Here is a 49,829-nt window from a genome sequence, read left to right as displayed (position 1 = left end):
CTTACTGCCTGAAGTTTAGAGGTTTTTCTTGGAAGCCCTTAGGCGCGCTATCTCTTTGTCCGAAGACTCCGAGTACTATCGCATTTCGCCATCCTCTACGGATTTGCCTATAGAAGATATAGCTAGGTGCTTTAACGGACTATTCCGTCAGTCCGCGGCGCTTTCATCACTCCGTCACCCCATCACAGCAATAAGAAGTACGGGAATATTAACCCGTTGGCCATCGACTGCCCCTTTCGGGTTCGCCTTAGGTCCAGACTAACCCACAGCTGATTAGCATAGCTGTGGAAACCTTAGTTTTTCGGTGTGCGGGTTTCTCGCCCGCATTATCGTTACTTATGCCTACATTTTCTTTTCTGACCGGTCCAGCATACCTTACGATACACCTTCAGCCCTGTCAGAATGCTCCCCTACCACTTGCACATACATGCAAATCCATAGCTTCGGTAATATGCTTATGCCCGATTATTATCCATGCTCGTCCGCTCGACTAGTGAGCTGTTACGCACTCTTTAAATGAATGGCTGCTTCCAAGCCAACATCCTAGCTGTCTGGGCAGACAAACCTCGTTCTTTCAACTTAGCATATATTTGGGGACCTTAGCTGATGGTCTGGGTTCTTTCCCTCTCGGACTTGGACCTTAGCACCCAAGCCCTCACTGCTGGTAAACATTATATAGCATTCGGAGTTTGTCAGGAATTGGTAGGCGGTGAAGCCCCCGCATCCAATCAGTAGCTCTACCTCTATATAACTATATCCAGCGCTGCACCTAAATGCATTTCGGGGAGTACGAGCTATTTCCGAGTTTGATTGGCCTTTCACCCCTACCCACAGGTCATCCGAAGACTTTTCAACGTCAACCGGTTCGGTCCTCCACTGTGTGTTACCACAGCTTCAACCTGCCCATGGGTAGATCACACGGTTTCGCGTCTAACACTACTGACTAAAGCGCCCTATTCAGACTCGCTTTCGCTGCGGATCCATGGCTTAACCACTTATCCTTGCCAGCAGCGTTAACTCGTAGGCTCATTATGCAAAAGGCACGCCGTCACCCCACGAAAGGGCTCCGACCGCTTGTAGGCGCATGGTTTCAGGATCTATTTCACTCCGTTATTCACGGTTCTTTTCACCTTTCCCTCACGGTACTGGTTCACTATCGGTCTCTCAGGAGTATTTAGCCTTAGCGGATGGTCCCGCCGAATTCAGACAGGGTTTCACGTGCCCCGCCCTACTCAGGATGCCGCTATCCATTACATTTGTTGCCCGTACGGGGCTGTCACCCTCTATGGCGCTCCTTTCCAGAAGCTTCCGGTTCCTCATGCATGGAATCTCGCGGTCCTACAACCCCAACTATGCCGTAACATAATTGGTTTGGGCTAATCCGCGTTCGCTCGCCACTACTTACGGAATCACTTTTGTTTTCTTCTCCTCCGCCTACTTAGATGTTTCAGTTCAGCGGGTTTGCCCACCTATCGGTGTGCTATATCTTCAATATAGCGGGTTGCCCCATTCGGATATCTGCGGATCAACCGGTGTGTGCCCGTCCCCGCAGCTTTTCGCAGCTTATCACGTCCTTCATCGCCTCTGAGAGCCTAGGCATCCCCCATGCGCCCTTATTTTGCTTATTGCACCAATCTTGTCCGTTAGAACAAGACCGTTTTGTTTTGTTTTCATCATTGCTGATAAAAACGCTTTCTACTTTCTTATTATTTTCTTATCCCAATATGTCAATGAACTTTTATCTACCGTTTTTACGATAGTTTCGTGGAGAATAACGGAGTCGAACCGTTGACCTCCTGCGTGCAAGGCAGGCGCTCTAGCCAGCTGAGCTAATCCCCCAAATCTAATGATGAATTGTGAATTATGAATTATGAATTAATATTCATAACGCTTCAACTCTAGAATTTCCTTCTCTTCAAGCTTTAAAAAGTAGTCCCGGGCAGACTCGAACTGCCGACCCCTACATTATCAGTGTAGTACTCTAACCAGCTGAGCTACGAGACTCTGTTTTTTTTTTACTTAAAAGTTTATTTCTTTAAATCGACAGCAAGAGTAATGCAATTTCAAGACCCGAAACCTATAGCCAGGCATCTCATTTCCCCAGCGTGCCTTCCGGCTAACACATGGGGCTCTAGAAAGGAGGTGTTCCAGCCGCACCTTCCGGTACGGCTACCTTGTTACGACTTAGCCCTAGTTACCAGTTTTACCCTAGGCAGCTCCTTGCGGTCACCGACTTCAGGCACCCCCAGCTTCCATGGCTTGACGGGCGGTGTGTACAAGGCCCGGGAACGTATTCACCGGATCATGGCTGATATCCGATTACTAGCGATTCCAGCTTCACGGAGTCGAGTTGCAGACTCCGATCCGAACTGTGACCGGCTTTATAGATTCGCTCCCCCTCGCGGGGTGGCTGCTCTCTGTACCGGCCATTGTAGCACGTGTGTAGCCCAAGGCGTAAGGGCCGTGATGATTTGACGTCATCCCCACCTTCCTCACAGTTTGCACTGGCAGTCTTGCTAGAGTTCCCGACATGACTCGCTGGCAACTAACAACAGGGGTTGCGCTCGTTATAGGACTTAACCTGACACCTCACGGCACGAGCTGACGACAACCATGCAGCACCTTGTAGACCGTCTTGCGAAAGGTCTGTTTCCAAACCGGTCAGTCTGCATTTAAGCCTTGGTAAGGTTCCTCGCGTATCATCGAATTAAACCACATGCTCCACCGCTTGTGCGGGCCCCCGTCAATTCCTTTGAGTTTCAAACTTGCGTTCGTACTCCCCAGGTGGGATACTTATCACTTTCGCTTAGCCACTGAACTTGCGCCCAACAGCTAGTATCCATCGTTTACGGCGTGGACTACCAGGGTATCTAATCCTGTTCGCTACCCACGCTTTCGTCCATCAGCGTCAATCCATTGGTAGCAACCTGCCTTCGCAATTGGTATTCCATGTAATCTCTAAGCATTTCACCGCTACACTACATATTCTAGTTGCTTCCCAATAATTCAAGTCCAGCAGTATCAATGGCCGTTCCACCGTTGAGCGATGGGCTTTCACCACTGACTTACAAGACCGCCTACAGACCCTTTAAACCCAATGATTCCGGATAACGCTTGGATCCTCCGTATTACCGCGGCTGCTGGCACGGAGTTAGCCGATCCTTATTCTTACGGTACCGTCAAGCTCCTACACGTAGGAGGGTTTCTTCCCGTACAAAAGCAGTTTACAATCCATAGGACCGTCATCCTGCACGCGGCATGGCTGGTTCAGGCTTGCGCCCATTGACCAATATTCCTCACTGCTGCCTCCCGTAGGAGTCTGGTCCGTGTCTCAGTACCAGTGTGGGGGATCTCCCTCTCAGGACCCCTACCCATCGTAGCCTTGGTAAGCCGTTACCTTACCAACTAGCTAATGGGACGCATGCTCATCTTCCACCGTTGTGACTTTAATCATATCCCGATGCCGGGTCATGATGCTATGAGGTATTAATCCAAATTTCTCTGGGCTATCCCTCTGTGGAAGGCAGATTGCATACGCGTTACGCACCCGTGCGCCGGTCTCAAGGCCCGAAGGCCCCTACCCCTCGACTTGCATGTGTTAAGCCTGCCGCTAGCGTTCATCCTGAGCCAGGATCAAACTCTTCATCGTATATTTTAATATTATATAGTCGATGCTCTCTCTATCGGTTCTCTTCGAATCTCTCGATTCCATTACTCTTATTCTTTCTTGTTTTGAAATCTCTTTCAAAACGGCTGTCAATTCAATATGTCTACGAACGTGTATTCTTCTGTCTTCGCTTGTGTTTCAAAGCGGGTGCAAAACTAAAACTTCTTTTTGTTTCTCGCAAGAAAAACTTGAAAAAATTTTGAAGCTTTCTTATCGCTTCAGTTTCTCAACTTTTTCTTCCAATCTTTCAATGAGCTTCCGTGTTTTGCGGGGTGCAAATGTAAAAAGCTTTTTCTTTTCCCGCAAGCTTTTTCAAATCTTTTTTTTTCGAAAATCTCTTTTCCAAAATATGATCAAGCTGCCGGAATGTCTAAGAGCGTTTTTCGCCGTTGCGGGTGCAAAAGTAGAACCTTTTTCCGCTTCTGCAAGCTTTTTTAAAGAGTTTTTTTGAAGTTTTTCCGTCCTTTTTCCTAACCTTCTCAAAACGCGGGGCTTACATTTTGGATGTTTTTCACCGCGCGTAAGGTTTTTCCTGATACAGCCGCATTTTTGATATTTTTAAGCGCTTCTGATTTCTCGTTTCTGCAGAGTTTTCAGCTTTTCCACCTCTTTTCTGAGAAGATTTCAGGCTCCAAAGCTTCTTTTTCCATCTTTTTTATTCCCGTAAAGGCACTAAGACGCCAACTCTGCCCTCCTTTTTCCTCTGGAAACCGGATCTCTTAGCCCCGATAGGAGCGGAAATCCTTTTTATGGCGGGGTTCGCCATAAAAAGATTGCAGCGGATAGCGGGAAACAGCTCCAAAAAAAAACAAAATCCCAATCTTTTAAACTCCAAATCCAAAAACTTTAAAGGGCTTCGGCTTCACTCAGCATGACAGTCGAGGGTTTCTCCTTATATATGTATAAAAAAACAAACCTGGCAGGTTTTAAAAAACCGACGGTTCGGAAATAAGAGATAGTCGTATGTAACACAATAAAACTATACTGATATATATGATATATAATAGAGTAAACTTCTGCATATATATTGTATGTATTTTTGTAATCATGTATATTTGCATTCACAAAATTATAAACAATGATCAAGATTACTTTACCCGATGGGTCAATTAGAGAGTTCGCTTCAGGCGTAACTCCAATGGAGGTCGCTAAAAACATTAGCGAAGGTTTTGCAAGAAATGTTATTTCTGCATCATTTAATGGTACAACTATTGAAACCGAGACTCCATTAACGACCGACGGTAATCTTATTTTATATACCTGGAATGATGCTGAGGGGAAAAAAGCTTTCTGGCACTCAACTTCGCACGTAATGGCTCAAGCTCTTGAAGAATTGTATCCTGGAATTAAACTAACTCTAGGACCTGCAATTGCTAATGGTTTTTATTATGATGTGGATTTTGAAGACCAAAAAATCTCCGAGGCTGATTTTAAAAAGATTGAAGATCGTATTCTTGAAATCGCAAGAGGAAAGTTTGATTTTAAAATGCGTCCGGTAAGTAAAGCGGAAGCATTAGAAATGTATAAAGACAACGTTTACAAGACCGAATTGATTTCAAACCTTGAAGATGGAACTATTACTTTTTGTGACCACTCTACTTTTACTGATTTATGCCGTGGTGGACATATTCCGAATACCGGAATTATCAAAGCTGTAAAAATCATGAGCGTTGCCGGCGCTTATTGGAGAGGTGATGAGAAAAACAAACAGTTGACTCGTGTATATGGAACATCTTTCCCAAAACAAAAAGATTTAACTGAATATCTTGAACTTCTTGAGGAAGCAAAACGTCGTGACCACCGTAAATTAGGAAAAGAACTAGAATTGTTTGCTTTCTCTCAAAAAGTAGGTCAAGGTTTGCCTTTATGGCTACCAAAAGGAGCTGCTTTAAGAGACCGTTTGGAACAGTTCTTAAAAAGAGCTCAGAAGAAAGCCGGATACGAGCAAGTAGTTAGTCCACATATTGGACAGAAAGAACTTTATGTTACTTCTGGTCACTATGCAAAATATGGAGCTGACAGCTTCCAACCGATTCATACTCCAGCTGAAGGCGAAGAGTTCTTATTGAAACCAATGAATTGTCCTCACCACTGTGAAATTTACAATGTAAGACCTTGGTCATATAAAGATTTGCCAAAGCGTTATGCTGAATTTGGTACTGTTTACAGATACGAGCAATCTGGAGAACTACACGGTTTAACTCGCGTAAGAGGATTTACTCAAGACGATGCACATATCTTCTGTACCCCAGAGCAATTGGACGAGGAGTTTAAAAAAGTAATTGACCTTGTATTATATGTATTCGGTTCTTTAGGTTTTGAAAACTTTACCGCTCAGATTTCACTTAGAGATCAGGAGGACAAGGAAAAATACATTGGTACAGATGAAAACTGGGAAAAGGCTGAAAATGCAATAATTAATGCAGCAAAAGACAAAGGTCTAAATACTGTTGTAGAATATGGCGAAGCAGCATTTTACGGTCCGAAACTGGATTTCATGGTAAAAGACGCTTTGGGAAGACAATGGCAGTTAGGAACTATTCAAGTAGATTATAATTTACCTGAGCGTTTTGAATTAACCTATAAAGGTGCTGATAATGAATTACATCGCCCTGTCATGATTCATAGAGCTCCTTTTGGATCTATGGAGCGTTTTATAGCAATTTTACTTGAACATACTGCAGGAAATTTCCCGCTTTGGCTAATGCCTGAACAAGCTATTATCTTGTCTTTGAGCGAGAAATACGAAAATTATGCTAAAAAAGTTTTAGATTTGCTAGAAAATCACGAAATTCGCGCCCTAATTGACAACCGAAATGAAACTATCGGTAAGAAAATTAGAGATGCAGAAATGCAAAAAATTCCATTTATGCTTATCGTTGGTGAGGAAGAAGAGAAAAACGGAACGATTTCTATTCGTCGTCATGGACAAGAAGGAAAAGGTAACATCACAGTTTCAATCGACGAATTTGCTTCGATTGTTGACGAAGAAATAAAAAAGACATTAAAAGTATTTACAGTTTAACTTAAATTAGAAAGTCATAGCAATAAAAAGTAACAGAGGTTTTCAACCTCGAGTAGAAAAAAAAGACACACACAGAATAAACAATCTTATTCGTGTTCCAGAGGTACGTCTTGTAGGTGAGAACATCGAGCCCGGCGTTTTTAAAATAGCTGATGCATTGCGTTTAGCAGATCAGCTTGAGTTGGATTTGGTTGAAATTTCTCCAAATGCTGAGCCGCCAGTTTGTAAAATCATGGACTACAAGAAATTTGTTTATGAACAAAAGAAACGTGATAAAGCATTAAAAGCTAAATCTTCTCAGGTTGTTGTAAAAGAAATTCGTTTTGGTCCTCAGACAGATGAGCACGATTATGAGTTTAAAAGAAAGAATGCTGAAAAATTCTTAAAAGAAGGAGCTAAATTAAAAGCTTTCGTTTTCTTTAAAGGACGTTCTATCATTTACAAAGATCAGGGTCAGATTCTATTATTACGTCTTGCTCAAGACTTAGAGGAACACGGAAAAGTTGAGGCAATGCCAGTTCTGGAAGGAAAGAGAATGATCATGTTCATTGCTCCGAAGAAAAAGAAATAAGTCGAAAGCTTAAAGTCTTAAGTCGAAAGTCATAAACTGACTTTTGACTTTTAACTTTTACTTTTTACTAAAGATATAAGTAAGTAAGAATAAATTAAAACACTAGGAAAAATGCCTAAAATGAAAACAAAATCTAGCGCTAAGAAACGTTTTAAAGTTACTGGCTCTGGAAAGATTAAAAGAAAGCATGCTTTTAAAAGTCACATCTTGACTAAAAAATCTAAAAAACGTAAATTAGCTTTGACTCACTCAGCGCTAGTTCACCAAACAGATATGAGAAGCATTAAACAACAATTAAGAATTATCTAATAAGTCTAAAGTTAGAAAGTCTTAAAGTCAAAAGTAATTTTCTTTTGACGTTTGATATTCGACATTTGACTAAGATTTCTTTAGGTTAAAAAATTATTTATATAACCTTGGAGTATGGCTTTAAGTTCCTTTGATTCAATTCAGGACGCCTGCTACAAAAAAACATTAAAATTATGCCAAGATCGGTAAATTCAGTTGCTAAAAGAGCAAGAAGAAAAAAAATAATGAAGCAAGCCAAAGGTTTCTTTGGTAGACGTAAAAACGTTTGGACAGTTGCTAAGAACGCGGTAGAGAAAGCGATGAGCTACGCTTACCGTGACAGAAAACAGAATAAAAGAAATTTCCGTTCATTATGGATTCAACGTATTAACGCTGGAGCTAGATTAGAAGGAATGTCTTATTCTCAATTCATGGGGAAAGTTAAAGCTAACGGAATCGAATTGAACAGAAAAGTTCTTGCAGATTTAGCTATGAACCACCCTGAAGCTTTCAAAGCTATTCTTAATAAAGTAAAATAAAACGTTTTATAAACTCAATTTAAGATTACTTACTTATTATATAAAAACCATTCGTTAAAGCGAATGGTTTTTTGTTTTTTGACCACATATTATTATATGACTAAATAATAAATTAAATTTACTTAAAGTAATTTCTACAAAATGCAAGACGCACTTATCCATCATATTCAAAAGTTTGTACAACTTGAATCTCATGAGATCGATGTACTCGAGAGTTGTCTTGGTCTCTCACAGATTAAGAAAAAAGAACATGTTCTACAAGAAGGACAAATATGCAATACAATGTATTTTGTTGTAAAAGGCTGTATGCGTCAATACATAATTAACTCTAAAGGTACTGAACAGACTCTTCAATTTGGAATAGAAAATTGGTGGATTACCGACTATTTAAGTTATCATAACCATGTTCCGTCTCATTTTTATATACAAGCTGTTGAAACTACTGATGTAATTGCTATTGAAAAATCTGTTTTAGATTCTTTATTAATTCAAATTCCTAAACTCGAAAAATACTTTAGAATTGTAGCACAAAAAGCTTTTGGGGCTGCACAAATGCGTATTAAATTCTTGTTTACCATGTCTGCCGAAGAACGTTATAATCATTTTAAAAATTTGCAACCAGACTTCGTTCAACGTGTTCCTCAATACATGCTTGCCTCCTACTTAGATTTTTCGGCCGAATTTATGAGTAAAATAAGAGCTGGAAAAGTGTGATTTGAATTTCTTGAAGTAGTTCAAGTTTTTAAGAGTATACATTACTGACCTTTGTAATGAACTTTTAAAACACATAAAAATGAAACCAAGAATTGTTATTCCGAATGCAGCTCCAGAGGCTTATCAAGCATTGATGAATTTAGAAAAATATATTTCATCAACTTCATTAACACCTGTACACAAAGAATTAATTAAAATCCGCGCTTCGCAAATTAATGGCTGTGCATTTTGTATTAACATGCATACTGCAGACGCTAGAAAGCATGGTATTTCTGAACAAAGAATTTATTTAATTAGCGCTTGGCGCGAAGCAGATTTTTATACTGAAGAAGAAAAAGCAATCTTAGCATTAACAGAACAGGTTACATTAATTGGCAATCATGTTTCAGATGAAGTTTACGAAAATGCTGCTAAATTATTTGATGAAAAATATCTTGCAGAGATACTTTTAGCCATCATTACAATTAACTCTTGGAATAGATTAGCCATTACAACTGGAATGCGTGCATCATAATTTTATAAAGATAATATTTACATCATTTTCAAACTTTAACAACCCTCTCTGTGAGGGTTTGTTTGTATATAATTGTAAATGAACAGTCAAAAAATAGCGAATTCATCTTTTTACAAAAACAGGTATTTATACTCTTTCACAGGAACTGATATTTTTTATTTTTGGCGCATGATACCGAAAAGAATACAATTTACACTCTATATAATTTTAATTTTTATAGTTTTTTTTTCCTGCCAAAACCCCAAAAAAAATACAGCAAAAATTACAAATGACAAGGCCAAAATAGAAAAAACAATACATGCAGCAGACTTATTCTACAAAAATAAAAAGTTTGATAGTGCATTTTATTTTTACAATAAAGCAAGAACAAAATGTAACCCTAATAAGGATGCCAAAAGTTACGTTTATTGCATGTATTACATGTCCGAAATTCAACAAAACCATGAGGATTTTATTGGAAGCACTATTACCGCAAAAGAAACAATTCCTTATCTTAATAAAATAAAAGATCCAAATCAAGTATGGAATATCTATAGCGTTTTAGGTAGAAACTATTATTATACTTATGACTATCCAACTGCTATTTATTATTACTCCAAAGCATTTGTTTTGAAAGTTGACAGAATCAATACACTTGAAGCAAAAAACAATATTGCCGCTATTTATCTTGATCAAGGCAAATACAATAAAGCATTGAAAATTTTCTTATCTATAAGCAAAGAAAAACTTGTACTGCAAAATCCCATATATTATTCCAAAATACTCGATTATATTGGCATTTGTTATCTCAAACTAAAGAATTCGAAAGCTTTAACTTTTTTTAAAAAGAGCATACAAATAAACTCTGCAACAAAGCATGAAGAGGGTTTAGGCAAAACATATTATAATCTTGCTGAATATCATCATAACAATAAGGCTTTATCGATGATGTATGCCAAATTAAGCTACAAAAATCACACCTTATCTGGTAATACTAATGATCGCTTACTTGCTTTAAAATTTATTATAGAAAACACTGTTTCTCCCTCAGAGATAAAAGAAAATGCTCTTCTTTATATAAAAGAGAATCACCGCATTTATGCCTTTAGACAAAAAGCAAAAAATCAATTTGCCAAAATGAAATATGATTCTAAAAGGGAAAAAGATGAAAATTTAAAATTAAAGGCTCAAAAAATCAAAAACGAACTCCAATTGGAAAAACAGGAAAGCAAAAATATTATTTCATATATTATAATCATATTAGCATCATGCTTGATTGTATTCGTATATTATTATTTAACTGCACGAAATAATCGCCAAAAAATTGAAGCAACTTATCAAAGCGAAACGCGAATTTCAAAAAAACTGCATGACGAATTAGCTAATGACATTTATCATACGTTAGCTTTTGTTGAGAATAGAAATCTTTCTGCTGAAGAAAACCGAAATTATTTACTGAAAAAGCTAGATGATATCTATTCTCGAACAAGTGATGTATCGAAGAAAAACATTCCGACTTTAAGCAACCAAAATTTTACAATTTCACTTAAAGAGATGATTTCTGGATTTAGTACCTCTAAAATAAATCTCTTAATAAATGGTTTAGATGAAATTTCGTGGGATCAACTTGATGAAATGAAAAAAGTATCGGTTTACAGAATCATCCAAGAATTGCTGGTAAACATGAAAAAGCATAGTGATGCTACTTTAGTTGCCATAAGTTTACAAAAAGGGAACAATACTATTATAATTAACTATACCGATAACGGAAAAGGAATTGATTCAAACAAAATGGTTCACAAAAATGGCTTGCATAATATTGAGAATCGAATTCGAGCCATCAAAGGTGAGGTCGAAATCGGTTCAGATTTTGGAAAAGGTTTTAAGGTCTTAATTAAATTTCCTGCGTAATGATTAAAAACCCGTTTCCCTTTTTTCAAAAAAAAAATATTCTTTTTTGTTTGCTAATCATCTGTTTGATTCTAGCAACTCTATTTTTCGCACAGTTTTTTGAAACAGAAAAAAAACAAAAAAATTACCACAAAGCTGGTCTCTCAATTAAAATAAAAAAAACATCAGAAAAAGCTCAAGCTTTTTTTAGTGCTGGAAAATATGACAGTGCTTATTTTTACTTCAACAAAACGCAATTGCTCTGTGATCCTAAAGAAGATTATCCTGATGAATATGTTAGTTCATTAAACTACATGGTAGAAATTCTACAACGATATGGCAATTACTATGAAGCAGAAGATAAGCTTATAAAAGCATTTCCTTATCTAGAAAAAACATCTGATAAAAAGCATGGCACTAATGCTTACACGTTTATGGCTTATAATTATTTTTATACCTACAATACCGAAAAGGCACTATATTATCATAGAAAAGCATTAAAAAGAGCAAAATCTACCTTTAGAAAAGCACGAATACTATCTGAAATTGCATTTGTTTATGTTCAACAAAAAAAATACCAGGAAGCGAAAGATGTATTAGAACCAATATCCAAGTGTAAAATTGCAGATAAAATCACACCTTCAAATACAAACCTTGTACGTTCTGCTATATTGTATAATTTAGCTCTTTCCTACATAGGTCTTGGAAATCATAAAGAAAAAGCTTTAAAGTGTCTTAACGAAAGTTTAGAATTAACTATTCCGTACAATAATGATTTTGAACTAATTGCCAATTATTTTGGTTTTTATAAATATTACTCAAAATACTACAATGCAGAACTAAAAAAAATTTACGCAGAGAAATCTTATTATGCTGCAAAACGAGCAAAATCAGCAGGAAATGAGATTAACAGAGTAGCCGATCTACTTGAGGCAGACATGGCTGAGAATTCAAAAAAACACTGGGAAATTTATACAAGAAAAAATGATAGTCTCTATATAAGTAGAAAAATAGCAAAAAATCAATTTGCTGACTTAATATACAACTCAAAGAAAGATAAAGAAGAAAATCTAGAACTCAAAAACCAAAAAGCAGAAAAAGAATTAGAACTGCAAAGACAAAAAAACAGCAGCTACATCTCTTATGTTGTAATTTTTATTAGTATTATCAGCTCGGTGTTTATAGTTTTTTATTTAAATACGAAAGGGAAAAAAGAAAGTAACAATGAAGTTTTCAGAAACGAAATGCGTATTTCTGAAAAATTACAGCTTGAGCTTGAAAGGGATATAGACAAAATTTTGCTTTTTACGATAAAGAGCGACTTAGAAAAAAAAGAAAACAAAGAAAAGCTCCTCTCGCATTTAAACAATATTTACTCTATAACAAGAAAGGTCTCTAGAGAAAATAGTGAAATATTGACTAATGAAAACTACGAAATAGGACTGAAAGAAATGATTGCCAGCTACGCAAACTCCCACTTAAATATCATAATAAATGGCTTAAATACTTTTTCGTGGTCCAAAATTGATCGGGTAAAAAAAATAACTGCTTTCCGTGTTATCCAAGAAATTTTTGAGCATATGAAAACATTAAACGATGCGTCACTAGCAAGCATAACTTTCAAAAAAAATGATAAAAACATCTTTATAACGTATACGGATAATGGCACAAAAGTTAATGGTGAACAAGCAATTTTACAAAAAAGACTACAAAATGTGGAAAACCGTATTGAAACAATAAAAGGAACAATTAATTTTGATGCAAATTCAGAAAGTGGTTTTAAAATAAGTATCAAATTTCCTACATAATACAATTATATGTTTAAAAAAGTTTTAGTTGCCGAAGATTTAGACAGTATCAGCCTGGCAGTAGTTCAAGTACTTGAAGAATTACAAGTTCCTGTAATTCATCACGTAAAATATTGTGACGAAGGTTTGCTTAAAATAAAAAAAGCATTAGCTGATAACGAACCTTATGATTTGCTGATTACTGATTTATCATTTAAATCTGATCACAGAAAAGTAACTTTAAATAGTGGCGATGAACTTATTGATGCCATAAACAAGGTACAGCCTAATATAAAAAAGATTGTTTTTTCTATAGAAGATAAAAGCTATAGAATTAAAACTCTTTTTAATGAATTAGGCATTAATGCTTATGTTTCTAAAGGAAGAAATAGTATTGCTGAGTTAAGAAATGCCATTGAAAGCACCTTTAATAATGAAGAAAAAATACTTTCTTCTGATTTGTCTTTTAATTTTAATGACAAAGCCTTAATCGAAATTGAATCTTATGATATATCTATTTTGAAGCTTTTATCGCAGGGATACATTTTAGAAAGCATTTCTAAGGAATTTAAAGATTTATCTATAACACCTAACGGAACAAGCAGTATTGAAAAAAGAATCAATAAACTGAAAATCTATTTTAAGGCTAACAATAATGTGCATTTAATTGCAATCGCAAAAGATTTCGGATTGGTGTAATTTTTATGGCGCTTTACGGGTTTCCGTAAGGATTACACTTTTGATACCGTTAAATTTGTAATAACCTATTAACCTACCATGAAACCGAAAAGTAAAGCGAGTATTATATTCTCCAAAATTAATACTACACAAAATAAAATTATTATGAAAACAATGTTACTCTGCCTTTTTTTATCAATTAGCTTTGCCTTTGTTTCTGAAAAAACGGGCTGGCTAGAAATTGATTGGAAAATTATATTTATTCCAGCATTATTAGTATTGCAAATTATAATTATCGGAACTGCGCTAAAAAACCGATACAAAAAACATTAATTAATTTTAAGAAAGGCTTGATTATTGCTGAAAAAGAAGGTTCATATCTTTTTCTATAACATTTTACATGAAAAAAACTCTCAGCCTCGTCTTATTATTTTTTACCTTTTTATCTTTAGCGCAGACCAAAGTGGTCTCTTGGAATTTAGAAAATTTTGGAAAATCTAAATCTGACATCCATTTAAATTATATTGCCAAAACAATTTCTAATTACGATATTATTGCAATTCAAGAAGTTGTTGCTGGAAATGGTGGGGCCCAAACTGTTGCAAAATTGGCATCATTACTTAATGAAAAAGGAAATAAATGGGATTATAAAATAAGCGATCCTACTTCTAGCAGCAGTTACAAAACTGAACGCTATGCTTTCATTTGGAAAACCAACAAAGCCAAATTAAAAAGCAGACCTTGGCTCGAGAAAAAATTTAGTGTAGAAATTGATCGGGAGCCCTATTTCGCCACATTCGAAATCAACAAAAAGACAATTACACTAGTTAATTTTCATGCCATAACGAAAAAAAAGCAGCCTGAAACTGAAATCAAATATTTCAAATTTTTGCCAAACGAATATCCCAATTTAAATCTCGCTTTCTTAGGCGATTTCAATTGCCCTGAAAAACATTCTGTTTTTAATCCGTTAAAAAAGATGGGATATGCATCTGTATTAAAAAATCAAAAAACAACTCTTAAGCATCAATGCAAAAGCAATATTTGTCTTGCATCTGAATTTGATAATATTTTTTATAATACAGTAAATCTAAAAGTCCTCAATTCTGGAATCATTAAATTTTACGAAGATTTTGATTCACTTCAGAATGCAAGAAAAGTGTCCGATCATATTCCAATCTGGTTTGAGTTTTCTTTAAACTAATTAAGTTTTAAGCTTCTTTTTTCTAGCAGCTGGAAACAAAACGTTGTTTAAGATCAATCTATACCCTGGAGAATTCGGATGTAAATCTAAAACCGTCGGTGGATCTCCAACTTGGTGTTGAAAATCTTCTGGGTCATGTCCTCCAAAAAAAGTAAACATCCCCTTGCCTTTTTCTCCATGAATATATCTTGACTCGCTATTTAACTCGCAGGTTCCCATGATCAAGATATTCGATTTTATTAATGAAGTATCAAATGAAGTGGTTTGTCCCATGAAACCTTTTACCAATTGTGTATGATTTTGACATAACATACTCGGAATCGGATCCCATTTTGCAGAAAATTCCATTAACGTAAAATAATCTTTCTCCATCAATACTCTCCTTTTCGTTGTCATATCGATATCCGAAAACTCATAAACTTCTGGTCTTCTTTCAAGACTAAAATTCTTGAAGGCAAACGAGTTATTATAATTCAATTTTGATTGATAGTTAGACTCACTTGGATCACCGTCAAACATTGTTTCGCAAATATCCACACCATCAGCTGCAAGTGCGATATCAAAACTATCTGTAGCAGAACACATAGCAAACATAAAACCTCCGCCAATTACAAAATCTCTAATCTTTTTTGCAACCGCTCCTTTTTCCTGAGATACTTTTGCGTATCCTAGTTTTGCAGCTAAGGCTTCTGCATCCTTTTTTTGATCAATATACCAAGGAGTATTTTTGTAAGCTGCATAAAATTTTCCGTATTGCCCAGTAAAATCTTCGTGATGCAGATGTAGCCAATCATACATTAATAATTGGTCACTTAAAACTTCTTCATCATAAATTGGCGTAAAAGGAATTTCGGCGTAAGTCAAAACCAAAGTCACAGCATCATCCCATGGCTGTTTTCCTTTTGGAGTATAAACCGCTATTTTAGGAGCTTTTTCCAAAATCACCGATTCCATATTTTGTGAAGGACTCGAAATTTCATTCAGAATTGAAGCTTGTTCACTATCTGAAATCACTTCAAAACTAACTCCTCTTATTTTACATTCTTTTCTAATTTCATCAGCATCAGGAAGTAAAAAAGAGCCTCCGCGGTAATTTAAAAGCCAACTTGCTTTATAATCCCTGCTCAAACACCAATAAGTAATTCCGTATGCTTTTAGATGATTTTGCTGCGTTGTTTCGTCCATCGGAAGTAAGATAAACGAAGCTCTAGCATTAAATGTTGCTAATAGTATAAAAATGTAGAATAAACTCTTATTCATCAGAAAATTATTTTAGTAAAGATATAAAAGGATGCACCAAAAAAAGAATGCTTACAATCTTTTCTGACATAATAGAATGTTAAAAAAAACTTGGAAATGAAAGATTCTAAACATGAAAAAACAGGTAAAAACACCTATAATTTGATAGAAAATTCTCTATAAATTTGCTATCCCAAGTTCACAAAAACTAATCGCTGTAAAAAATTAACCACTATGAAGTTTAATGAAAGCAACAACCAACAAAAGGGTTTAAATATGATTCAAAAAATAGGTTTATGTGTTCTTGTGATAACAATCATATTATATTATGTACTGTCCATTCAGTTTTTGACAGCATAATTTTCTAAATTGTTAAGACTGCCAATTCATTCTGGATCGCATAGACAACCAAACCAGCAATATTTCGCGATTCTGTTTTAAGCAATAAATTATTCCTATGTCCTTCTATTGTTCTCGGACTTAAAAAAAGATGTTCTGCAATTTCTGCAGTAGTTTTCTGCTGGCAAATTAATTGTAGAATTTCGATTTCGCGAGGAGAAAGAAAATTTGTTTCTAAACCGCCTCTTGTATTTTTAGGAGAAACTATGGTTTCTTGAATTGTCTTTAAAACATTTTCGTTGTAATAGAAACCCTTTTTTGCTACTTCGTTGATTGTATGAATTAAATCTTTTGGAGTGGTATTTTTTATTAAGTAAGCGACAGCGCCAACTTGAATCATATTTGCAATAAAAGATTTGGTATCATAACTGGTCAATGCAATAATCTTAATATCGGGAAAAAGTTTTCTAATAATTTTAGTGGCTTCGACACCGTTCAAGACCGGCATTTTTAAATCCATTATTATTATATCTGGTTTTATTTCCCTTTCATTCAACTGTGAAATAAGCTCATCGCCATTTGGAGCTTCAAAAATAACATCTATATTTTCTTCTCTCTGTAATAAAAAAGAAATTCCTTTTCGAAACAAAATTTCATCATCGACTAGGGCAATTTTGATAGCAGCATTCATCTTATTTGTTTTTGGTCGTTTAATTTGGTTTATCGAAATTACAAAATATGATTTAGAAAAAGTCTAAATACCCCACTTTATTGACTAAAAACCTTAATAAAACACATAATTCCAGCTAAAAAGTAAAATTTACAACAATACCATTATTAATTTCAGAGTTAATTTCTATTGTTCCTTCCAAAAACGATATGCGGCTATCTATATTTTTCATTCCTAGACCTTTCTGGTTTTCAGCATTTGAACTATCAAAACCAACACCATTATCTTTGTAGTTGCAAGTATTTATTCCGTTAACATTAGCAAACGAAATCCATATTTCTGAAGCTTTTCCGTGGCGTATAGAATTATTCATAAGCTCTTGTAGAATTCTAAAAACATGCAGATGCCTGTCTATATCTTTCTCATCAAAATCAATTTCGTTTTTATAATGTGTTTTAACCGATTTACTGCTTTCAAACTCTTCACATAGCTCTTCTATGCCAGCATGTAAACCAAATTTTTCAAAAACAGGCGGCAACAAATTATGTGCAATCTTTCTAGAATTATCTAATGCCTTTGTTGTCAAAGCGATTATATTTTCTGTAATTTCTGCAGTTTCAGCTTCAGTTAAGTTTGGCGCTGTAAGCAAATGGCTGTTTAAGGAAACAATGTTCAATTTTGAACTAATATCGTCATGAAGATCCTGCGCAATCCTTTTACGTTCTTCCTCTTGGGTTACAATTATAGCGTGTAGTTGTTCCTTTTGATATCGAAGTATTAAATCTATTTTTTCTAATTCTTTCTGAATGATTTTTTTCCTAGAAAAGTAAAAGAATATAATCAATGCTACTGCAACAATTATAAAAAACAAAGAGATGTATAATATTATGGCTACGAGTTCTTTCTCAGGAATATGACCTGTATTCATATCTATTCATTTTATATTATACAATAGAATCTAGTTCTGTAAACTTTTTCTCGAAAAACTTTTTAACCATTCAAATAAAATAATCAAATAGTAAACTATTAATAAAAAAGCATTTAATTGCCAGCTCAAGTATTTTAAGTCAGCACTTAATCCTGTTGAAAGATTGCCAATTAAAAATAAGACCGTGCTAGCCAACAAATAAAAAACTATCCCCATACTTATATAATAATACTTTTTGTTTTCTGTAAGCATATTATAAAAATGAAGTAATGCAAAAACAACAATGAGCAAAGAAGTTAAAGTAATTCCAAATAAATTAAACTTTAAGAATTGACTTGAATCTATTACAAATTGGATTAATAAAATCAATAAAGCAATTATTAATGAGGTCTTGACGAATATTTTTTGAGCTTTATTATAAAATAGCGAATTATAAAAAAGCCCCAGAATAATCATTTGCCCTATAAAAAAAATATTTACAAGAAATAAATTACTCATCCCTAAATGGTATACCAATTCCATTGAAAACTGCAACACAGTTGAAAAGGCCAAATAAGAGACAAAAAAAACATTAGCTTTTTCCTTGTGGAAAAAGCTAAATGTATATAGAACAAGATTAATCAATAAAATCAAATAACTTGAATATATTAAAAAATCATCCATTCTTGAAATTCAATTAATTAATATGGAGGACTTGGTCTTGCACCGTCATATACAACCTCTTCTGCTCCTTCACCACCTTCTACACCATCTCCAGTACCGTATACATTAACCCATTTACCAGTTTCTTTATCATATTCGGCACCAACAAAAAGCAATGTTTTTTCTTTCTGATCGTTTATGCCTAGATAAGCCCAAACAGCTTCTGTTTCAAGTTTTAAAACTTTTTCTAAACTCTCTCTTGGTATCAAAAAAGCTTTTACTTTGTTCTTAGAGTCTTCGATTGTGGTATCATTCTGATATCTTCTTTCCCACTCATTTGCAGTTGCTAACGGAATCTGGATAGGTCCCGGAAAAGTTTCTTCATTCATAATTTAAATTTGTTAATTGGTTAATAAAAAACTTGATAGTTTATAATTGGTTTCGCTAAACTACTGATTTTTATTAAAAAATTAACATCAAAACATAAAAAAAAGCCTTAGAAACAAGGCTTTTTTGTTTTTTAAAACGGAACATCGCTATCGTCATCGTCATCATTTAAATTACTTCCGAAAGCTTCATTAGCAGATGGTAAATTTTTTGTTAGGAAAGGATTATCATCATGATTCATTTTAGAAGGTAAATCATCATAACCTCCTGTAAATTCTTCTAGGTTATCAAATTTACCCAAATGTCCTAAAAATTTTAAACGAATATTTTCCAATCCACCGTTACGGTGCTTGGCTATAATAAATTCAGCCTGTCCTTGAGTAGAAGATGCCTCATCGTCATCCCATTCTTCAATTTTATAATATTCAGGACGATAAATAAACGATACAATATCAGCATCTTGCTCGATCGCTCCAGATTCACGAAGATCCGAAAGCAAAGGTCGTTTACTAGATCCACGGGTTTCAACGGCACGTGATAACTGAGAAAGTGCAATTACCGGAACGTTCAACTCTTTTGCCAAAGCCTTTAAGTTTCGAGAAATTGTTGAGATCTCCTGCTCACGGTTTCCGCCTCCTTTACCGCTTCCACCTGCAGTCATCAGCTGCAAGTAGTCGATAATAATTAATTTAATTCCGTGCTGCGAGGCCAAACGACGACATTTTGCACGTAAATCGAATATCGAAAGCGAAGGTGTATCATCTATAAATAATGGTGCTTTTTCTAAATCTTTTACTTTAGTACTCAGCTGTTCCCATTCGTGTTTTTCTAATTTACCAGTTCTTAGTTTTTCTGAAGAAAGTCCAGTTTCAGAAGAAATAAGCCTTGTAATTAACTGAACCGATGCCATCTCCAGAGAGAAAATCGCAACCGCATGCCCGAACTGAATACTCACGTTTCTCGCCATTGAAAGGACGAAAGCTGTTTTACCCATACCAGGACGAGCCGCAATAATAATCAAATCCGAAGGCTGCCATCCAGAAGTTACTTCATCTAGTTTCTCAAATCCAGTTGCCACACCACTCAAACCTTCTTTACCCGCAATTTCTTCAATACGCTTCTTCGCCTGAAGAACTAAACTCTGAGCCGTTTCAGAACTACGTTTAATATTCCCTTGCGTTACTTCATACAATTTAGATTCTGCCTTATCCAGCAAATCGAAAACGTCTGTGGTTTCGTCATAAGATTCTTCAATAATTTCAGATGAAATTCGAATCAAACTTCTTTGAATAAATTTTTGAAGAATAATACGCGAGTGAAATTCGATGTGCGCAGAAGAAGCAATTTTTTGCGTAAGCTGAATCAGATAGAAATCTCCACCGGCTAATTCTAACTTACCATTTTTCTTCAATTGCGTAGAAACTGTCAGCAAATCGATAGGCTGTGTTTCTGTAAAAAGCTGCAAAATTGCTTCAAAAATATGTTTGTGTGCGTCTTTATAAAAAGCGTCTGGCTGTAAAATATCAATTACATCATCTACCCCCTTTTTGTCAATCATCATCGCACCAAGTACAGCCTCTTCCAAGTCAATTACTTGAGGAGGAAGCTTACCTTTTTCTAGATTGATAATAGTAGTTTTGTCGACCTTGACAGGGTTTACATTTTTGAAATTTTCCATATAGCGAAAGTAGCAAAATTTAAAAAAAATATGCTAACGAGTTATAACTATTCTATTGTTTATAAATATATTTTTTGTGTTGATAACCAAAAAAAAATCCGAAACCGCAGGGCTTCGGATTTTTAATTCTATTTTATGAATTTACTCTTTAAACTCGCCCATATTGCTGTATTTGTCCATTCTCTGGGCAATTAAATCAGCTGTTGATAAGTCTTTCAATTCGTTATATCCTTTTGTAATATATTCCGCAACTGTTTTAAAAGTAGTTTCTCTGTCATAATGTGCTCCGCCTAGTGGCTCTGGAATCACATCATCAACAAGTTTTTGTTTTTTCATATCAGAAGAAGTCAGTTTTAAAGCTTCTGCTGCACGCTCTTTGTATTCCCAGCTTTTCCATAAAATAGAAGAGCAGGATTCTGGAGAAATTACAGAGTACCAAGTATTTTCTAACATATAAACACGGTCTCCGACACCAATTCCTAAAGCTCCACCAGAAGCACCTTCACCAACAATGATAGTGATGATTGGCACTTGCAGACGAACCATTTCGAATATATTTCTAGCAATAGCTTCTCCTTGTCCTCTTTCTTCAGCTTCCAATCCTGGATATGCACCCGGAGTATCTACTAAAGTAAGAACCGGAATTCCGAATTTCTCTGCCATTTTCATCAAACGTAAAGCTTTACGGTATCCTTCTGGATTAGCCATACCAAAATTACGGTATTGACGTGTTTTGGTATTAAACCCTTTTTGCTGACCGATAATCATAAACGATTGTCCGTTTATTTTACCAAGACCGCCAACCATAGCTTTATCATCTTTAAAACCTCTGTCTCCATGAAGTTCTAAGAAAGTATCTCCACAGATTGCTTTGATATAGTCTAAAGTATAAGGTCTATTTGGGTGTCTTGACAATTGTACCCTCTGCCAAGCCGTAAGGTTTTTGTATATATCTTTCTTAGTCTGCTCTAATTTCTTGTTGATTTCCTTGCACGTTGGCGTTACGTCAACGTCAGATTCTTTTCCAATAATAACGCACTTTTCTAACTGTTCTTCAAGTTCTTTAATTGGAAGCTCAAAATCTAAATATTCCATGGATTTTTGAATTTTGTTTGTAAATCGAACCGCAAATATAAAAATATTATATCATTGGCGAAGTTAATTGTTATTTAAAGTATAAAAATGCATTTTAAAAATAAGGAAACTATTACAAGTTTTCCTTCTTGTTCTGATAGTGCTTAAAAACACCGTTTAGAATAACTGTTATAATAATTATTACTGCGCCGATGTAAAACTCAACACTCATTTTTTCTTTTCCTCCTAATATGAAATAAGCCAAAACTATTCCGTAAACTGGCTCTAAATTAGTAGTTAACATTACCGTATAAGGCGTCAATCTTTGCATCACTTTTACCGAAGCAGTAAAAGCATAAGCTGTACATATTGAAGCTAAAATCAATAATAAGACCCAGTTATTTAAAGACATTTCGAAGAAATCTGCTTTAAATTTTCCTTCAAACAAAAAATAAATCGTAATAAAGAAAACTCCTGCACCAAACTCATAAAAAGTAATTACAGAAGGTTCATGATCTGAAATCAATTTTCCATTCATTAAAGTAAATAAAACACCTAAAATAATTGCGGCCAAGGCATAATAAACGCCTTCAAGGTACTTTATCTCAACTTGAAGAATCAATCCTAGACCAGCAATTATGATAAGTCCGAAAAGAACTTCATACCAAAGCACCTTTCTTCCGTAAAATAATGGTTCCAATAAAGAAGCAAAAAATGCTCCTAATGAAAATATGGAAAGCGTAATAGAAACGTTTGAAACATGAATTGCCCTAAAAAAGAAAATCCAATGAAGAGCGATCAGTAATCCGACAAAAATCAATTTAAAAAATTCCTTCACAGGAACTTGGAAAGACTGTTTTTTAAAGGCAATAAATCCGCCCAAAAAAATCATCGCAATCAGCATTCTGTACCAAACCAGATTTTCGGCATCAATAGTAATTAAAGCGCCCAAAATGGCGGTAAAACCCCAGATAAAAACAATTAAATGAAGATTTAAATAACTTTTTAAATTATCGTTTCGCATTACGTAACAGGTAAACTGCTAAGATTCCAAAAACAATATTCGGAAACCAGACAGCCAATAAAGGTGAGAATGTAGATTTTTCGGCAAGTGTACCAAAGATTTTATCAAAGAATACAAATGAAAACGCAATTGCAATTCCGATGGCAAGGTTCATTCCCATTCCACCGCGACGTTTCATAGAAGAAACCGAAACTGCAATAATAGTTAAAATGAATGCTGAAACTGGGATACTGTATTTTTTATAAAGAACAACCAAATAGGTATTAATATTTCCAGAACCTCTCTTTCTTTCTTTTTCAATAAAATCAATTAATTTACCCAAAGTCAGCGTTTCAGCAATATAGACTACGGGCGTTAAATCTGATAATTCAAATTTGAAGGCAACATTTTTTTCGGGAGATTTTTCAATTACATCATTTAAATCTCCGATAGTCCTTTTTGTATAATCGTATAAAACATAAATCTTCTTTTTAGGATCCCATTTAATACGGCTTGCAGTAATTTTATATGTCAGTTTTTCTTTTTCGAAATGTTCTAACGAAAAATTGAAAGCTGTTTTTGATTCTTCATTAAAGCTATTTACAAATATAAAATCATGATCGTTAATCTGTCTGAAAACATTGGTGTTTTCACCACGCATGAGTTCTTTTCCGTTTCCTTTAAGATATGTATACCTAAAATTATTGTAACCTTCACTGGCTGCAGGAACAATAAAAAATCCCATTAGCAATACGAAAATCGACACAATTGTTGCCCCTATAATATAAGGACGCAGGAAACGTGTAAATGAAATTCCAGAACTCAAAATAGCAATAATCTCTGTATTATTCGCCAATTTGGATGTGAACCAAATTACCGATAAGAACAAGAATATCGGAAATAGTGAGTTAATAAAGTAAATCGTAAAATTGTAATAATAGAAAGCAATATCTCCAAACGGAATCTTGTTTTCAAGCATTTTATTTACCTTTTCCGAAACGTCAATTACGATTCCGATTGGCGCAAATAAAAGAAGCATCACAGAAAAAGTTCCGAGGTATCTTTTTAAAATGTATTTATCTATTATTGAAAGCATATCTATTTGTTTGTTTGGTTCCAAGTTTCAAGTTTCACGCTCTGCAGAGAACTTGAAACTTGAGACCTGAAACTTAAAACTCTTTTAAAGTCTTTGGCTCATATTTTTAACCATCATTTCTTTCCATGGTCTAAAATCGCCTGCTAAGATATGTTTTCTAGCTTCACGAACCAACCACATGTAGAAACCAAGATTATGAATCGTTGCAATTTGCTTTCCTAAATATTCATTAGCAGCAAACAAGTGTCTCAAATATGCTTTTGTATATTCTGTATCAACAAAAGTGTGCCCCATCTCATCAATTGGAGAAAAATCAGCTTCCCATTTTTTGTTTTTGATATTGATTGTTCCGTTTGCTGTAAACAACATTCCGTTTCTTGCGTTACGCGTTGGCATAACGCAGTCGAACATATCAATTCCTAATGCAATATTTTCTAAAATATTAATTGGAGTTCCAACACCCATTAAATAACGTGGTTTATCTTCTGGAAGAATTTCGCAAACTACTTCAGTCATAGCATACATTTCTTCAGCCGGTTCACCAACAGAAAGTCCGCCAATTGCATTTCCTTGCGTACCGGCATTTGCAATATATTCAGCCGACTGGCGACGAAGATCTTTATAAGTACTTCCTTGAACAATCGGGAAAAACGTTTGTTCGTAACCGTATTTATAAGGAACTTTTTCTAAATGGTTGATACATCTGTCTAACCAGCGATGGGTCATATGCATAGAACGTTGCGCATAACGATAATCGCAAGGATAAGGTGTACACTCATCAAAGGCCATGATAATATCTGCACCAATTGTACGCTGAATTTCCATTACATTCTCTGGCGTAAAAAAGTGGTAAGAACCATCAATATGCGATTTAAACTTTACCCCTTCCTCTTTAATTTTTCTATTTGAAGAAAGAGAATATACCTGATATCCTCCAGAATCAGTCAAAATATTACGATCCCAATTCATGAACTTATGCAATCCGCCAGCTTTTTCAAGAATTTCTGTCTGAGGACGCAGATATAAATGATAGGTGTTTCCCAGAATAATATCTGGATTAATCTCTTCTTTAAGCTCGCGCTGATGTACTCCTTTTACAGAAGCAACAGTTCCAACAGGCATAAAAATAGGCGTTTCAATTACGCCATGATCAGTAGTAATACTTCCCGCTCTTGCTTTAGACTGCGGATCTTTTTGTAATAAATCAAACTTCATCTGTTTCTTTTTTCAGAGCGCAAAGATAGTTTAATTTCAGGGAAAATTTATGAATTGGAAAATTTGTCAATTAGAAAATTAGCTAATATTTTCTTAATTTCAGATTCTACGTTTTAGGATTTTGATTTTCACATTTGCAATTTACTTCATTTGGGCGTTCTAAAGGTTGGGCTATCCTCTATATTCCCCATTAAAAAAAAACTACGGCTAAAAAGCCTTGGGAGATGCCGCTGCTATCCCTAACGCAAACGGGTTTCAAAAAACTTAGCCAACGAATGTAAAAAGTACAAGGATCAGATTATTAAAATGTAACAGTTTCACCGATTCTTTTCATAATTTTAATATTCAACTAAAAAACTTTAGAATCATGATAAACGCAGATGAGAAACTAGACCAAATCAAGGATGATCAAATTGAAAGAAACCTTGAAAACATGAATTATGATGCAAATGAAGATATTTACAATCAAGAAGAAAGATTAGAAGATATTGACCCTCAAGATATCTCTGGAGAAAGAATAATCAATAATGCCAATCACGAATGGAAACAAAATAGTGATAAAATCGGAAATGATCTTGATGTTCCAGGCTCTGAACTTGATGACAAGCAAGAAGACCTTGGTTCAGAAGACGAAGAAAATAATTATTACAGCGAAGGAGATACTGAATAACTACATCTTTTTTATTATACCCATTACAAAAGTCTTGCAGAAATGCAAGGCTTTTTTATTGTTTCTCTTTTAAAAATGTGGACACACTCTTATAAAGAATTAAAAGCAAAACATTCGTTACATTTATTTTCATAATGTAAAAAAAATAGTAAAATTTAACAATTGCTATACAACTAAAGCAAAAAATCATTTGTCTCCCCGCAAAATAACGATTACTTTTGCTCCAGTTTAACTTTTACATATAAAATGAAGCCTAACACACAACAATTAAGCGATTTAACGATCCAAGTAAGAAGAGATATTCTTAGAATGGTACATGCTGTAAACTCTGGACACCCAGGTGGTTCTTTAGGTTGTACTGAATTTTTGGTAACATTATATCAAAATATAATGGACCGCAAAGAAGGTTTTGATATGGACGGAATTGGAGAAGACATCTTTTTCCTTTCAAATGGTCATATTTCCCCAGTATTCTATAGCGTTTTAGCGCGCAGCGGTTACTTTCCAATTTCAGAGCTTGCTACTTTTAGATTATTAAACTCTCGTTTACAAGGACACCCAACAACTCATGAAGGTTTACCTGGAGTTCGAATGGCTTCTGGTTCATTAGGACAAGGTTTATCTGTAGCTTTGGGAGCAGCTCAAGCAAAAAAATTAAACAAAGACAATCATTTAGTTTACACTTTACACGGAGACGGAGAATTGCAAGAAGGTCAAAACTGGGAAGCTATCATGTATGCTTCTGCTAAAAAAGTAGACAACATTATTGCTACAATTGACGTTAACGGAAAACAAATTGACGGAACAACTGACGAAGTTTTGGCAATGGGAAGCCTTCGCGCAAAATTTGAAGCTTTTGACTGGGATGTTTTAGAAATCACAGAAGGAAACAATATTGATGCTATCATCGCTGGTTTAACTGATGCTAAATCAAGAACAGGAAAAGGAAAACCAGTTTGTATTTTATTGCATACAGAAATGGGTAATGGTGTTGATTTCATGATGCACACGCACGCTTGGCACGGTAAAGCTCCAAATGACGAGCAATTAAAAAATGCATTAGCTCAAAACTACTCTAAAGATCAAGTTGATTACTAAAACAGCTTTAAGCTTTAAGCCATAAGCTCCACGCTTATTGCCTACTGCCTATTGCATACAGCAAAAAATAAAATGAAAAAATACGAAAATACAGGAAGCAAAGATACTCGTTCTGGTTTTGGAGCGGGAATGACTGAATTAGGTCAAAAAAACGAGAATGTTGTAGCATTATGTGCTGACTTAATTGGATCATTAAAATTTGATGAATTCAAAAAAAATCACCCAGAGCGCTTTTTCCAAATCGGAATCGCAGAAGCAAATATGATTGGAATCGCTGCAGGCTTAACGATTGGAGGAAAAATTCCATTCACAGGAACTTTTGCTAACTTCTCTACAGGAAGAGTTTACGATCAAATTCGTCAATCTGTGGCTTACTCAGACAAAAATGTAAAAATCTGCGCTTCTCACGCAGGTTTAACTTTAGGAGAAGACGGAGCTACACACCAAATCTTAGAAGATATCGGTTTAATGAAAATGTTGCCTGGCATGACTGTAATAAACACTTGCGATTACAACCAAACTAAAGCAGCAACTATTGCACTAGCAGACCACCACGGCCCTGCATACCTACGTTTCGGACGTCCAGTTGTACCTAACTTTACTCCTGCTGACGAACCATTCGTAATCGGAAAAGCTATTCTTTTAAACGAAGGAACTGATGTAACAATTATCGCAACAGGACACCTAGTTTGGGAAGCCCTTATCGCAGCTGAAAAATTAGAAGAAAAAGGAATTTCTGCTGAAGTAATCAACATCCACACTATCAAGCCTCTTGACAAAGAAGCAATTCTTAAATCAGTTGCTAAAACGAGATGCGTAGTTACTGCAGAAGAGCACAACTACCTTGGAGGTCTTGGAGAAAGCGTTTCAGGAGTATTAGCATTAAACAATCCAACTCCACAAGAATTTGTAGCAGTACAAGATAGTTTTGGAGAATCTGGAACTCCAGAGCAATTAATGGAAAAATACAAATTAAACAATCAAGCCATTGTTGAAGCTGTAGAAAGAGTAATTAAAAGAAAGTAATTTTAAACTTTCTACTTATAAAAAAACCTCGAAATTCACATTTCGAGGTTTTTTTATTGCCTTTTATTAAAATAAAGCTTTATAAACTATTGTCCAGCATTTTTTTGTCCACTTAGCAAATATTCATTTAGGGCAAATTATTTATAAAAAAAGCCTTGAAATGTAAATTCCAAGGCTTCAATATTTTGTATTTTTTTTTAATTTTTTTGATAAGGATACGTTTTATCAAGATGAATCCTTAATCGTCCTTGTGTTGTATAATCTTCTGGAACAAATTTTCGAGGATTTGTAATTGACTCCGGTTTCGTAGGATCAGTAAGCTCTCCCGTTGGTCTTCTCGGAATACCCCACAATTCACTTTCATCTATGTTTGGAGTATCAGGATTATCACCTATTGGATCATAAGGATAGTATAAACCAACACCAGTTACTGGAGCGCCTGCTGGTTTCTCAATTTCAAATCTAGTTGTATATCCATCACCATCATCATCAAAATCTAAAAAATCAGGAATTCCATCCCCATCAGTATCATCTATTAATTCTTTTGGCATATTAGGATATCTTGCCGTATCCCCGTGATTATACACATAGCCATCACCATTAATATCCTCCAAATAAGTTGGAACACCATCTCCTACAGTTGCTTGTGCAGAAGCACTATATTCAAGATCAGATCGTTTTAAAGCAAATAATTTAAAACTAAACACCAAAGGTGAATATACTGGAATATCTTCATTAGGATTTCCATAATAACCTAATCCAGAAGGTAAAAACATCACCCCTGCCCCATAGTCATTATATGTAATAGTTCCATCATCACCCGCTGGATTACGAGTTCCTACCTTAAATTTCGGCATGATCTCTCCCCAACCATCTATGACTCCATTTGTAGCATAGACATTCAAATTGAAATTACGGGCCAATCCGTAAGATGTATCAAACTGAGTACCATTTAAAAGCGATCCTGTGTAAGAAACCGTAACCTCATCAAAATTACATGGGGCATCACCAACACCTTTTCTCAAAGTCAAATAATAAACTCTGTAGGTAACATCATGGTTATAAACATCTCTATATTCTAATGGATAAGTTGTCTGATCCCAAATAGAAGTCTGTGTTCCGCCAGCTGGAATTTTTGATATTTTAATATCAAAATCTGCCGTAACCTCTTCAATATAATTTGTCTTTAAATATTTTACAATCGAATCATTATCTGCTTTATATTGCTCGGCATAATCTCTTAAAGGAACAACCTCTATCTCATCATCATCACTTTTATTACAAGAAACGATAGCAAGACCAGCAAGTAACAAAACAAAATAATATTTAAATTTATTCATTATTATCATTTTTTTAGGTGCGCAAGATACAATATTGATTTATTTTTGTAAAGAATTTAACTTGGATTTTAGAAAAATTATGAGAATAGATAAATACTTGTGGTGCGTTCGTTATTACAAGACCAGAAACATGGTTACTGAAGCTTGCAAAAAGAATCAGATCACTGTAAATGGGCAGATTGCAAAACCTTCAAAAGAAGTTTTTCCTACAGACCGAATTACGTTTAGAAAAGATCAAATTACACAGATTATAACAGTTTTAGATATTCCGCAAAATCGTGTAGGAGCAAAATTGGTTGATTTATATCAAAAAAACGAAACTCCACCAGAAGCTTTTGCACATTTGGAGATGCTAAAATTATCGAAAGAGCATTCTAGAAGAACAGGTGCAGGTCGTCCAACTAAAAAGGACAGAAGAGACATTGACGACTACGGAGACGAATTTTACGATGACGAGGAAGACCATGATGAAAATTAAATTTCAAATCCCAGATTCCAAATACGATAAATTTGAATTTCACAATTTCATTCTTGCTTCACAAAGTTTGGAATTTGGAATTTTTAAAATTGGAGTTTAAAATTATTTACCTTAGCAAAAAAAACACCATGAGCAGCAATATTATCCTAACCCATCAGGAAATCGAACATAAAATAAAACGTATCGCTTATCAAATTTACGAGACTTTTGTTGACGAAGAAGAAGTTGTTATTGCAGGAATTGCTTCTAACGGATTTGTTTTTGCCGAAAAAATTGCTTCGGCACTTAGCAGCATTTCTACCTTAAAGGTTTCTATCTGCGAAGTAAAAGTAAACAAACAAAATCCGCAAGAAGCTATACAAACTTCATTAAGCCCTAAAGAATACAAAAACAAAGGACTTGTTTTGGTTGACGATGTACTAAATTCAGGCACTACATTAATATATGCTGTTCGTCATTTCTTAGACGTTCCGCTTAAAAAATTCAAAACAGCAGTACTTGTTGACCGAAACCACAAAAAATATCCTGTAAAGGCCGACTTTAAAGGAATTTCACTTTCAACATCTTTATTAGAGCATGTTCAAGTAGTTTTCAATTCAGAAAACGGCGATTATGCTTCCCTAAGCTAAGATTTCTAAAATATCTTGAACCGTTTCTCCGACAGATTTATTATCTACCGAAACCTTATGTTTTGCCTGATTGTAGTAGAAACTTCTGTCGAATAAATGTTTCGCGATGAACTCTTTCATTTCTTCTTCATTCATATTAGCAATTAAAGGACGTTTGCTTTTATTATGCACCAATCTATTATATAAGGTATCAATTGATGCCTTTAAATATATAGAGGTAACACCTTCCCCTTTTAACAATTCATGATTATTGGCATAACATGGAGTTCCTCCTCCTAGTCCTATAATATTATTTTCAGAAGATTGCAGCAATTCAACAAACATTTCATGTTCAAGTTTTCGAAAATAGACTTCACCATGCTTCTCAAAAATCTCATTTATGGATAAATTTGCTCTTTCTTCGATGCATTTATCCAAATCCAAGAACGGAATATTTGTAATTTTTGACAAATTTTGGGCGATTGTTGACTTTCCGCAACCCATGTAACCTAACAGTACAATTTTTTTCATATTAATAAAACCTTATAAACTAAGCAATTGGAGATTTTTCCAAAAAAAAGACAAATTTATGATAAAATAGCTTGGAAACTTCAAAAAAAACTCCTTATATTTGCACCCGCATTCAAGAAATTAAATGACTCGATAGCTCAGTCGGTAGAGCACATCACTTTTAATGATGGGGTCCTGGGTTCGAGCCCCAGTCGGGTCACAAATTTTGTGATTAACAAATTAAATTTCTTGAAAGTAATGACTCGATAGCTCAGTCGGTAGAGCACATCACTTTTAATGATGGGGTCCTGGGTTCGAGCCCCAGTCGGGTCACAAAGGTCGGGTAATTTATTTTACTCGACCTTTTTTCTTTTTAGGCCATGTGGAGAAACGGTAGACTCGCCATCTTGAGGGGGTGGTGCTCGCAAGGGCGTGAGGGTTCAAATCCCTCCATGGTCACTACAGAAAAAGCTATTTTACTGTAAAATAATGTTTTACATTTTTTATTGAAATTAATTTAAAATTCGTTTCAAAAAACAGCCAATAAGCTAAAATAAGTCCTTATATTTGCACCCTCATTGAAGAAATGACGACTCGATAGCTCAGTCGGTAGAGCACATCACTTTTAATGATGGGGTCCTGGGTTCGAGCCCCAGTCGGGTCACAAAAGGTCAAGTAATTATTTTACTTGGCCTTTTTCTTTTTAAAGAAATTTCAAAACTAAGAGAACCACTTTATTCCTCTTTAACTTTCCTTAATATTTCTTTTATTTACTAACATTATTTAAAAAGAAAATCCTCTTACAACATAAAAACTTTCTTAAATTCGTTGAGAAATAATTAAATCACTAATCCCAAATTAGTTTTATGAAAAACCTACTATTAGCATCATTTATAATGATGACTTGCTCTATCTGGGCACAATCTGCAACGGGCTATTTTGACAAAGCCATGAAAAAAGCCGAAGCCGGCAACACCAAAGGCGCAATCGCCGATTACACAAAAGCCATTAGCATGAATTCTAAATTCGTTGAAGCTTATCAGAATCGCGGTGTCGCAAAATTCAAGCTAAACGACTTAAAAGGAGCTCAAGCCGACTTTAGCAAAACAATCGAACTGGACAGCATGAATGCTGACGCTTTTACAGGCAGAGCCAATGTCAACTACAAACTACAGAATTATCAAGGCACTATTGAGGATTGCACCTCTTCCTTAGGCTTAAACCCAAAAGATTATATAGCTTACAACTTAAGAGGTTTAGCCTACAACAAAATTGGAGATAAAAAAAACTCTTGCAAAGATTTTACTAAAGCAATTGAACTTGGAAGCCAAAGCGCTATAAAAAATAAAGCCACTTTTTGCAAATAACGAAACTCAAAATCTCAAAGAAAGGTCTGCATATTAAAAACATGCAGACCTTTCTTTTTTACCAAAGTAATATATTTCTTAAGAATTATATACCTGATTTTAGGTAAAAAATATATTTTAAATACGTAAACCTCTAATTCTCTATCTTTTTAATGTAGTTTTAAGCCCCAATCTAAGATTTTATTTTACATTTGTTGACTTAATCGCAAAAAATGATAAACAATATAAAAACTGTTTTCAGCATTAAAGATCTTGAGAACTTATCTGGAATAAAAGCGCATACCATACGCATCTGGGAAAAGAGATACAATATCCTTGAACCTATGCGAACTGATACTAATATCAGATTTTACAATCTTCATAACTTGCAGAAACTTTTGAACATTACGTTGCTGCACGAATACGGGTATAAGATTTCCAAAATCGCTACATACCCTGAAGAGAAGATACCACAATTGGTACGCGAAATAATTTCAAAGAAAAATTCTCAAAACTACGCCATTACTTCTTTTAAAATGGCAATGATGAACTTCGACCAAGAATTATTCTTCAACACATTCGATTGGCTTATTACAGAGAAAACGTTTAAAGAAGTTTTTAAAGAACATTTTTTACCTCTTTTAAAAGAGCTGGGATTATTATGGCAATCTGAAACCATTACTCCTGCTAATGAACATTTTATGAGTCATTTAATTAAGCAGAAAATATTGATTTACACAGAAAGCCTACAGATTAGAAAACCAACCAAAACTGATCGAATTTTTGTTTTATCGCTTCCGCTAAACGAAATCCATCAAATTGGATTGTTATATCTGCAATATGAAATCCTTGACAAAGGTTACAAAACCATCTATCTCGGAGAAAGTATGCCCATTGAAAACTTACAGGACTTAACAAAACATTTTGAGAATATCACATTTGTTTCTTTCATGACTGTTCAACCAGATAGAAGCGTAATCAATCAATATGTAAAATCTATGGGGCAAAAACTACTGCAGGAAAACAACGAAATCTGGCTTATGGGTAAAATGGTGGAACATATAGACCAGACGATCCTCACAGACAGAATTCGAATTTTTGATTCTATGGAAGAAACTATTAACATGCTTTAATTTATTTTTGTTTAAGTTTTTCTTATATTTGTTAAACAAATGAGAAAAACAATTCAAATAATAGGATCAGGCTTCTCCTCTTTAGCAGCCGCTTGTTACCTTGCCCAACAAGGAAACAAGGTTACTGTTTACGAAAAAAACAGTACAATTGGCGGGCGCGCAAGACAGTTTAAAGCAAACGGTTTCACTTTTGATATGGGACCAAGCTGGTATTGGATGCCAGATGTCTTTGAACGCTTTTTTCAGGATTTCAATAAAAAACCTTCTGATTATTACGAACTCATAAAATTAAATCCAGCCTATAGGGTTTATTTCGGAATCAATGATTTTATAAGCATCTATGATAATTTGGAAGAAATAAAATACACTTTTGAAACCATAGAAAAAGGAAGTGGCGAAAAGCTGCAAAATTTTATTGATCAAGCCAAAAGCAATTATGACATTGCCATAAAGGATTTGGTTTATCGTCCGGGAATTTCTCCGCTTGAATTAATCACAAAAGAAACAGCATTAAAACTGAATCAGTTTTTCAAGAATGTAAGCGCCGATATTCGAAAAACTTTCAAAAATGAAAGATTAATTCAGATTCTCGAATTTCCCGTTTTATTTCTTGGAGCAAAACCGAGTAAAACGCCTTCGTTTTACAATTTTATGAATTATGCCGATTTCGGCTTAGGGACTTGGCACCCCAAAACGGGAATGTTTGATGTTATTCGAGGAATCGAAAAACTCGCTTTAGAACTTGGCGTTACCATTCAAACCAATTCATCAATTGAAAAAATAATCGTTGAGAATAAAACAGCGACTGGAATCGTCATTGATGGTAAAGTCATAAAATCTGATGTTGTTCTTAGCGGAGCTGATTATCATCATTCTGAAACATTACTCGAAAAGGAACACAGAATGTATTCCGAAAAATATTGGGAAAACAGAGTTTTTGCTCCATCCTCACTCCTATTTTTTGTAGGTTTCGATAAAAAAATAGAAAACATTTCGCATCATGCTTTATTTTTTGATGTCGATTTCAATCAGCATGCAGAAGATATTTACGATCAGCCAAAGTGGCCAGAAGAACCTTTATTCTACGCTAACTTTCCATCAAAAACAGATAAAACTGCAGCGCCAGACGGAATGGAATCTGGATTTTTTTTAATTCCACTTGCACCTGGAATTGAAGATAACGAAGCACTACGGGAAGAATATTTTGAGAGAATAATTACTCGTTTTGAGGAACTTACCCAGCAAAAAATTAAAAATAACATTATCTTTAAGAAATCATTCTGCAAAAATGACTTTGTAAACGACTATAACGCTTATAAAGGAAATGCTTACGGAATGGCCAATACTCTATTACAAACTGCTTTTCTAAGACCAAAATTAAAAAGCAAAAAAGTCAAGAATCTATATTTTACAGGACAGTTAACTGTTCCTGGTCCAGGTGTTCCGCCTGCTTTAATTTCAGGAAAACTAGCAGCTGAATTAATTCAAAAATCTTTTAGATCTTAAAAAATGAAATCACTATTTGACGCCGTTTCTTTCAAATGCAGCAAATTGGTTACCAAAAATTACAGCACCTCCTTTTCGCTTGCTGTTAAAATGCTTTCGCCAAGCATTCGTGATGCTATTTACAGTATTTACGGATTTGTTCGTTTTGCTGACGAAATTGTAGATTCTTTTCATGATTATGAAAAAGAATATCTCATTGAAGATTTTGAAAAAGAATATTATAAAGCAATGCAATTAGGCATCAGTTTAAATCCTATTTTAAATTCGTTTCAGCAGACTGTAAAAGAATATAATATTACTGATGATTTGGTTCAGGCGTTTTTAAAAAGCATGAAAATGGATTTGATCAAATCCAATTATCAAACACAAGCTGAATATATAGATTATATTTACGGCTCTGCAGATGTCGTTGGACTCATGTGCTTGAAAGTTTTTGTTTCTGGAAAAGAGCACAAATACGAACAATTGAAAAATGAAGCTATGCGTTTAGGTTCGGCTTTTCAGAAAGTAAATTTCCTGAGAGATTTAAAAGATGACAATACCATCTTGAATCGAACTTATTTCCCAGGTGTAAATCTGAATAATTTCACAGAAGACTCTAAAACACAAATCATTAAAGAAATTGAAGAAGATTTCAGAATTGCTTATCAGGGAATTGTAAAACTGCCTATTGAAGCCAAATTCGGTGTTTATACGGCTTATGTTTATTATAAAAAATTATTGAAAAAGCTAAAAAATACGCCTTATTACGAAATTGGAAATTCTAGAATTCGAGTTTCTAATTATACAAAAGCAGGACTTTTAGCGCAGTCTTTTGTGACGTATAAATTGAAACTTGTGTAATCTTATTCAGTTATCGAGTTCTCAATAAAAGCCAACAGTTTGTCATTTCGACTAGGAGAAATGACAAGATTGAGAGAATCGCAGACTTAAAACCAAAATAGTCAATCTTTTTGAGTCAATCTTTTATAATTCAAAGCTAAACTCAAAAACAATAAAACGATAATTTTAAAACATCAACATTAATAAAAATGATTTCTTTTTTAATCTTTTTAAGCGTTTTTCTGTTCATGGAATGTGTTACTTGGCTAACTCATAAATATGTGATGCATGGTTTTATGTGGTATTTTCATGCCGATCATCATCAGCCGAAATATGAAGATACTTTTGAACGCAACGATATTTTCTTTGTCATATTTGCCATTCCGAGCATTGTCTTATTTTATTTTGGAGTTCAGGGCGGATTCAATTATTTGTTTTTTATCGCCTGCGGAATCACACTTTATGGAGTCTGTTATTTTCTAATTCATGATGTATTAATCCATCAACGTTTTAAATGGTTTAAAAACACTAAAAACAAATACCTCATCGGACTTAGAAAAGCGCATAAAATACACCACAAACATTTAGGCAAAGAAAAAGGAGAATGTTTTGGAATGCTATTCGTTCCCTTTAAATATTATAAAATGTAGCATTATTTGAACACGTTAGTGTTTCAAGAAAGATTTGTGATTATGAAATTACACAAGATAGTAACCGTACAGCATATCAATGCAAGTGTAGAAAACTGTTGGGATTTTTTTTCCGATCCAAAAAACTTGCAAACCATTACGCTTGATAATATGAATTTCCAAATTCAGGATTATGACGGCAAACGCATGTATCATGGACAAATTATCACTTACACCTTAAAACCCCTTTTCGGAATCAAAATGTCTTGGGTTACCGAAATTACGGCTTGCAAAGAAAACGAGTATTTCGTAGACATTCAGCAATTTGGGCCTTACAAATTGTGGCATCATAAACATTTCTTTGAACCAACACCAGATGGCGGAACAAAAATGACTGACATAGTTCATTATGCTCTCCCACTTGGAATTCTAGGCAGAATCATGAATCAATTAGTTGTAAAAAACAAACTGAAGAGGATTTTCGATTATAGATTTAATAAAATCGAAGAGTTATTTAATTCTAAAAAAGCTTAAAAATTAAACACATAGAATCATAGAATATATATTAATAAAAAGGCATTTTACTTTCATAAAAACACATAGCTATGTCTTAGAAATGAGTTTCTTTCCAAACTCTTCAAAAGAAAAATAAATTCTATGTTTCTATGCGTTTAAAAATCAGATACAACAATGACAAAACAAAAAGTTACTTTATTTTGGTTTAGACGTGATTTGCGTTTAGAAGACAACACAGGATTATTTCATGCTTTACAATCTAATTTTCCTGTCGTTCCTCTTTTTATCTTTGACGATGATATTTTGGACCGTCTGCCGAAAAATGACGCTCGAGTGACTTTTATTTATGATTCACTGCAAAAAGTAAATTCAGAATTAAATAAACTCGATTCTTCTATCTTAATAAAAAAAGGAAAAACAAAAGACGTTTGGAAATCACTTATCGAAAAATTTGATATTCAATCGGTTTTCTTTAACAAAGATTACGAACCTTTTGCCATCAAACGCGACACAGCGATAACTGCTTTATTAAAAGAAAACAACATTGAAACTTTCTTTTATAAAGATCATGTTATTTTTGAGGAAAAAGAAATCACAAAAGCAGATGGAAATCCATATACGGTTTACACTCCATATAAGAATAAATGGTTGGAGAAATATCATTTTTTAGGCTCTGCTACGGAATGTGACTCAGTTCCGTTTCAAAGCAATTTCGCAAAAAATAAATTTACTTTTCCTGATTTAGCCGAGATTGGTTTTGAAAGAAGCGATATAAAAGTCAAGCCGCACAACTTAACACAAATTGCCCAGTATAAAGAAACAAGAGATTTTCCCGCTTTAGACAGCACTTCTTATCTTTCTCCGCATTTACGTTTTGGAACTGTGAGTATTCGCAAATTGGTAAACTGGGCAAACCGAAAAAATCAGACTTTTTTAAGCGAACTCATCTGGAGAGAATTCTTTATTCAAATATTGTTCAGTTTCCCGAATTGCGTCAATCATAATTTCAAATCCAATTATGACGGAATTCAATGGCGAAATAACGAAGATGATTTCAAACGTTGGTGTGCTGGAGAAACAGGTTATCCAATGGTTGATGCTGGAGTGCGTCAGTTAAACGAAACGGGCTATATGCATAATCGCGTGCGTATGGTTGTGGCGAGTTTTCTCTGCAAACATTTGCTTATCGATTGGCGATGGGGCGAAGCTTATTTTGCCGAAAAACTTTTAGATTTTGAACTGGCTTCAAACGTAGGAAACTGGCAATGGGCAGCAGGAACAGGTTGTGACGCTGCACCTTATTTCAGGGTTTTTAATCCCGAAATTCAGCAGCAAAAATTTGACCCAAAAGGAGAATATATCCGTAAATGGATTCCAGAATTTGATTTTGGCTATAATGAACCAATGATTGATCATGGCTTTGCTAGAGATCGTGCGATTGCAACTTACAAGGCTGGGATTTTGAAATAGGAATTCTTTGTTTCAGGTTTCAAGTTATAAACTGTGTGTCCTCACTTTACTGACCTTGGACTTCACTCAGGTAGACAAAGATTGACCTCAATCTAGTTAACTTGAAACCTGAAACAAAAGAAACTAAACTTTAATATTTCAAATAATTGTCCACTACAATTTGCGCTTTCAAATCAAACATTAAATTATACAAACCAAAGAAAGTACGGTTCATATAGATAAAGTGTTTAGATCCTCGATTTCCATTCATTTTTTTCAAATTTGTATCTTCTGAGAAACGTTTTCCTAATTGGGCAATCGCGTTGAAGAATTCCTCATCGGCAAAATCGAAAGTTTTGTTTTGGAAAGGTTTTGTAAAAAGCGACAACAAATCATGAAACATTTCGGTAAAATATTCAATTTCTGCAGGTGTATCGTCTGGTCGAAGAATCTCTAATTCGAATAATTTTTGATTGAAAAGTTTTTCGTCTGTAATGACATTTTTATTAATCAATTCAAAATACGGCGTATAGAAATCTTCTGGAATCTGTTTCATACAACCAAAATCCAAAGCAATCAATTTATTTTGATCATCTACCAGGAAATTTCCCGGATGTGGATCTGCGTGAACTTTTCGTAAAACATGAATCTGATACATATAAAAATCCCAAAGCGCCTGACCTAATTTGTCGCCAGCTTCTTGATCTTTATTTATAGCTGTAAATTCAGAAAGATGAATTCCCGTCATCCAATCCATCGTAATGATTTTCTCTGACGAAAACTCAGGATAGTAATTTGGAAAAGTGATGTTTTCAATTTTACTGCAGGCGTCAACTACTTCTTGGCTTTGTTTTAACTCCAACAAATAGTTGGTTTCTTCAATCAGTTTATCTTCAACTTCTTTAAAGTATTTGTCAGAATCTTTCCCCTGCAGATTAAACATTCTGATAGCAATTGGTTTTACCAAAGCCAAATCTGACGAAATGCTATTGGCAACACCTGGATATTGAATTTTAACGGCTAGCTCTTTATCTCCTTTCTTTGCCAAATGCACCTGACCAATACTTGCTGCGTTTACAGAATTTGGATTGAACTCGTCAAAAATCTCATATGGCGTTTTTCCAAAATTGCCTTTGAAAGTCTTTAAAACTAACGGAGCAGAAAGTGGCGGAACAGAAAACTGAGATAGAGAGAACTTTTCTACATAAGCTTGCGGAAGAAAGTTTTTATCCATGCTTAACATCTGTGCTACTTTTAGTGCACTTCCTTTTAAGCTTTTTAGTCCGTCATAAATATCTTCTGCATTATTTTCGTTTAGTTTATCTCTGGTCAAATCGGGATTTACTATTTTTTCGGCATAATGTTTTACGTAGTTTACACCAATTTTAGCCCCAGTTTGAACCAATTTTCCTGCTCTCTCTATTTTTGAGGTCGGAATATAATCGATTGTTTTCATTATCTGCTATATACTTTTTCTTTGAACAAAAATTTTCCGAAATCTATCAGATGGTTCATTGGCTCCACATTCATCAACTCAAATGACGCATTAACTGACTTCTCAATAAAAATATCGGTTTTTTCAAAAGCAGGAGATTCGTCTTCCATCCAGAATTTAATAGTCAGCATTAATTGCAGCCAAGACGATTCTTGAATGGCTTTTTCATGAAACTTCTGAAACTTTTCCTGTTCTAATCTGTAATCATCTGTCAAGATTTGAGAAACATATTCTTTAAAACTATTTCGCAGCGTAGTTAACTGCACTAAATTTTTAAGCGGATTTCTGTCAATCTTAAGCGATTGCAAAACATAACTTCTATTGGCAGTGAGGATTTCAAAGAAAGTAAAATAAAAACTCAGCATTTTATTCTTCATATCATATCCCTGATATTCTTCATTCTTGTGAAGAAGATTGACTGTGTTTTCAAAAAACAGTCTGAATATTTCTTTTTCTAAACCTTCTAATGTTCCAAAAAAAGCATAAAATTCAGCTTCCGTAAAATCATTTTCTTTGGCAAAATGATAAACCGATTTAGGCTTTTGTCCTTTTTCCAGAACCTCTTCCATATATTTTGAAACGATATCATCTTTGGTAATTACCTTTTTTTTAGTCGCCATCTTATTAAAATTTAGAATTTGCCATAAAGGTAAACATTGTTTAATTATCTTTACTAATCCTTAAACAAGTTAGACTGTTAAATATATTATAAACTATTATGGCTCAAAATGTTCTATTAACAGGCGGAAGTGGTTTCATTGGAAAACATTTGACAGATGTCCTGATCAAAGCAGGTTTTTCTGTGTCTGTCTTGAGCCGATCTGATAGAGAAGATACTCCAAGAGTTACATATTACAAATGGGACATCAAAAAAAACTATATTGACAAAAATGCAATTCTAAATGCCGATTACATTATTCATCTTGCTGGCGAAGGAATCGTCGAAAAAAGGTGGACTAAAAGACGTAAAAGAGCCATTATCGAGAGTCGTGTTAGACCTGTTGAAATGATTTATTCAATTTTAGAGAAAAACAATAAAAAACTAGAAGCCTTTGTTTCTGCTTCAGGAATCGGAATTTATGGTGCTATAACCAGTCATAATATTTGTACTGAAACCACTGCCCCAGCCGATGATTTTTTAGGCATAACTTGCCAAAAATGGGAAAATGCCGCAGATAAAATCGCTTCTTTACATATTCGAACAGTCAAAATTAGAACTGGTATCGTTTTAGGCAAAAACGAAGGTTTTCTAAAAAAGATGATTCCCACATTTAAATCTGGTTTTGGCGCCGTTTTGGGTTCTGGCAAACAATATCTCCCTTGGATTCATATTGAAGATTTATGCCAGATTTATTTAAAAAGCATTGAAGATACCAAACTGGAAGGCCCATACAACGCCTGCATAACAGACAATACAACAAATGCCCGATTTTCTAAAACTCTGGCTAAACTTTATGATTATAGTATATGGTTGCCTAAAGTTCCCCCTTTTGTATTAAAGATTATGCTAGGACAAATGAGCGTAGCTGTATTAACGGGACAGCGTGTTTCGTCAGAGAAAATTCAAAAAACCGGTTTTGAATTTCAATTTACTGATTTAGAAAAGACGCTTATTAATTGTATAAAATAACTTTTATTTTAAAGTCAGCATAGTCTCATCGCTGCGAATAATGCCCGTTAGTTCTGTATTGGCCGTTTGTGCAATTTTTGAAGCTATAGGAGTTGGAATATGAATATTAAAATCGGATACTGCAATTGGGAAATCTGAAATGATCTGGATTCCTTCTGGAACTCTTTTAATCAAAGCGTTCACCACAATCTCTTTTGATTTTCCGCGTAAATTAAGTTTCCCTTTAATCTCATATTGTTTTGCGACTTCAGTAATATCTTTTAAATCAAATTTCTGAATTTTCCCTTTAAATATGGCTTTAGGATAGCGATTGCTTTCCATGTAGTTTTCATTGAAATGCTCTTGCATTAGATTCAATTTAAAGCGAAAATCTTTGATGACAACAGTACAAATAAAAGTACTTGTTTTAGGTTCTAAAAGTATAGCAACCTGTCTATTTACTGCTTTCACTTCTTCATACAAAGGAACAGAGGCTTCAAAATTTATGGTACCTGTATTAGTGAAAAATTTGTCTTGGGCAATGACAGAAAAGGCGGTAAAAAGTAAAAATAATAAAGTAGTTGTTTTCATAATCGTCTGCATTTAAACAATTATGTCATTCAATTTGTTCTGATTAAGAGAAAATGAAAAATCAGATTTTAATAATCTGAAAAATTGAACGGCAATACTCAGTGAAAAAATTCCGTAACCCAATAATTACACTTAAAGTTACGAAATTTCCCTATTAAAAGTTCTGAGAGTAATGCTAAAAATTTGTGAATTTTTGCCGCATTAAAGGATTGTGAAAAAAGCCCCTACGGGACAAAATGTGGTGTGAATCAATATTTTGTCTCGTAGGGGCTTTACCATAATTTTTGACAAGGAATTTCTATGCTTTTACCTCTGTGCAAATTTCAATTAAAAAACCGTTTAAGTCTCTTGCATAAGCCACGATTTGTCCCCAAGGTTTTTCTACAGGTTCTGAAACTATAACTGCGCCGAAAGAAGTTGCTTTCTGCAAAACTTCAGGAACATTCTCTGTTATAAATCCAATTTCTATAGCAAAAGGCTTATCTTCTAGACTGCTTTCAATAAACCCGTCGGGTAAACTTTTTGAAGCTAATTTCTTCGAAGCAAACGAAAGTGTTGTTTCTCCTGTAATTAATTCGCCATAATCGCCTTCTGGCGTGACGAATTTTCTCGAAAAACCAAAAGCATTTTCATAAAACGCGATAGATTCTTCGACATTTTCAACGTATAAAATTGTATATCCAAACTTGACCATAATTTCTAATATTTAATATGTAATAACTAAATATAAGAAAATTTAGCTGATTTCTAGAAGCACATTATATTTTTCTAGACTTGCCAAATCTTCAATAGAATTTATATTGGCCAATTTTTCATGTTCTTCTACTTCTTTTCTAACTTCGATATGTTTTATTGCCTTTCTAAAACGGCGCACTTCTTCCAAATTTGACAAGATTAATCCTGGAACCTGAACACTTTTGCCTTCTTTATCTTTAGCAACCATTGTAAAATAAGACGAATTGCAATGTTTGATAACTCCTGTCTGAATATTTTCTGCTTCTACACGAATGCCGACAATCATGGAGCTTCTTCCAACATAATTTACAGAAGCCTTCATGGTTACCAATTCTCCAACTTCAATAGGTTTCAGAAAGTTTACCGTATCTACAGAAGCTGTTACGCAATAATTGCCGCTGAATTTTGATGCCGATGCAAAAGCAATCTGATCTAGTAATTGTAAAATATATCCTCCGTGAATCTTTCCGCTAAAGTTAGTATGAGATGGCAACATTAATTCTGATATACTAACTTTTGATGAAGAAACGGGTTTAAAATCTGTACTCATGTTTTTGTTTTTGGTATTTTTTTGATTAGTTGTATTCTATATTAGGTTGGTCTTTTTTCTTGTGTCTTTTCTCTTTTTACTTTCTCTTCTAATTCAATAATTCATTTTCATCTGAACTCGCTGCTCTTGCAATAATATTTTCAGGAAGTGACTTTTTAGCCTTTGCTCCCATTTTTTTCAATCTTTCTACGCTCGAAATCAGGTTTCCTTTTCCATCAACCAATTTATTCATAGCGCTTTCGTATTCTGTTTTGGTATCCTTTATTTTGTTTCCAATTCGAACTAAATCGGTTACAAAACCTTCAAATTTATCATACAAAGCTCCCGCTTGTCTCGCAATCTCTAAGGCATTTTCCTGTTGTTTCTGATTGGTCCACATACTGTCAATAGTTCGCAAAGTAGCCAAAAGCGTGCTTGGTGTTACAATGACAATATTTCGGTCAAAAGCTTTAGTGTATAAGGTTGGATCTTCGTTTAATGCAATGGCAAACGCGGGTTCCATCGGAATAAAAAGAAGAACAAAATCTGGGCTTTCCATTTGATATAAATCGTGGTAATTTTTACTGCCCAACTGCTCAACATGTCTTTTTATAGAAATAACGTGTTCTTTAAGAAATTCTATTTTTAAAAGTTCCGATTCTTCGTTTACCCATTTTTCATAAGCGGCAAGCGAAACTTTAGAATCGACAATCATTTTTTTACCGTCGGGAAGATTGATTACTACGTCTGGAAAAACGCGGTTTCCTTCACTATTGGTAAAACTTTGCTGTACTTCGTATTCTCTTCCTTTTTCTAATCCCGATTTTTCCAAAACACGCTCCAGCACCAATTCGCCCCAATTTCCCTGCATTTTGCTGTCTCCTTTTAATGCTTTAGTAAGATTTAAAGTTTCCTTGCTCATTTGTGCGTTCATTTCGCTCAAACCAATAATCTGCTGACGAAGCGCCGCATGATAATCGATGCTTTCTTTATGTGTCTGCTCTACTTTCTGTTCGAAAATCTGAATTTTATCCTGCAAAGGCGTCAGGATATTTTTCATATTTACAGTATTTTGTTCGGTAAACTTTGCCGATTTTTCTTCAAGAATTTTATTGGCCAGATTTTCAAATTCTTTAGTAAATTTTTCCTGCAGCTCATTAATTTCGCTTTTTTGTTCTTTATGGCGTTCCCATAAATTTTCAAAATCTACTTCTTTTTTAGAAAGCTGAATTGCTAAACTGTCTTTTTCTGTACGAATATTTTCTTTTTCAGAAATATTGAACTGAAGTTGTTTCTGAAAGTTACTTTTTTCATTTTCAAATTGCTCTTTTAGCATTTGCAATTGACCATTTAATGCATTTAATCGTTCTTCAGAAATAGCTTTTTCTGACTGAAACTTTGATGCAGAAAGCATTTTGCCTACGTAGATGCCCACAAAAAGCGCCACAACGAATCCTAATAAAAACGGTAAATAATCAGACATAACTAAGTTTGTTTTACGTAAAAGTACTCAATAATACGTAGTACTTAATTTTTAAAATGGAAATTTCACTAATTCATTTTCAAATCCAACTAAACCAACATTTTATTTAAAAAAAATTAAACCTCAACGCAACCTTTTTTTAAATGTGCTATCTACAAGATATAAACCTATTAAAATAATTATGAAAAAATTAATACTTGGCTTATTTGTAGCCTTTGGATTCAGTGCTTGTTCTCTTAATGATGGAAATAACTATGTAGATTGCGGAGCTAATACAGTTGTAAATTTTACTGGTTTTCCTTTCTTATGCAATTATAGTGTAAAATCTCAGCCTAATAATCCTGCCGCAGTTATTATTGCTTCTCAAGAAAAAATGAATGAGTATTTTACAAAACACGCGAACAGTTGTCCAGTCGCAAGTGATCCAAATATTGATTTTACAAAAGAATATTTAGTTGGTCTTTTCGCTGGTGCTAAACCTACAAGTGGTTATGATATCGTGATTAGCTCTATCGTAGAAAATAATTGCGAAATCGTTGTGAATTACTACGAAAAAGCCCCTGCTGTTGGCGAGAACGTAACACAAACTCCTACTTATCCTTCAGATTTTGTTTTAATTCCGAAGACAACAAAAGGAATGATTTTTAATAAAACAGTTGAAAGTGCAGACAATATGATTATTGGAAGCTTCTACAATCAATGTACTGGTGCAGACTGCCAAAAATTCTATCAGATTAACGATTATAATACTTTAAAATTCTTAAATGTTGGAGCTGGACAATATGACTTTAACCAATACAAATATACTCCAACAATTAAAAGAGGTGAATATACTTTATTATTAAAAAGTGTTCCTGCTGAAATTTTGGCTTTAAAAGGACAGACGAAAACCTACGGTTCTCCAGATGCTGCAGATCAAGGCGGAATTTATTTTGAACTGCGTCAAGGTGCAAGCGTTACAAAAGTTTATATCGACAACAATGACACTTCAGACCAAAGTGCAGAAATAAAACTTTTCAAGAAAGCAATTCAGGAAAAAATTACAAGTTTAAAATAACATGATTATGAAGAAACTCTTTTTATCTTTTATTATCTGTTTTCTTTTTATGTCAGTGATTTCTGTAAATGATTCTAAAGACGCTGCAGGATCAATAGTAAACACTTGGATATGGGAAAAATCTATCGGTGGTTCTGACAATCCTTATGTTGCAACACCAAAAACAATAGGATTTACTAAGAAAATTATCTTTACCGAAAATGGAAGAGTTATTACTTATAAAAACAATGTGGAGATTAGAAATAGTGCTTATCAGATAGAAAAAGGAAAGGGATATTTTGATCAGTCAGAACATGATCTAATTACGTTCGAAGGCAAAACTTACGTCATAGAAAACCTTGACAATCAAAACCTAACAATTGTAAGCAACAGTCAAGACGGTACTCGAACTATTTTTAAAAGATAGTTTTGTAAGCTATTTAGAACTATTTTTGCAAAATCAAATTTGAACCATTTCTTGAAAGACGAGTTAGAAAAATATATCAAACTGTGCATTAAAAATGACAGGGAGGGACAACTGAAAATTTATCAGTTGTTCTCTCCTGTTTTATATGGTATTTGTTTGAAATATATGAAGAACGAAGATGACGCGAAAGACGTTTTTCAGGAAGCATTTGTAATTGCCTTTCAGAAAATAAGCCAGTATAAATTTGAAGGAAGTTTTGAAGGCTGGCTCAAACGGATTTTTATTAATAAACTCATCGAAACTTTAAACAAAAAGAAAAAAGAGAGTTTCTTTTTAGATGTTTTTGATCCCGATACCGATTTTATAGAAGAAGAGGAACTGGAAGCTATTCCGATAGAACAGGAAAAACTGCTGGAATATATTCGAGATTTACCAGATCAATACCGGACGGTTTTTAACTTGTATGTTTTCGAAAAAATGAAACACAAAGAAATAGCCGAACTATTAAAAATCTCCGAAGGAACATCAAAATCAAATTTAAATCGCGCCAAACACATATTACAAAAGCGAATTTTGAGCATAAAAAATTTTAAGATAGCATGAAGAAGCAAAAAATAGAAGATATTTTTTCATCAATGGAAGACTTTTCGAGTGTTCCGCCTCCAGAATTGTGGAGTCAGATTGAAGAAAAATTAGACAAACCTAAAAAGAAGAAGAGAGTTGTTCTTTGGTGGTCGGCTGCTGCATGCTTATTATTAGGGTTGCTTCTGCCTTCAATTTTACATTTTACCGATTTATCTGAAAACACAAATATTAACAATGGCGATTTAGAAAACAGCAGAAATAGTATTGTTCTTGACAAAAACACAAACGATAATTCTAACGATAGAAATTTAGACCGAACTAAAAATGCTGACAAAAAAATAGATTCTTTAAATGGAAATCATACGAATAATCAATTCAATAATGAATCAGGAATTCAAGTTCAAGAGACTTCTGTAGCAGAAACAAACTCTAAGAACAAAAGCAGTAAAAAAGATTCAAAATCTAATATAGCGGTTCCTGCAAATGTTCCTAACCAATCTGTTGCCTATCAAAATTCAGGTTCGTCAGAAGAAAAATCGACTGTAAAATCTTCTAAAAAATCTAACACAGCGGTTCCAGCAAATGCTCCGAACCAATCTATTGCGTATCAAAATTTTGGTTCATCAGAAAACAAGTCGATTCTAAAATCTTCCAAAAAATCTGTTTTAGAAAACCATATAAAATCTTCGAATAAAGGAATTTCAGAAGAAAGAATTGCATTTGGGAAACAAAGCAAATTTAATTCTACAGCAAAAAAACAGCTTTCAAATTCTATTTTTGAAGAGCAGCTTTCTCTAAAAAACAATAAAAATATTGCTTTTAATAATCAAGGTTATTCTACAAACAACTCTTTTGCAAACAGCAACGCATACAATTCGAAAAATTCAGTTTCCGATAAAAATGAGACTAAGCGAACTGATAAAGCAGTTATAATAAAGGACGATCTTAAAATTACTAACAGTTTGAGCAAAACAGACTCTATGCAGTTGGCCGAGCTTCAAAATTTAGAAAAAGGAATTTTAACTCCTGAAAAGGAAAAAGAAGAAAAAGAAAAAAAGGACAATCTGATCAATAAAAAAGAAAGATGGGCAGTTGCGGTTTTTGCTGGTGTAGCAAGTTCTGAAAATACGAAAAACGAAAAAACATTAGGAAACGTAAACGATTCTAAACAATCTAATTCTTATGGTGTAAAAACAAAATACAACATTAACAAAAAATGGGCTGTAGGTTCTGGATTAAAAATTAGCGAATTGGGACAAAGCGTTGCCAATGTATCTTACGTAAGTGCCAAAAACAATGCTTTTTTTGCTCCTGCCGCTTCCTATGCCGACAGTAGTCCAGTTGCGTCATCAGATCCGTCAAGACAAGATTATCTTTTGATTTCGAATAGCACGAAAGAAGCTATGAAAAATGAAAACGTACAAACAGGTAAATTAGATCAAAATTTAAGATATGTAGAAATGCCTCTTGAGGTTTCTTATTCTGTTTTTAATAAAAATAAAGCTAGCATCAACTTAAATACTGGAGGTTTTGTAGGTAAATTAATTTCTAATAATGTGGCTCTAGATGGGCATTCCATTGGAGAAAACATGAACGCCAATGATTATGTTTATGGTTCTACTTTGAGCAGTACTGTTCAATATCGCGTGTACAAAAAGACCAATGTTTTTGTTGAACCTGCTGTAAATTATTATATCAATCCGCTAACCAGCCAGTCATTCAATCAGTTTCAATGGGGATTAAATTTTGGACTGAATGTTTCTTTCTAAATTGAATTTGCAGTAATTTTCGCAAATGAATTTTAGTATCGCCTCTCCTGATTTAGTATTAAGCAAAGAAAGCATTTTTAAGAAGGCTGATTTGCAAATAACCTCTTTTCAAAAGGAAAGCGAAAGCGAAGAATATAGCGCATTTCGTTTTCAATTAAATAACAGAAACATTTGCTATAGAGAAGCAAAAATTACCCCAACCAAAACTGGGCAGTTTGTTACTTTATGGAAACGAAATCAATCAGGAATAATTGAACCTTTTGATTATTCAGATACTATTGATTTTGTGATTGTGAGTGTTCGAAAAGATGAGAATTGGGGACAGTTTATTTTTCCGAAAAAGACATTATTAGAAAAAGGCATTTTTTCTACCGAAAAGAAAGAAGGAATCAGAGCAACGAGAGTTTATCCGCCTTGGGATGAAACCACAAGCAAACAGGCACAGAAAACACAAAAATGGCAGTTGGATTATTTTTTTAACTTTTCAGAGGAAAGTAAAATTGATATCGAGAAACTAAAAAAAGTATTTATATAAAAAAGGCAGTCTTAAAATAGACTGCCTTTCGTTTTTATAGAAAATCTCTATTATTTCTTAATGACTTTATCTTTAAAAATGACCTTATTGTTTTCCGTAACTGTATAAAAATATACTCCCGAAACTAGATTGCCAACAGCAACAACTGCTGTGCTAACTTCAGATTCATTCTTAACACTAATTGGATTTCCAATAGCACGACCATTAAAATCGTATAAACTGATTTTTAGATCTCTTCCTTGCGTTGCTGTTTTGATATCAAAATTCAACACGTCTGCAGCAGGATTTGGATATGCTTTTACAAAATATTTGTTTTTTCCAAAATCTGGCGTAGAAAGCACGTCTTGTTTTAATTCGAAACGAGCAATTACTGGCCCGTGATCTGAAGTTGTTGTGGTATAATTTGCAATATCATTTCTTGGATCATAAACTGCAATTGACTCCTCAATATAATCATCATTCAATTCATTTGAAATTAAAATATGATCTAAAAATCCTTGTGAACTTAAAAAACTATAAGCACCAGCTTTACTAATTTCTAAAGTTAAAGCATTATAATTAGCTGTATCGTCAACAAATTTCTGATAAGATGATGGTGTGTTTACATTTCCTACCCATGCTTCTACATCATCATTAAAATCTCCCAAAAGAATTAAATTTGAATCTGGATATTCAGCATCTAGCGCATCTTTTAGGTAGTCAATATCATACTTGCGCTGATTGTATTTTGAAATATCAGTTCCGCTGTTTGCACGTGCGTGAAGATCAATTAAGTTA

The 49,829-nt window shown here is 34.2% G+C and carries 48 protein-coding genes, 6 tRNA genes and 2 rRNA genes (2 of these 56 cut by a window edge); 33 read left to right on the top strand and 23 right to left on the bottom strand.

The window, feature by feature from the left end; genetic code table 11:
• The 4 genes from FF52_RS09530 to FF52_RS09515 all read right to left on the bottom strand — a co-directional run.
• Nucleotides 1-1,629: ribosomal RNA gene (locus tag FF52_RS09530) — 23S ribosomal RNA — on the bottom strand; it reaches 1,254 nt to the left of the window's first position.
• Between the two features lie 136 nt (nt 1,630-1,765).
• A tRNA-Ala gene (locus FF52_RS09525) sits at nt 1,766-1,839 on the bottom strand.
• 91 nt (nt 1,840-1,930) lie between these two features.
• Nucleotides 1,931-2,004: transfer RNA gene (locus FF52_RS09520), tRNA-Ile, on the bottom strand.
• 131 nt (nt 2,005-2,135) lie between these two features.
• Nucleotides 2,136-3,649, bottom strand: a 16S ribosomal RNA gene (locus FF52_RS09515).
• Together the 16S and 23S rRNA genes with 2 tRNA genes alongside form the textbook arrangement of a ribosomal RNA operon.
• Before the next feature lie 1,096 nt (nt 3,650-4,745).
• On the opposite strand from FF52_RS09515, the gene thrS reads away from it, so the two are divergent.
• The 11 genes from thrS to FF52_RS09455 all read left to right on the top strand — a co-directional run bounded on the left by thrS (nt 4,746) and on the right by FF52_RS09455 (nt 14,856).
• On the top strand, nt 4,746-6,692 hold the full coding sequence (gene thrS / locus FF52_RS09505; RefSeq protein ID WP_008464955.1) for a threonine--tRNA ligase: 1,947 nt from the start codon (nt 4,746-4,748) through the stop codon (nt 6,690-6,692).
• Between the two features lie 16 nt (nt 6,693-6,708).
• Nucleotides 6,709-7,263: a translation initiation factor IF-3 gene (infC, locus tag FF52_RS09500; RefSeq protein ID WP_083219836.1), complete on the top strand. Its 555-nt coding sequence runs from the start codon at nt 6,709-6,711 to the stop codon at nt 7,261-7,263.
• A gap of 111 nt (nt 7,264-7,374) precedes the next feature.
• Nucleotides 7,375-7,572: a 50S ribosomal protein L35 gene (gene rpmI, locus FF52_RS09495; protein ID WP_008464950.1), complete on the top strand. Its 198-nt coding sequence runs from the start codon at nt 7,375-7,377 to the stop codon at nt 7,570-7,572.
• A gap of 173 nt (nt 7,573-7,745) precedes the next feature.
• Nucleotides 7,746-8,090 carry a 50S ribosomal protein L20 gene (rplT, locus tag FF52_RS09490; RefSeq protein WP_008464948.1) on the top strand — a complete coding sequence of 115 codons (345 nt, stop codon included), beginning with the start codon at nt 7,746-7,748 and terminating at the stop codon, nt 8,088-8,090.
• A gap of 141 nt (nt 8,091-8,231) precedes the next feature.
• A complete protein-coding gene (locus FF52_RS09485; RefSeq protein ID WP_008464946.1) occupies nt 8,232-8,804 on the top strand; it encodes a Crp/Fnr family transcriptional regulator in 573 nt (190 codons plus the stop codon).
• A gap of 79 nt (nt 8,805-8,883) precedes the next feature.
• Nucleotides 8,884-9,318 carry a carboxymuconolactone decarboxylase family protein gene (locus FF52_RS09480; protein WP_008464944.1) on the top strand — a complete coding sequence of 145 codons (435 nt, stop codon included), beginning with the start codon at nt 8,884-8,886 and terminating at the stop codon, nt 9,316-9,318.
• 78 nt (nt 9,319-9,396) lie between these two features.
• Nucleotides 9,397-11,208 carry a tetratricopeptide repeat-containing sensor histidine kinase gene (locus FF52_RS09475; protein ID WP_008464942.1) on the top strand — a complete coding sequence of 604 codons (1,812 nt, stop codon included), beginning with the start codon at nt 9,397-9,399 and terminating at the stop codon, nt 11,206-11,208.
• A complete protein-coding gene (locus FF52_RS09470; protein ID WP_008464940.1) occupies nt 11,208-12,995 on the top strand; it encodes a tetratricopeptide repeat-containing sensor histidine kinase in 1,788 nt (595 codons plus the stop codon). The genes FF52_RS09475 and FF52_RS09470 overlap by 1 nt, the downstream gene beginning before the upstream one ends.
• Nucleotides 12,996-13,004: 9 nt before the next feature.
• Nucleotides 13,005-13,673 (top strand): response regulator, encoded by a 669-nt coding sequence (locus tag FF52_RS09465; RefSeq protein ID WP_008464938.1) that lies wholly within the window; start codon nt 13,005-13,007, stop codon nt 13,671-13,673.
• A 78-nt stretch (nt 13,674-13,751) separates the two neighbouring features.
• Complete coding sequence (locus FF52_RS09460) at nt 13,752-13,985, top strand: hypothetical protein (protein ID WP_035691282.1); 234 nt, start codon at nt 13,752-13,754, stop codon at nt 13,983-13,985.
• Nucleotides 13,986-14,052: 67 nt separating this feature from the next.
• On the top strand, nt 14,053-14,856 hold the full coding sequence (locus tag FF52_RS09455) for an endonuclease/exonuclease/phosphatase family protein (protein ID WP_008464936.1): 804 nt from the start codon (nt 14,053-14,055) through the stop codon (nt 14,854-14,856).
• On the opposite strand, the gene FF52_RS09450 is transcribed toward FF52_RS09455, so the two are convergent.
• The 10 genes from FF52_RS09450 to tgt form a co-directional block, all read right to left on the bottom strand.
• Complete coding sequence (locus FF52_RS09450) at nt 14,857-16,116, bottom strand: hypothetical protein (protein WP_008464934.1); 1,260 nt, start codon at nt 16,114-16,116, stop codon at nt 14,857-14,859.
• A 343-nt stretch (nt 16,117-16,459) separates the two neighbouring features.
• Nucleotides 16,460-17,125, bottom strand: coding sequence for a response regulator transcription factor (locus tag FF52_RS09445; protein ID WP_008464932.1), 666 nt, complete (start codon nt 17,123-17,125; stop codon nt 16,460-16,462).
• A 115-nt stretch (nt 17,126-17,240) separates the two neighbouring features.
• Nucleotides 17,241-18,032: a sensor histidine kinase gene (locus tag FF52_RS09440; RefSeq protein WP_008464930.1), complete on the bottom strand. Its 792-nt coding sequence runs from the start codon at nt 18,030-18,032 to the stop codon at nt 17,241-17,243.
• A gap of 30 nt (nt 18,033-18,062) precedes the next feature.
• Complete coding sequence (locus FF52_RS09435; protein ID WP_008464928.1) at nt 18,063-18,695, bottom strand: hypothetical protein; 633 nt, start codon at nt 18,693-18,695, stop codon at nt 18,063-18,065.
• A 17-nt stretch (nt 18,696-18,712) separates the two neighbouring features.
• The gene (locus tag FF52_RS09430; RefSeq protein ID WP_008464926.1) at nt 18,713-19,063 is read right to left on the bottom strand and encodes a hypothetical protein; all 351 of its coding nucleotides are present in this window, start codon (nt 19,061-19,063) and stop codon (nt 18,713-18,715) included.
• Between the two features lie 131 nt (nt 19,064-19,194).
• A complete protein-coding gene (gene dnaB / locus FF52_RS09425) occupies nt 19,195-20,739 on the bottom strand; it encodes a replicative DNA helicase (protein WP_008464924.1) in 1,545 nt (514 codons plus the stop codon).
• Nucleotides 20,740-20,880: 141 nt separating this feature from the next.
• Entirely contained in the window at nt 20,881-21,834 is a 954-nt protein-coding gene (locus FF52_RS09420; RefSeq protein WP_008464922.1) for an acetyl-CoA carboxylase carboxyltransferase subunit alpha, read from the bottom strand.
• A 112-nt stretch (nt 21,835-21,946) separates the two neighbouring features.
• Entirely contained in the window at nt 21,947-22,837 is an 891-nt protein-coding gene (locus FF52_RS09415; RefSeq protein ID WP_008464921.1) for a DMT family transporter, read from the bottom strand.
• Nucleotides 22,824-23,912, bottom strand: coding sequence for an LptF/LptG family permease (locus FF52_RS09410; RefSeq protein WP_008464919.1), 1,089 nt, complete (start codon nt 23,910-23,912; stop codon nt 22,824-22,826). The genes FF52_RS09415 and FF52_RS09410 overlap by 14 nt, the downstream gene beginning before the upstream one ends.
• Before the next feature lie 84 nt (nt 23,913-23,996).
• A complete protein-coding gene (gene tgt / locus FF52_RS09405; RefSeq protein ID WP_008464917.1) occupies nt 23,997-25,127 on the bottom strand; it encodes a tRNA guanosine(34) transglycosylase Tgt in 1,131 nt (376 codons plus the stop codon).
• A 367-nt stretch (nt 25,128-25,494) separates the two neighbouring features.
• On the opposite strand from tgt, the gene FF52_RS09400 reads away from it, so the two are divergent.
• From FF52_RS09400 to FF52_RS09390, 3 genes are all read left to right on the top strand, one after another.
• Nucleotides 25,495-25,797: a hypothetical protein gene (locus tag FF52_RS09400; RefSeq protein WP_008464914.1), complete on the top strand. Its 303-nt coding sequence runs from the start codon at nt 25,495-25,497 to the stop codon at nt 25,795-25,797.
• A 246-nt stretch (nt 25,798-26,043) separates the two neighbouring features.
• Nucleotides 26,044-26,895, top strand: coding sequence for a transketolase (locus FF52_RS09395; protein WP_008464913.1), 852 nt, complete (start codon nt 26,044-26,046; stop codon nt 26,893-26,895).
• Between the two features lie 72 nt (nt 26,896-26,967).
• The gene (locus FF52_RS09390; protein WP_008464912.1) at nt 26,968-27,921 is read left to right on the top strand and encodes a transketolase family protein; all 954 of its coding nucleotides are present in this window, start codon (nt 26,968-26,970) and stop codon (nt 27,919-27,921) included.
• Between the two features lie 197 nt (nt 27,922-28,118).
• Here FF52_RS09390 and FF52_RS09385 read toward each other — a convergent pair whose 3' ends face one another.
• Nucleotides 28,119-29,270 carry an FKBP-type peptidyl-prolyl cis-trans isomerase gene (locus FF52_RS09385; RefSeq protein ID WP_237718546.1) on the bottom strand — a complete coding sequence of 384 codons (1,152 nt, stop codon included), beginning with the start codon at nt 29,268-29,270 and terminating at the stop codon, nt 28,119-28,121.
• A gap of 70 nt (nt 29,271-29,340) precedes the next feature.
• Between FF52_RS09385 and FF52_RS09380 the strand changes: the two genes are divergently transcribed.
• Nucleotides 29,341-29,739, top strand: coding sequence for an RNA-binding S4 domain-containing protein (locus FF52_RS09380; RefSeq protein WP_008464910.1), 399 nt, complete (start codon nt 29,341-29,343; stop codon nt 29,737-29,739).
• 128 nt (nt 29,740-29,867) lie between these two features.
• Nucleotides 29,868-30,368: a phosphoribosyltransferase domain-containing protein gene (locus FF52_RS09375; protein WP_008464909.1), complete on the top strand. Its 501-nt coding sequence runs from the start codon at nt 29,868-29,870 to the stop codon at nt 30,366-30,368.
• Here FF52_RS09375 and FF52_RS09370 read toward each other — a convergent pair.
• Complete coding sequence (locus FF52_RS09370) at nt 30,360-30,878, bottom strand: shikimate kinase (RefSeq protein ID WP_035691277.1); 519 nt, start codon at nt 30,876-30,878, stop codon at nt 30,360-30,362. The genes FF52_RS09375 and FF52_RS09370 overlap by 9 nt on opposite strands.
• 126 nt (nt 30,879-31,004) lie before the next feature.
• Between FF52_RS09370 and FF52_RS09365 the strand changes: the two genes are divergently transcribed.
• From FF52_RS09365 to FF52_RS09315, 11 genes are all read left to right on the top strand, one after another.
• Nucleotides 31,005-31,077 (top strand) — tRNA-Lys (locus FF52_RS09365).
• Between the two features lie 40 nt (nt 31,078-31,117).
• Nucleotides 31,118-31,190, top strand: a tRNA-Lys gene (locus tag FF52_RS09360).
• A 43-nt stretch (nt 31,191-31,233) separates the two neighbouring features.
• Nucleotides 31,234-31,316, top strand: a tRNA-Leu gene (locus FF52_RS09355).
• A gap of 132 nt (nt 31,317-31,448) precedes the next feature.
• Nucleotides 31,449-31,521, top strand: a tRNA-Lys gene (locus FF52_RS09350).
• A gap of 202 nt (nt 31,522-31,723) precedes the next feature.
• Nucleotides 31,724-32,224, top strand: a complete 501-nt coding sequence (locus FF52_RS09345; RefSeq protein ID WP_119792711.1) for a tetratricopeptide repeat protein — start codon at nt 31,724-31,726, stop codon at nt 32,222-32,224.
• 212 nt (nt 32,225-32,436) lie between these two features.
• Complete coding sequence (locus tag FF52_RS09340) at nt 32,437-33,336, top strand: MerR family transcriptional regulator (RefSeq protein ID WP_008464906.1); 900 nt, start codon at nt 32,437-32,439, stop codon at nt 33,334-33,336.
• Between the two features lie 39 nt (nt 33,337-33,375).
• On the top strand, nt 33,376-34,842 hold the full coding sequence (locus FF52_RS09335) for a phytoene desaturase family protein (RefSeq protein WP_008464904.1): 1,467 nt from the start codon (nt 33,376-33,378) through the stop codon (nt 34,840-34,842).
• 3 nt (nt 34,843-34,845) lie between these two features.
• Nucleotides 34,846-35,685, top strand: coding sequence for a phytoene/squalene synthase family protein (locus FF52_RS09330; RefSeq protein WP_008464902.1), 840 nt, complete (start codon nt 34,846-34,848; stop codon nt 35,683-35,685).
• Between the two features lie 188 nt (nt 35,686-35,873).
• Entirely contained in the window at nt 35,874-36,314 is a 441-nt protein-coding gene (locus tag FF52_RS09325) for a sterol desaturase family protein (protein ID WP_008464900.1), read from the top strand.
• 42 nt (nt 36,315-36,356) lie between these two features.
• The gene (locus tag FF52_RS09320; protein ID WP_008464898.1) at nt 36,357-36,827 is read left to right on the top strand and encodes an SRPBCC family protein; all 471 of its coding nucleotides are present in this window, start codon (nt 36,357-36,359) and stop codon (nt 36,825-36,827) included.
• Nucleotides 36,828-36,983: 156 nt separating this feature from the next.
• Nucleotides 36,984-38,279 (top strand): cryptochrome/photolyase family protein, encoded by a 1,296-nt coding sequence (locus FF52_RS09315; RefSeq protein WP_008464896.1) that lies wholly within the window; start codon nt 36,984-36,986, stop codon nt 38,277-38,279.
• 130 nt (nt 38,280-38,409) lie between these two features.
• On the opposite strand, the gene FF52_RS09310 is transcribed toward FF52_RS09315, so the two are convergent.
• On the bottom strand, nt 38,410-39,714 hold the full coding sequence (locus FF52_RS09310) for an ABC1 kinase family protein (protein ID WP_008464895.1): 1,305 nt from the start codon (nt 39,712-39,714) through the stop codon (nt 38,410-38,412).
• Nucleotides 39,714-40,373, bottom strand: coding sequence for a TetR family transcriptional regulator C-terminal domain-containing protein (locus tag FF52_RS09305; RefSeq protein ID WP_008464894.1), 660 nt, complete (start codon nt 40,371-40,373; stop codon nt 39,714-39,716). The genes FF52_RS09310 and FF52_RS09305 overlap by 1 nt, the downstream gene beginning before the upstream one ends.
• Nucleotides 40,374-40,471: 98 nt before the next feature.
• Here FF52_RS09305 and FF52_RS09300 point away from each other — a divergent pair, with 98 nt between their 5' ends.
• The gene (locus tag FF52_RS09300; protein ID WP_008464893.1) at nt 40,472-41,383 is read left to right on the top strand and encodes a TIGR01777 family oxidoreductase; all 912 of its coding nucleotides are present in this window, start codon (nt 40,472-40,474) and stop codon (nt 41,381-41,383) included.
• 3 nt (nt 41,384-41,386) lie between these two features.
• On the opposite strand, the gene FF52_RS09295 is transcribed toward FF52_RS09300, so the two are convergent.
• The 4 genes from FF52_RS09295 to rmuC form a co-directional block, all read right to left on the bottom strand.
• Entirely contained in the window at nt 41,387-41,953 is a 567-nt protein-coding gene (locus FF52_RS09295) for a YceI family protein (RefSeq protein ID WP_035691290.1), read from the bottom strand.
• A 298-nt stretch (nt 41,954-42,251) separates the two neighbouring features.
• On the bottom strand, nt 42,252-42,647 hold the full coding sequence (locus tag FF52_RS09290; protein ID WP_008464891.1) for a VOC family protein: 396 nt from the start codon (nt 42,645-42,647) through the stop codon (nt 42,252-42,254).
• A gap of 42 nt (nt 42,648-42,689) precedes the next feature.
• On the bottom strand, nt 42,690-43,238 hold the full coding sequence (locus FF52_RS09285) for an acyl-CoA thioesterase (RefSeq protein ID WP_008464890.1): 549 nt from the start codon (nt 43,236-43,238) through the stop codon (nt 42,690-42,692).
• Between the two features lie 88 nt (nt 43,239-43,326).
• On the bottom strand, nt 43,327-44,700 hold the full coding sequence (rmuC, locus tag FF52_RS09280) for a DNA recombination protein RmuC (protein ID WP_008464889.1): 1,374 nt from the start codon (nt 44,698-44,700) through the stop codon (nt 43,327-43,329).
• A gap of 181 nt (nt 44,701-44,881) precedes the next feature.
• Here rmuC and FF52_RS09275 point away from each other — a divergent pair, with 181 nt between their 5' ends.
• Genes FF52_RS09275 through FF52_RS09255 form a run of 5 tightly spaced genes read left to right on the top strand, consistent with a single transcriptional unit; the run spans nt 44,882 to nt 49,052 of the window.
• Nucleotides 44,882-45,757, top strand: a complete 876-nt coding sequence (locus FF52_RS09275) for a protease complex subunit PrcB family protein (RefSeq protein ID WP_008464888.1) — start codon at nt 44,882-44,884, stop codon at nt 45,755-45,757.
• 7 nt (nt 45,758-45,764) lie between these two features.
• Nucleotides 45,765-46,163, top strand: coding sequence for a hypothetical protein (locus FF52_RS09270; protein ID WP_008464887.1), 399 nt, complete (start codon nt 45,765-45,767; stop codon nt 46,161-46,163).
• A 39-nt stretch (nt 46,164-46,202) separates the two neighbouring features.
• The gene (locus FF52_RS09265) at nt 46,203-46,766 is read left to right on the top strand and encodes an RNA polymerase sigma factor (protein ID WP_316928756.1); all 564 of its coding nucleotides are present in this window, start codon (nt 46,203-46,205) and stop codon (nt 46,764-46,766) included.
• On the top strand, nt 46,763-48,517 hold the full coding sequence (locus FF52_RS09260; RefSeq protein ID WP_008464885.1) for a hypothetical protein: 1,755 nt from the start codon (nt 46,763-46,765) through the stop codon (nt 48,515-48,517). The genes FF52_RS09265 and FF52_RS09260 overlap by 4 nt, the downstream gene beginning before the upstream one ends.
• 25 nt (nt 48,518-48,542) lie before the next feature.
• The gene (locus tag FF52_RS09255) at nt 48,543-49,052 is read left to right on the top strand and encodes a MepB family protein (RefSeq protein ID WP_008464883.1); all 510 of its coding nucleotides are present in this window, start codon (nt 48,543-48,545) and stop codon (nt 49,050-49,052) included.
• Nucleotides 49,053-49,102: 50 nt separating this feature from the next.
• Here FF52_RS09255 and FF52_RS09250 read toward each other — a convergent pair whose 3' ends face one another.
• On the bottom strand, nt 49,103-49,829 hold the 3' end of the coding sequence (locus tag FF52_RS09250) for a T9SS-dependent choice-of-anchor J family protein (RefSeq protein WP_008464881.1). It continues 2,726 nt past the right edge of the window; 727 of the gene's 3,453 nt are visible here — the last part of the coding sequence; the start codon falls outside the window, past its right edge — the gene reads right to left on this strand; its stop codon occupies nt 49,103-49,105.

It is taken from the genome of Flavobacterium sp. F52, from assembly GCF_000278705.1.
GTDB classification, from domain to species: Bacteria; Bacteroidota; Bacteroidia; order Flavobacteriales; family Flavobacteriaceae; genus Flavobacterium; species Flavobacterium anhuiense.
The sequence above is the reverse complement of the archived record's forward strand: the minus strand, read 5'-3'. Positions and strand labels throughout refer to the sequence as shown.

Coding starts and splice junctions, on each gene's coding strand:
- thrS (WP_008464955.1), top strand. CDS start 4,746: ATGATCAAGATTACTTTACCCGATGGGTCAATTAGAGAGTTCGCTTCA.
- rpmI (WP_008464950.1), top strand. CDS start 7,375: ATGCCTAAAATGAAAACAAAATCTAGCGCTAAGAAACGTTTTAAAGTT.
- rplT (WP_008464948.1), top strand. CDS start 7,746: ATGCCAAGATCGGTAAATTCAGTTGCTAAAAGAGCAAGAAGAAAAAAA.
- FF52_RS09485 (WP_008464946.1), top strand. CDS start 8,232: ATGCAAGACGCACTTATCCATCATATTCAAAAGTTTGTACAACTTGAA.
- FF52_RS09480 (WP_008464944.1), top strand. CDS start 8,884: ATGAAACCAAGAATTGTTATTCCGAATGCAGCTCCAGAGGCTTATCAA.
- FF52_RS09475 (WP_008464942.1), top strand. CDS start 9,397: ATGAACAGTCAAAAAATAGCGAATTCATCTTTTTACAAAAACAGGTAT.
- FF52_RS09470 (WP_008464940.1), top strand. CDS start 11,208: ATGATTAAAAACCCGTTTCCCTTTTTTCAAAAAAAAAATATTCTTTTT.
- FF52_RS09465 (WP_008464938.1), top strand. CDS start 13,005: ATGTTTAAAAAAGTTTTAGTTGCCGAAGATTTAGACAGTATCAGCCTG.
- FF52_RS09460 (WP_035691282.1), top strand. CDS start 13,752: ATGAAACCGAAAAGTAAAGCGAGTATTATATTCTCCAAAATTAATACT.
- FF52_RS09455 (WP_008464936.1), top strand. CDS start 14,053: ATGAAAAAAACTCTCAGCCTCGTCTTATTATTTTTTACCTTTTTATCT.
- FF52_RS09450 (WP_008464934.1), bottom strand. CDS start 16,116: ATGAATAAGAGTTTATTCTACATTTTTATACTATTAGCAACATTTAAT.
- FF52_RS09445 (WP_008464932.1), bottom strand. CDS start 17,125: ATGAATGCTGCTATCAAAATTGCCCTAGTCGATGATGAAATTTTGTTT.
- FF52_RS09440 (WP_008464930.1), bottom strand. CDS start 18,032: ATGAATACAGGTCATATTCCTGAGAAAGAACTCGTAGCCATAATATTA.
- FF52_RS09435 (WP_008464928.1), bottom strand. CDS start 18,695: ATGGATGATTTTTTAATATATTCAAGTTATTTGATTTTATTGATTAAT.
- FF52_RS09430 (WP_008464926.1), bottom strand. CDS start 19,063: ATGAATGAAGAAACTTTTCCGGGACCTATCCAGATTCCGTTAGCAACT.
- dnaB (WP_008464924.1), bottom strand. CDS start 20,739: ATGGAAAATTTCAAAAATGTAAACCCTGTCAAGGTCGACAAAACTACT.
- FF52_RS09420 (WP_008464922.1), bottom strand. CDS start 21,834: ATGGAATATTTAGATTTTGAGCTTCCAATTAAAGAACTTGAAGAACAG.
- FF52_RS09415 (WP_008464921.1), bottom strand. CDS start 22,837: ATGCGAAACGATAATTTAAAAAGTTATTTAAATCTTCATTTAATTGTT.
- FF52_RS09410 (WP_008464919.1), bottom strand. CDS start 23,912: ATGCTTTCAATAATAGATAAATACATTTTAAAAAGATACCTCGGAACT.
- tgt (WP_008464917.1), bottom strand. CDS start 25,127: ATGAAGTTTGATTTATTACAAAAAGATCCGCAGTCTAAAGCAAGAGCG.
- FF52_RS09400 (WP_008464914.1), top strand. CDS start 25,495: ATGATAAACGCAGATGAGAAACTAGACCAAATCAAGGATGATCAAATT.
- FF52_RS09395 (WP_008464913.1), top strand. CDS start 26,044: ATGAAGCCTAACACACAACAATTAAGCGATTTAACGATCCAAGTAAGA.
- FF52_RS09390 (WP_008464912.1), top strand. CDS start 26,968: ATGAAAAAATACGAAAATACAGGAAGCAAAGATACTCGTTCTGGTTTT.
- FF52_RS09385 (WP_237718546.1), bottom strand. CDS start 29,270: ATGATAATAATGAATAAATTTAAATATTATTTTGTTTTGTTACTTGCT.
- FF52_RS09380 (WP_008464910.1), top strand. CDS start 29,341: ATGAGAATAGATAAATACTTGTGGTGCGTTCGTTATTACAAGACCAGA.
- FF52_RS09375 (WP_008464909.1), top strand. CDS start 29,868: ATGAGCAGCAATATTATCCTAACCCATCAGGAAATCGAACATAAAATA.
- FF52_RS09370 (WP_035691277.1), bottom strand. CDS start 30,878: ATGAAAAAAATTGTACTGTTAGGTTACATGGGTTGCGGAAAGTCAACA.
- FF52_RS09345 (WP_119792711.1), top strand. CDS start 31,724: ATGAAAAACCTACTATTAGCATCATTTATAATGATGACTTGCTCTATC.
- FF52_RS09340 (WP_008464906.1), top strand. CDS start 32,437: ATGATAAACAATATAAAAACTGTTTTCAGCATTAAAGATCTTGAGAAC.
- FF52_RS09335 (WP_008464904.1), top strand. CDS start 33,376: ATGAGAAAAACAATTCAAATAATAGGATCAGGCTTCTCCTCTTTAGCA.
- FF52_RS09330 (WP_008464902.1), top strand. CDS start 34,846: ATGAAATCACTATTTGACGCCGTTTCTTTCAAATGCAGCAAATTGGTT.
- FF52_RS09325 (WP_008464900.1), top strand. CDS start 35,874: ATGATTTCTTTTTTAATCTTTTTAAGCGTTTTTCTGTTCATGGAATGT.
- FF52_RS09320 (WP_008464898.1), top strand. CDS start 36,357: ATGAAATTACACAAGATAGTAACCGTACAGCATATCAATGCAAGTGTA.
- FF52_RS09315 (WP_008464896.1), top strand. CDS start 36,984: ATGACAAAACAAAAAGTTACTTTATTTTGGTTTAGACGTGATTTGCGT.
- FF52_RS09310 (WP_008464895.1), bottom strand. CDS start 39,714: ATGAAAACAATCGATTATATTCCGACCTCAAAAATAGAGAGAGCAGGA.
- FF52_RS09305 (WP_008464894.1), bottom strand. CDS start 40,373: ATGGCGACTAAAAAAAAGGTAATTACCAAAGATGATATCGTTTCAAAA.
- FF52_RS09300 (WP_008464893.1), top strand. CDS start 40,472: ATGGCTCAAAATGTTCTATTAACAGGCGGAAGTGGTTTCATTGGAAAA.
- FF52_RS09295 (WP_035691290.1), bottom strand. CDS start 41,953: ATGAAAACAACTACTTTATTATTTTTACTTTTTACCGCCTTTTCTGTC.
- FF52_RS09290 (WP_008464891.1), bottom strand. CDS start 42,647: ATGGTCAAGTTTGGATATACAATTTTATACGTTGAAAATGTCGAAGAA.
- FF52_RS09285 (WP_008464890.1), bottom strand. CDS start 43,238: ATGAGTACAGATTTTAAACCCGTTTCTTCATCAAAAGTTAGTATATCA.
- rmuC (WP_008464889.1), bottom strand. CDS start 44,700: ATGTCTGATTATTTACCGTTTTTATTAGGATTCGTTGTGGCGCTTTTT.
- FF52_RS09275 (WP_008464888.1), top strand. CDS start 44,882: ATGAAAAAATTAATACTTGGCTTATTTGTAGCCTTTGGATTCAGTGCT.
- FF52_RS09270 (WP_008464887.1), top strand. CDS start 45,765: ATGAAGAAACTCTTTTTATCTTTTATTATCTGTTTTCTTTTTATGTCA.
- FF52_RS09260 (WP_008464885.1), top strand. CDS start 46,763: ATGAAGAAGCAAAAAATAGAAGATATTTTTTCATCAATGGAAGACTTT.
- FF52_RS09255 (WP_008464883.1), top strand. CDS start 48,543: ATGAATTTTAGTATCGCCTCTCCTGATTTAGTATTAAGCAAAGAAAGC.